General features: G+C 71.7%; 59 protein-coding genes, 1 pseudogene and 1 riboswitch. Of the genes and pseudogenes, 36 read left to right on the plus strand and 24 right to left on the minus strand.

Annotation, left to right across the window (positions count from 1 at the left end; translation table 11 throughout):
- Window positions 1–25: 25 nt before the first annotated feature.
- Window positions 26–1,012, minus strand: coding sequence for a phosphotransferase (locus tag AB0H52_RS17030; protein ID WP_225854190.1), 987 nt, complete (start codon window positions 1,010–1,012; stop codon window positions 26–28).
- Window positions 1,013–1,073: 61 nt separating this feature from the next.
- Between AB0H52_RS17030 and AB0H52_RS17035 the strand changes: the two are divergent.
- From AB0H52_RS17035 to AB0H52_RS17070, 8 genes and pseudogenes are all read left to right on the plus strand, one after another.
- Window positions 1,074–1,607: pseudogene (locus AB0H52_RS17035) on the plus strand (DUF4240 domain-containing protein); the annotation flags it as partial.
- A 118-nt stretch (window positions 1,608–1,725) separates the two neighbouring features.
- Window positions 1,726–3,603: a translation elongation factor 4 gene (gene lepA / locus AB0H52_RS17040; RefSeq protein ID WP_151488702.1), complete on the plus strand. Its 1,878-nt coding sequence runs from the start codon at window positions 1,726–1,728 to the stop codon at window positions 3,601–3,603.
- A gap of 261 nt (window positions 3,604–3,864) precedes the next feature.
- Window positions 3,865–4,149, plus strand: coding sequence for a GlsB/YeaQ/YmgE family stress response membrane protein (locus AB0H52_RS17045; RefSeq protein WP_151488701.1), 285 nt, complete (start codon window positions 3,865–3,867; stop codon window positions 4,147–4,149).
- Window positions 4,150–4,578: 429 nt separating this feature from the next.
- Window positions 4,579–4,863 carry a GlsB/YeaQ/YmgE family stress response membrane protein gene (locus AB0H52_RS17050; protein WP_151488700.1) on the plus strand — a complete coding sequence of 95 codons (285 nt, stop codon included), beginning with the start codon at window positions 4,579–4,581 and terminating at the stop codon, window positions 4,861–4,863.
- A 223-nt stretch (window positions 4,864–5,086) separates the two neighbouring features.
- The gene (locus AB0H52_RS17055; RefSeq protein ID WP_151488699.1) at window positions 5,087–6,373 is read left to right on the plus strand and encodes a sugar ABC transporter substrate-binding protein; all 1,287 of its coding nucleotides are present in this window, start codon (window positions 5,087–5,089) and stop codon (window positions 6,371–6,373) included.
- Window positions 6,370–7,356 (plus strand): sugar ABC transporter permease, encoded by a 987-nt coding sequence (locus AB0H52_RS17060; protein ID WP_151488698.1) that lies wholly within the window; start codon window positions 6,370–6,372, stop codon window positions 7,354–7,356. Before AB0H52_RS17055 ends, AB0H52_RS17060 begins: the two co-directional genes overlap by 4 nt.
- On the plus strand, window positions 7,353–8,183 hold the full coding sequence (locus AB0H52_RS17065; protein WP_151488697.1) for a carbohydrate ABC transporter permease: 831 nt from the start codon (window positions 7,353–7,355) through the stop codon (window positions 8,181–8,183). The genes AB0H52_RS17060 and AB0H52_RS17065 overlap by 4 nt, the downstream gene beginning before the upstream one ends.
- Window positions 8,184–8,211: 28 nt before the next feature.
- Window positions 8,212–8,853: an MOSC domain-containing protein gene (locus AB0H52_RS17070; RefSeq protein WP_151488696.1), complete on the plus strand. Its 642-nt coding sequence runs from the start codon at window positions 8,212–8,214 to the stop codon at window positions 8,851–8,853.
- 86 nt (window positions 8,854–8,939) lie between these two features.
- Here AB0H52_RS17070 and AB0H52_RS17075 read toward each other — a convergent pair whose 3' ends face one another.
- The 5 genes from AB0H52_RS17075 to AB0H52_RS17095 form a co-directional block, all read right to left on the minus strand.
- On the minus strand, window positions 8,940–9,797 hold the full coding sequence (locus AB0H52_RS17075) for a hypothetical protein (protein ID WP_357948388.1): 858 nt from the start codon (window positions 9,795–9,797) through the stop codon (window positions 8,940–8,942).
- A 368-nt stretch (window positions 9,798–10,165) separates the two neighbouring features.
- The gene (locus tag AB0H52_RS17080; RefSeq protein WP_357948391.1) at window positions 10,166–11,071 is read right to left on the minus strand and encodes a cupin domain-containing protein; all 906 of its coding nucleotides are present in this window, start codon (window positions 11,069–11,071) and stop codon (window positions 10,166–10,168) included.
- A gap of 22 nt (window positions 11,072–11,093) precedes the next feature.
- Window positions 11,094–11,543 (minus strand): hypothetical protein, encoded by a 450-nt coding sequence (locus AB0H52_RS17085; protein WP_357948394.1) that lies wholly within the window; start codon window positions 11,541–11,543, stop codon window positions 11,094–11,096.
- 55 nt (window positions 11,544–11,598) lie between these two features.
- Complete coding sequence (locus AB0H52_RS17090) at window positions 11,599–11,844, minus strand: DUF397 domain-containing protein (protein WP_151488693.1); 246 nt, start codon at window positions 11,842–11,844, stop codon at window positions 11,599–11,601.
- Between the two features lie 130 nt (window positions 11,845–11,974).
- Window positions 11,975–12,334 carry a hypothetical protein gene (locus tag AB0H52_RS17095; protein WP_357948397.1) on the minus strand — a complete coding sequence of 120 codons (360 nt, stop codon included), beginning with the start codon at window positions 12,332–12,334 and terminating at the stop codon, window positions 11,975–11,977.
- A gap of 579 nt (window positions 12,335–12,913) precedes the next feature.
- Here AB0H52_RS17095 and AB0H52_RS17100 point away from each other — a divergent pair.
- Window positions 12,914–13,774: a helix-turn-helix transcriptional regulator gene (locus tag AB0H52_RS17100; RefSeq protein WP_151488691.1), complete on the plus strand. Its 861-nt coding sequence runs from the start codon at window positions 12,914–12,916 to the stop codon at window positions 13,772–13,774.
- Window positions 13,775–13,776: 2 nt separating this feature from the next.
- Window positions 13,777–13,968, plus strand: a complete 192-nt coding sequence (locus AB0H52_RS17105; protein WP_151488690.1) for a DUF397 domain-containing protein — start codon at window positions 13,777–13,779, stop codon at window positions 13,966–13,968.
- A gap of 230 nt (window positions 13,969–14,198) precedes the next feature.
- On the opposite strand, the gene AB0H52_RS17110 is transcribed toward AB0H52_RS17105, so the two are convergent.
- Entirely contained in the window at window positions 14,199–15,008 is an 810-nt protein-coding gene (locus AB0H52_RS17110) for an enoyl-CoA hydratase-related protein (RefSeq protein ID WP_151488689.1), read from the minus strand.
- Between the two features lie 19 nt (window positions 15,009–15,027).
- Between AB0H52_RS17110 and hemW the strand changes: the two genes are divergently transcribed.
- The gene (gene hemW, locus AB0H52_RS17115; RefSeq protein WP_357948456.1) at window positions 15,028–16,251 is read left to right on the plus strand and encodes a radical SAM family heme chaperone HemW; all 1,224 of its coding nucleotides are present in this window, start codon (window positions 15,028–15,030) and stop codon (window positions 16,249–16,251) included.
- A 60-nt stretch (window positions 16,252–16,311) separates the two neighbouring features.
- On the opposite strand, the gene AB0H52_RS17120 is transcribed toward hemW, so the two are convergent.
- Complete coding sequence (locus tag AB0H52_RS17120; protein ID WP_357948401.1) at window positions 16,312–16,941, minus strand: DUF4870 domain-containing protein; 630 nt, start codon at window positions 16,939–16,941, stop codon at window positions 16,312–16,314.
- A 225-nt stretch (window positions 16,942–17,166) separates the two neighbouring features.
- On the opposite strand from AB0H52_RS17120, the gene hrcA reads away from it, so the two are divergent.
- From hrcA to AB0H52_RS17135, 3 genes are all read left to right on the plus strand, one after another.
- Window positions 17,167–18,189: a heat-inducible transcriptional repressor HrcA gene (hrcA, locus tag AB0H52_RS17125; protein WP_151488686.1), complete on the plus strand. Its 1,023-nt coding sequence runs from the start codon at window positions 17,167–17,169 to the stop codon at window positions 18,187–18,189.
- A 73-nt stretch (window positions 18,190–18,262) separates the two neighbouring features.
- Window positions 18,263–19,408, plus strand: a complete 1,146-nt coding sequence (gene dnaJ / locus AB0H52_RS17130) for a molecular chaperone DnaJ (protein ID WP_192580165.1) — start codon at window positions 18,263–18,265, stop codon at window positions 19,406–19,408.
- Window position 19,409: 1 nt separating this feature from the next.
- A complete protein-coding gene (locus AB0H52_RS17135; protein WP_151488684.1) occupies window positions 19,410–20,144 on the plus strand; it encodes a 16S rRNA (uracil(1498)-N(3))-methyltransferase in 735 nt (244 codons plus the stop codon).
- 124 nt (window positions 20,145–20,268) lie between these two features.
- On the opposite strand, the gene AB0H52_RS17140 is transcribed toward AB0H52_RS17135, so the two are convergent.
- On the minus strand, window positions 20,269–21,030 hold the full coding sequence (locus AB0H52_RS17140; RefSeq protein WP_151488683.1) for an SDR family oxidoreductase: 762 nt from the start codon (window positions 21,028–21,030) through the stop codon (window positions 20,269–20,271).
- A gap of 43 nt (window positions 21,031–21,073) precedes the next feature.
- Here AB0H52_RS17140 and AB0H52_RS17145 point away from each other — a divergent pair, with 43 nt between their 5' ends.
- The 8 genes from AB0H52_RS17145 to AB0H52_RS17180 all read left to right on the plus strand — a co-directional run bounded on the left by AB0H52_RS17145 (window position 21,074) and on the right by AB0H52_RS17180 (window position 28,567).
- Window positions 21,074–21,433 (plus strand): histidine triad nucleotide-binding protein, encoded by a 360-nt coding sequence (locus AB0H52_RS17145; RefSeq protein ID WP_151488682.1) that lies wholly within the window; start codon window positions 21,074–21,076, stop codon window positions 21,431–21,433.
- Window positions 21,430–22,815, plus strand: coding sequence for a serine hydrolase domain-containing protein (locus AB0H52_RS17150; RefSeq protein WP_357948406.1), 1,386 nt, complete (start codon window positions 21,430–21,432; stop codon window positions 22,813–22,815). The genes AB0H52_RS17145 and AB0H52_RS17150 overlap by 4 nt, the downstream gene beginning before the upstream one ends.
- 132 nt (window positions 22,816–22,947) lie before the next feature.
- Window positions 22,948–24,006 carry a PhoH family protein gene (locus tag AB0H52_RS17155; protein ID WP_151488680.1) on the plus strand — a complete coding sequence of 353 codons (1,059 nt, stop codon included), beginning with the start codon at window positions 22,948–22,950 and terminating at the stop codon, window positions 24,004–24,006.
- 15 nt (window positions 24,007–24,021) lie between these two features.
- Window positions 24,022–24,495, plus strand: coding sequence for an rRNA maturation RNase YbeY (ybeY, locus tag AB0H52_RS17160; protein ID WP_151488679.1), 474 nt, complete (start codon window positions 24,022–24,024; stop codon window positions 24,493–24,495).
- Window positions 24,471–25,895, plus strand: coding sequence for a hemolysin family protein (locus AB0H52_RS17165; protein WP_151488723.1), 1,425 nt, complete (start codon window positions 24,471–24,473; stop codon window positions 25,893–25,895). The genes ybeY and AB0H52_RS17165 overlap by 25 nt, the downstream gene beginning before the upstream one ends.
- Window positions 25,888–26,274, plus strand: coding sequence for a cytidine deaminase (locus AB0H52_RS17170; protein ID WP_151488678.1), 387 nt, complete (start codon window positions 25,888–25,890; stop codon window positions 26,272–26,274). Before AB0H52_RS17165 ends, AB0H52_RS17170 begins: the two co-directional genes overlap by 8 nt.
- Window positions 26,271–27,176, plus strand: coding sequence for a GTPase Era (gene era, locus AB0H52_RS17175; protein ID WP_192580164.1), 906 nt, complete (start codon window positions 26,271–26,273; stop codon window positions 27,174–27,176). Before AB0H52_RS17170 ends, era begins: the two co-directional genes overlap by 4 nt.
- Window positions 27,177–27,352: 176 nt before the next feature.
- The gene (locus AB0H52_RS17180; RefSeq protein ID WP_357948411.1) at window positions 27,353–28,567 is read left to right on the plus strand and encodes an acyltransferase family protein; all 1,215 of its coding nucleotides are present in this window, start codon (window positions 27,353–27,355) and stop codon (window positions 28,565–28,567) included.
- On the opposite strand, the gene AB0H52_RS17185 is transcribed toward AB0H52_RS17180, so the two are convergent.
- The gene (locus tag AB0H52_RS17185) at window positions 28,554–29,360 is read right to left on the minus strand and encodes a DUF4097 family beta strand repeat-containing protein (protein WP_278121412.1); all 807 of its coding nucleotides are present in this window, start codon (window positions 29,358–29,360) and stop codon (window positions 28,554–28,556) included. The two genes, AB0H52_RS17180 and AB0H52_RS17185, sit on opposite strands and share 14 nt — an antisense overlap.
- Window positions 29,361–29,462: 102 nt before the next feature.
- Between AB0H52_RS17185 and recO the strand changes: the two genes are divergently transcribed.
- From recO to AB0H52_RS17210, 5 genes are all read left to right on the plus strand, one after another.
- The gene (gene recO, locus AB0H52_RS17190; protein ID WP_278121414.1) at window positions 29,463–30,338 is read left to right on the plus strand and encodes a DNA repair protein RecO; all 876 of its coding nucleotides are present in this window, start codon (window positions 29,463–29,465) and stop codon (window positions 30,336–30,338) included.
- A gap of 8 nt (window positions 30,339–30,346) precedes the next feature.
- Complete coding sequence (locus AB0H52_RS17195) at window positions 30,347–31,147, plus strand: isoprenyl transferase (protein ID WP_151488721.1); 801 nt, start codon at window positions 30,347–30,349, stop codon at window positions 31,145–31,147.
- Window positions 31,148–31,216: 69 nt separating this feature from the next.
- Window positions 31,217–31,402, plus strand: a complete 186-nt coding sequence (locus tag AB0H52_RS17200; RefSeq protein ID WP_030336441.1) for a hypothetical protein — start codon at window positions 31,217–31,219, stop codon at window positions 31,400–31,402.
- Between the two features lie 261 nt (window positions 31,403–31,663).
- Entirely contained in the window at window positions 31,664–31,891 is a 228-nt protein-coding gene (locus AB0H52_RS17205; protein ID WP_151489075.1) for a thioredoxin reductase, read from the plus strand.
- Complete coding sequence (locus AB0H52_RS17210; RefSeq protein WP_151489092.1) at window positions 31,888–32,649, plus strand: pirin-like bicupin family protein; 762 nt, start codon at window positions 31,888–31,890, stop codon at window positions 32,647–32,649. The genes AB0H52_RS17205 and AB0H52_RS17210 overlap by 4 nt, the downstream gene beginning before the upstream one ends.
- Before the next feature lie 171 nt (window positions 32,650–32,820).
- Here the strand turns inward: AB0H52_RS17210 and gndA are convergent, their stop codons facing one another.
- Window positions 32,821–34,263, minus strand: a complete 1,443-nt coding sequence (gene gndA / locus AB0H52_RS17215) for an NADP-dependent phosphogluconate dehydrogenase (RefSeq protein WP_357948417.1) — start codon at window positions 34,261–34,263, stop codon at window positions 32,821–32,823.
- A 125-nt stretch (window positions 34,264–34,388) separates the two neighbouring features.
- Window positions 34,389–34,685 carry an MTH1187 family thiamine-binding protein gene (locus AB0H52_RS17220; protein WP_151489094.1) on the minus strand — a complete coding sequence of 99 codons (297 nt, stop codon included), beginning with the start codon at window positions 34,683–34,685 and terminating at the stop codon, window positions 34,389–34,391.
- 292 nt (window positions 34,686–34,977) lie between these two features.
- On the opposite strand from AB0H52_RS17220, the gene AB0H52_RS17225 reads away from it, so the two are divergent.
- Window positions 34,978–35,361, plus strand: coding sequence for a hypothetical protein (locus AB0H52_RS17225; RefSeq protein ID WP_151489095.1), 384 nt, complete (start codon window positions 34,978–34,980; stop codon window positions 35,359–35,361).
- A gap of 21 nt (window positions 35,362–35,382) precedes the next feature.
- Here AB0H52_RS17225 and AB0H52_RS17230 read toward each other — a convergent pair whose 3' ends face one another.
- The 3 genes from AB0H52_RS17230 to AB0H52_RS17240 all read right to left on the minus strand — a co-directional run bounded on the left by AB0H52_RS17230 (window position 35,383) and on the right by AB0H52_RS17240 (window position 38,313).
- Window positions 35,383–36,183 carry an energy-coupling factor transporter transmembrane component T gene (locus tag AB0H52_RS17230; RefSeq protein WP_151489096.1) on the minus strand — a complete coding sequence of 267 codons (801 nt, stop codon included), beginning with the start codon at window positions 36,181–36,183 and terminating at the stop codon, window positions 35,383–35,385.
- Window positions 36,180–37,610, minus strand: coding sequence for an ABC transporter ATP-binding protein (locus tag AB0H52_RS17235; protein WP_357948421.1), 1,431 nt, complete (start codon window positions 37,608–37,610; stop codon window positions 36,180–36,182). Before AB0H52_RS17235 ends, AB0H52_RS17230 begins: the two co-directional genes overlap by 4 nt.
- Before the next feature lie 115 nt (window positions 37,611–37,725).
- On the minus strand, window positions 37,726–38,313 hold the full coding sequence (locus AB0H52_RS17240) for an ECF transporter S component (protein WP_151489097.1): 588 nt from the start codon (window positions 38,311–38,313) through the stop codon (window positions 37,726–37,728).
- Between the two features lie 74 nt (window positions 38,314–38,387).
- Window positions 38,388–38,492: riboswitch (TPP riboswitch) on the minus strand.
- A gap of 107 nt (window positions 38,493–38,599) precedes the next feature.
- Here AB0H52_RS17240 and AB0H52_RS17245 point away from each other — a divergent pair.
- The 4 genes from AB0H52_RS17245 to AB0H52_RS17260 all read left to right on the plus strand — a co-directional run bounded on the left by AB0H52_RS17245 (window position 38,600) and on the right by AB0H52_RS17260 (window position 43,010).
- Window positions 38,600–39,424 carry an alpha/beta fold hydrolase gene (locus AB0H52_RS17245; RefSeq protein ID WP_357948424.1) on the plus strand — a complete coding sequence of 275 codons (825 nt, stop codon included), beginning with the start codon at window positions 38,600–38,602 and terminating at the stop codon, window positions 39,422–39,424.
- Window positions 39,425–39,524: 100 nt separating this feature from the next.
- On the plus strand, window positions 39,525–40,274 hold the full coding sequence (locus AB0H52_RS17250) for an SIS domain-containing protein (RefSeq protein WP_357948427.1): 750 nt from the start codon (window positions 39,525–39,527) through the stop codon (window positions 40,272–40,274).
- Window positions 40,275–40,395: 121 nt separating this feature from the next.
- A complete protein-coding gene (locus AB0H52_RS17255; RefSeq protein WP_357948430.1) occupies window positions 40,396–40,899 on the plus strand; it encodes a DUF6328 family protein in 504 nt (167 codons plus the stop codon).
- Window positions 40,900–41,003: 104 nt separating this feature from the next.
- Window positions 41,004–43,010 carry an acyl-CoA dehydrogenase family protein gene (locus AB0H52_RS17260; protein ID WP_357948433.1) on the plus strand — a complete coding sequence of 669 codons (2,007 nt, stop codon included), beginning with the start codon at window positions 41,004–41,006 and terminating at the stop codon, window positions 43,008–43,010.
- 69 nt (window positions 43,011–43,079) lie between these two features.
- On the opposite strand, the gene AB0H52_RS17265 is transcribed toward AB0H52_RS17260, so the two are convergent.
- The 8 genes from AB0H52_RS17265 to AB0H52_RS17300 all read right to left on the minus strand — a co-directional run bounded on the left by AB0H52_RS17265 (window position 43,080) and on the right by AB0H52_RS17300 (window position 47,778).
- The gene (locus AB0H52_RS17265; protein WP_192580195.1) at window positions 43,080–43,247 is read right to left on the minus strand and encodes a hypothetical protein; all 168 of its coding nucleotides are present in this window, start codon (window positions 43,245–43,247) and stop codon (window positions 43,080–43,082) included.
- 131 nt (window positions 43,248–43,378) lie between these two features.
- Window positions 43,379–43,987, minus strand: coding sequence for a hypothetical protein (locus tag AB0H52_RS17270; protein WP_278121434.1), 609 nt, complete (start codon window positions 43,985–43,987; stop codon window positions 43,379–43,381).
- Window positions 43,988–44,144: 157 nt separating this feature from the next.
- The gene (locus tag AB0H52_RS17275) at window positions 44,145–44,543 is read right to left on the minus strand and encodes a Fur family transcriptional regulator (RefSeq protein ID WP_151489103.1); all 399 of its coding nucleotides are present in this window, start codon (window positions 44,541–44,543) and stop codon (window positions 44,145–44,147) included.
- On the minus strand, window positions 44,540–44,839 hold the full coding sequence (locus AB0H52_RS17280; RefSeq protein WP_151489104.1) for a metalloregulator ArsR/SmtB family transcription factor: 300 nt from the start codon (window positions 44,837–44,839) through the stop codon (window positions 44,540–44,542). The genes AB0H52_RS17275 and AB0H52_RS17280 overlap by 4 nt, the downstream gene beginning before the upstream one ends.
- Before the next feature lie 37 nt (window positions 44,840–44,876).
- Window positions 44,877–45,749 carry a metal ABC transporter permease gene (locus AB0H52_RS17285; RefSeq protein ID WP_357948438.1) on the minus strand — a complete coding sequence of 291 codons (873 nt, stop codon included), beginning with the start codon at window positions 45,747–45,749 and terminating at the stop codon, window positions 44,877–44,879.
- 2 nt (window positions 45,750–45,751) lie between these two features.
- On the minus strand, window positions 45,752–46,513 hold the full coding sequence (locus tag AB0H52_RS17290) for a metal ABC transporter ATP-binding protein (protein ID WP_357948441.1): 762 nt from the start codon (window positions 46,511–46,513) through the stop codon (window positions 45,752–45,754).
- Window positions 46,510–47,466 carry a metal ABC transporter substrate-binding protein gene (locus tag AB0H52_RS17295; protein WP_357948444.1) on the minus strand — a complete coding sequence of 319 codons (957 nt, stop codon included), beginning with the start codon at window positions 47,464–47,466 and terminating at the stop codon, window positions 46,510–46,512. The genes AB0H52_RS17290 and AB0H52_RS17295 overlap by 4 nt, the downstream gene beginning before the upstream one ends.
- A 54-nt stretch (window positions 47,467–47,520) precedes the next feature.
- The gene (locus AB0H52_RS17300; RefSeq protein WP_151489108.1) at window positions 47,521–47,778 is read right to left on the minus strand and encodes a hypothetical protein; all 258 of its coding nucleotides are present in this window, start codon (window positions 47,776–47,778) and stop codon (window positions 47,521–47,523) included.
- A gap of 29 nt (window positions 47,779–47,807) precedes the next feature.
- On the opposite strand from AB0H52_RS17300, the gene AB0H52_RS17305 reads away from it, so the two are divergent.
- The 4 genes from AB0H52_RS17305 (at window position 47,808) to dusB (ending at window position 51,384) form a co-directional block, all read left to right on the plus strand.
- Entirely contained in the window at window positions 47,808–48,149 is a 342-nt protein-coding gene (locus tag AB0H52_RS17305) for an antibiotic biosynthesis monooxygenase (protein ID WP_151489109.1), read from the plus strand.
- Between the two features lie 24 nt (window positions 48,150–48,173).
- Window positions 48,174–48,653: a hypothetical protein gene (locus tag AB0H52_RS17310; RefSeq protein ID WP_151489110.1), complete on the plus strand. Its 480-nt coding sequence runs from the start codon at window positions 48,174–48,176 to the stop codon at window positions 48,651–48,653.
- A 114-nt stretch (window positions 48,654–48,767) separates the two neighbouring features.
- Window positions 48,768–50,147, plus strand: coding sequence for a glycine--tRNA ligase (locus AB0H52_RS17315; RefSeq protein ID WP_151489111.1), 1,380 nt, complete (start codon window positions 48,768–48,770; stop codon window positions 50,145–50,147).
- Window positions 50,148–50,211: 64 nt separating this feature from the next.
- Window positions 50,212–51,384 carry a tRNA dihydrouridine synthase DusB gene (dusB, locus tag AB0H52_RS17320; RefSeq protein WP_151489112.1) on the plus strand — a complete coding sequence of 391 codons (1,173 nt, stop codon included), beginning with the start codon at window positions 50,212–50,214 and terminating at the stop codon, window positions 51,382–51,384.
- Between the two features lie 238 nt (window positions 51,385–51,622).
- On the opposite strand, the gene AB0H52_RS17325 is transcribed toward dusB, so the two are convergent.
- The coding region (locus tag AB0H52_RS17325; protein ID WP_357948449.1) for a C39 family peptidase at window positions 51,623–52,264 on the minus strand (642 nt) is incomplete at its 5' end.

Genomic DNA, 52,264 nt, shown 5'->3' on the forward strand with positions numbered 1-52,264 from the left:
CGAACCGCGTCCGCCCGGGCCGCTGTCACCGCCAGCCCTGGCGGTGGGCGAGCCAGTCGAGCGCCTGCTCGCCGCTCCACCGCTGGTGCGCCGACCGGTGCGGCGAGGCCGTCACCGGTGCCGCCTCGGCCCCGGTCAGGTAGTAGCCGGCCAGCGCGGCCAGCGTGGCGTCGAGCGCGTCCGGGGGTGCGTCCGCGCACGCCGGGTGCGCGGCGAAGAGCCGGTCCGCGTCCAGCCCGCCGGCGTACGCGGTGAGCAGCAAGCCGGCCAGATCCCACCAGGGCGGCCCGTGGCAGAACCAGGTCCAGTCACAGAACCAGGCCCGGCCGTCCGCGCCGATCAGCACGTTGTCCACCCGCAGGTCGCCGTGGATCAGCCCGGTCGCCGCGGCGGCGTACCCGGGCAGGCGGGACTCCAGCGCCACCAGCTCGGCCAGCCGGCCCCGCGCCGGTGCGGGCATCGGGGGTGACGGCTCGCGTCCGGCGGCGACCTCCTCCCACCAGAGAATGTCCGAGCGGGCCAGGTCGGCCAGGTGCGGCAGGCCGAGCGCGGTCAGCGGGGCCGGCGGGTCGGCCAGCGCGGCGGCGACCTGCGCGTACCCGGCGAGCGTGGCGTCCAGCTCGGCCACCGTCCAGGGCAGGCGTGGGGTGTGGCCGTCGACGGCGTCGGTGCAGAGCACGAACCAGCCGGCCTCGGACAGGCTCCACCGGAGGCGGGGCGCCGGCAGGCCGGCCGGCAGCCGGTCCAGGATCGCGGCCTCCCGGGCGTACCCCTCGACCAGGTGCGGTTGCTCGGCGGCGGGTGCCGCCTTGACGAAGGCCCGACCACCGTCGGCCGTGCTGAGCACGGCGGCGAAGCCCCGGGTGAAGCCGGCGCCGGCGACCCGGACGGCGACCACCGGCGCGCCGAGCCGGTCGGCGACCGCGGCCCGCAGCGCCGCCGGCAGCGCGGGCCACGACGGGCGCAGCGCGCTCGCGTGGTACGGCACCGGAGGCAGCGGCGTGGGGGACACCCCACCATGCTGCCCCGGGGTGCGTGCGCGACGCGCGGCGACACTGCCAGACTGCCAAGCCATGAGGACCGAGGACTTCTGGCAGCTGATCGACCAGGCGCGGGCCGGCGGTGGGGGAGAGCCCGGCCCGGTGGCCGCGCGGGCCGTCGCGCTGCTCACCGAGCGCGACCCGGAGGACATCGTCGGGTACGCCCGGCACCAGACGCGGGTGCTGGCCGCCTCGCACAAGGCGGACCTGTGGGGCGCCGCCTACCTGATCAACGGCGGTGCCTCGGCGGACGGGTTCGAGCACTTCCGGGGCTGGCTGATGACGCAGGGGCGGGCGGTCTTCGCCGGCGCGGTCGCCGATCCGGACTCGCTGGCCGAACTGCCCCAGGTGCGGGCGGCCGCACTCAGCGGGGAGGAGTTCTCCGCCGAGCAGATGCTGTCGGTGCCGTGGGACGCGTACCGCAAGGCCACCGCGACGGAACTGCCGGCGGACCGCGAGCCGGTGCGCACACCGGACCTCAACGACTTCTGGGACTTCGACGACGAGGAGGAGGCGCGCCGGCGGCTGCCCCGGCTGGCCGCGCTCTTCGTGGAGCCGCCGCCGGAGCGAGGTCCCCGGGGCCGATCCGTCGCCCGCGCAGTGGGCGCACCCCGGCGGCATGGGAACATGGAGGGGGTCGGCGGCGCGCCGGCCTGTTCACGTCAGCCGACCAGAACGGACCGCTGTGCCACCGAAGCTCGATCCCGGCGCGAACGCCCCTGGTGCCACCGACCCCGGTCGCATCCGGAACTTCGGCATCATCGCCCACATCGACCACGGGAAGTCGACCCTGGCCGACCGGATGCTGCAGCTCACCGGCGTGGTCGACCCGCGGCAGATGCGCGCCCAGTACCTGGACCGGATGGACATCGAGCGCGAGCGCGGCATCACCATCAAGAGCCAGGCCGTTCGCATGCCGTGGACCATCCGCGAGGGCGAGCGGGCCGGTGAGCACGCGGTGCTCAACATGATCGACACCCCGGGGCACGTCGACTTCACCTACGAGGTGTCCCGGTCGCTGGCCGCCTGCGAGGGGGCCGTGCTGCTGGTCGACGCCGCGCAGGGCATCGAGGCGCAGACCCTGGCGAACCTCTACCTGGCCCTCGAGAACGACCTGCGCATCATCCCGGTGCTCAACAAGATCGACCTGCCGGCCGCCCAGCCGGAGAAGTACGCCGAGGAGCTGGCCCACCTCATCGGCGGTGACCCCGCCGACTGCATCCGGGTCTCCGGCAAGACCGGCGAGGGCGTGCCACACCTGCTCGACGAGATCGTCCGGCAGTTCATCCCGCCGGTCGGCGACGCCGAGGCGCCCGCCCGGGCGATGATCTTCGATTCGGTGTACGACGTGTACCGCGGCGTCGTCACGTACGTCCGCGTCATCGACGGCCGGATCAGCGCCCGCGACCGGATCAAGATGATGTCCACCGGCGCGGTGCACGAGCTGCTGGAGATCGGCGTCATCTCGCCGGAGATGGTGAAGGCCGAGGCGCTCGGCGTCGGCGAGGTCGGCTACCTGATCACCGGCGTGAAGGACGTCCGGCAGTCCCGGGTCGGTGACACGGTCACCATCAACAGCCGGCCGGCCGCCGAGCCGCTGGGTGGCTACAAGGACCCGAAGCCGATGGTCTACTCCGGCCTCTACCCGATCGACGGGTCCGACTACCCGAACCTGCGCGAGGCACTGGACAAGCTCAAGCTCAACGACGCGGCCCTGGACTACGAGCCGGAGACCTCCGGCGCGCTCGGTTTCGGCTTCCGCTGCGGCTTCCTCGGCCTGCTCCACCTGGAGATCATCCGGGAGCGCCTGGAGCGCGAGTACAACCTCGACCTGATCTCCACCGCGCCCAACGTGGTGTACCGGGCGATCACCGACGACGGCGCCGAGATCGTCGTGACCAACCCCAGCGAGTACCCCACCGGCAAGATCGCCGAGGTGTACGAGCCGGTCGTACGGGCCACCGTCCTGACGCCCAACGACTACGTGGGTGCCGTGATGGAGCTGTGCCAGGGCCGGCGCGGCACCCTGCTCGGCATGGACTACCTGTCCGCCGACCGGGTGGAACTGCGCTACACGCTGCCCCTCGCGGAGATCATCTACGACTTCTTCGACCAGTTGAAGAGCCGTACCAAGGGGTACGCGTCGCTGGACTACGAGCCCTCCGGCGAGCAGGCGTCCGACCTGGTGAAGGTGGACATCCTGCTGCACGGCGAGCCGGTCGACGCGTTCAGCGCCATCGTGCACAAGGACAAGGCGTACAACTACGGCGTCACCATCGCCGCCAAGCTGCGTACCCTCATCCCGCGCCAGCAGTTCGAGGTGCCGATCCAGGCGGCCATCGGCAGCCGGGTCATCGCCCGGGAGACCATCCGCGCGATCCGCAAGGACGTGCTCGCGAAGTGCTACGGCGGTGACATCAGCCGTAAGCGCAAGCTGCTGGAGAAGCAGAAGGAAGGCAAGAAGCGGATGAAGATGGTCGGCCGGGTCGAGGTGCCGCAGGAGGCGTTCATCGCCGCCCTGTCGTCCGACTCCGGTGACGGCAAGGCCGCCGGAAAGAAGTGACCCCGGCACCGGTGCGTCGGCTCTGAACCGGCGGCCCGTGGAGGAATTTTTCCGGCACCTGTCGGGGATCCAAGGCCCGACGAGATGGCCTCCTACCTGTGGGGACGCGCCCGGGCACCAACCGACGCACCCTCCGAGCATCGACGTCTGACACTGTCGCCTGACGTGAGTCGGTTTGGATTTTTGGCCGGCCGGGCACTTAGCCGCCACGACAGGAAGCACACACACCGTGTGTCAGACATTCGTTGAAGGAGGGCGACCGTGGAGCTCACCGTGTGGGGCATCATCACTGCGCTCGTTGTTGGTCTCATCGTCGGCGCGCTCGGCCGCCTGGTCGTCCCGGGTCGGCAGAACATGCCCATGTGGCTGCACATGCTGATCGGTGTGGGCGCCGCCCTGCTGGGCACCGTCCTGGCCCGGGCCATCGGCATCGCCACCGAGACCAACGGCATCGACTGGGGCGAGCTGCTGGTGCAGGTCGTCGTCGCGGCCATCGCGGTCGCGCTGGTGGCCGGTGTGGGTCGCCGTCGCAGCGTCACCCACTGACACCCGCAACACCCCGTACCACCGCGACACTTCGATGGGCGCCCGACCGACAGGTCGGGCGCCCATCGGCGTTCCTGCCCGTGCGCCCCGCCTGCCGGGCCGCCCGGGATAGGCCGCCCAGGATCGGCCGTACGGGAGGGCGGTGGCCGACGAGAGCCTCGGCCCCGCGGGCGCGCTCATGATCGTGCTGGACCCATGAAGTAGTGGCCTCGGTGGGCAGACGAGGCCACTACTTCCATGTTCGAGCGCGATCTTGGGCGGGCCACCGCGATCGTGGGCGGGCGGGGAGCGCGGAACCTGCCCAGGTAGGCCAAGTCGTGATCGTCTGGTGGACAAAGTCGGTTTGGATTTTCCGCCGGTCGGGCACTTAGCGGTCACGACAGGAAGCACACACATCGTGTGTCAGACATTCTTAGAAGGAGGGCGACCGTGGAGCTCACCGTGTGGGGCATCATCACTGCGATCGTTGTTGGTCTCATCGTCGGCGCGCTCGGCCGCCTGGTCGTTCCGGGCCGGCAGAACATGCCGATCTGGCTGCACCTGCTGATCGGTGTGGGCGCCGCCCTGCTGGGCACGGTGCTGGCGCGGGCGATGGGTATCGCGACCGAGACCGCCGGCATCGACTGGACGGAGCTGCTGGTGCAGGTCGTCCTGGCGGCCATCGCGGTCGCGCTGGTGGCCGGTGTGGGTCGTCGCCGCAGCGTCACCCGATAACAACCCGGTATCACCTGGTTGCATCGCACTGCATGGAAAGAGCGTCCGGCCATCGGCCGGGCGCTTTTTCGTGCTGGAGTGCCCGACTTCGGCCCGATGTCGCGGCGTCACCGCTCGGGCTGCTGCGGTACGGTCGCGACACCTCCCACTGTCGTAAAGGAATTCTTCGTACTAAGGTGCGGCGGAGAAGGTTAGTTCCAGGCGGCGCGAGGGGAGAAGTGGCGTGAACAGGTGGAAGCGGCTGGCCCCGGTCACCGCCATGGTGGCCTCGGCCGCGATGGTGCTGACCGGTTGCGGGGGCTCCGGTGACGAGGCTGCCGACGACAGCAAGCTCACGGTCTGGATGATGGGCGAGGGCGGCGAGGCGCAGAACGCCTTCCTCGACGGGGTCGAAACCGAGTTCCGCCAGAAGCACCCCGACACCGACGTGGTGGTGCAGTACATTCCCTGGCTCGAGGCGCCCAAGAAGTTCCAGGCCGCGCTCGCCGGGGGCGAGGGGCCGGACATCACCGAGCTGGGCAACACCGAGACCCAGGGCTGGGCGGCCCAGGAGGCGCTCGCCGACGTGAGCGGGCGGATGGGCGGCTGGGCCGACAGCAAGGATCTGCTGCCCGACCTGGTGCGCAACGCGCAGCTCGACGGCAAGCAGTACGGCGTGCCGTGGTACGCGGGCGTGCGGGCCATCTACTACCGCACCGACTGGTTCGCCGAGGCCGGCGTGCAGCCGCCGAAGACGTGGGACGAGCTGGTGACCGCGGCCAAGACCGTGCAGGCGAAGAAGCCGGGCACCTACGGCATCGCGCTGCCGGGCAACTCCGAGCTGCCCTTCTACTCCTTCCTCTGGGGCGCCGGCGGCGAGATCGCCAGCAACCAGGGCGGCACCTGGAAGTCCGGCTACACGACGCCGGAGGCGCAGCGGGCCGTCAAGTACTGGACCGACCTGGTGACCGTGCACAAGGTGGCCCCGCCGGCCGCCGCCGGGTGGAACGAGATCGACGCGCGCACGCAGTTCGCCACCGGCAAGGCCGCGATGGCGTTCGCCGGCAGCTGGCAGCAGGGTGCCATCAAGAAGGACAACCCCGAGATCGAGAAGGTCTGGGGCACGTTCCCGATCCCCGGCCCGGACGGCAAGGCCGCGCCCGGTTTCGCGGGCGGCTCGGACGTGGCGATCTGGAAGGACAGCGAGCGTCAGGACCTGGCCTGGGACTACCTGACCGTGCTGCTGAACAAGAAGAACTCGCAGAGCTTCGCGAGCAGCCTCGGCTTCTTCCCGGTCTACCAGGATCTGGTCGCCGGTGACACGTACGCCAACGACAAGGTGATGGCGGCGTTCGCCACCACCATGCAGAACACCAAGCTCACGCCGCTCACCCCGAAGTGGGTGGAGGTCAGCCGGACGAAGACGGTGACCCAGGCGATGAACAGCTCGGTCATGAAGGGTCAGAAGACGGTCGAGAAGGCCACCGCCGACGCGGCCGCCGAGATGGAAAGCATCCTCAACGCCAAGTGACCACGCTGACCGAGGTGCCGGAGAACGCCGCCGCGCGGGAGACCCCCGCGCGGCGGCGTCGCCGGGTGGACCGCCTGCCCTACCTGCTGCTCCTGCCCGCACTGGTGATCATCGGGGTGTTGCTGCTCTGGCCGCTCGGCCAGGTGGTGACGATGTCCTTCTACCGCCTCAACAGCGTCCGGCAGTTGCGCGGCGACCGGGAGTGGCCGTGGGTGGGGCTCGGCAACTACGCCGACATCCTCTCCGACCCGTTCTTCCTGACCGTGCTGCGCAACACGGTCCTGTTCGCCGCGGCCAACGTGCTGCTCACCATGGTCCTCGGCACCCTCGTCGGGCTGCTGCTGAACCGGCTCGGTCGCAAGATGGCGACCTTCGTGGCCAGTTGCGTGATGCTCGCCTGGGCCACCCCGGCGCTGACCGGCACGATCGTCTGGAAGTGGATTTTCGACGACACGAGCGGCCTGGTCACGTGGCTGTTCAACGCGCTGCCGGACGGGCTGTCCAACGCCCTGTTCGGTCGTAGCGACTGGACGGGTTACGGCTGGTTCAACTCGCCGCTGCTGTTCTTCGCCATCCTCACCCTGGTGGTGGTGTGGCACTCGTTCCCGTTCATCGCGGTGAGCGTGCTCGCCGGCCTGAAGAGCGTGCCGAGTGAGTTGCACGAGGCGGCCCGGGTGGACGGCGCCAGCCCGTGGCGGGTCTTCTGGAAGATCACGTTCCCGCTGTTGCGCCCGGTCTTCGGGATCCTGATCGTGCTCTCCACGATCTGGGACTTCAAGGTCTTCACCCAGCAGTTCGTGCTGGCCGGCGGCACCCAGGACCGGCCCACGTTCATGCTCTCCATCTACTCGTACGCCGAAGCCTTCTCGCCGCCGCCGAAGTACGGGCTCGGCGCGGCCATCGCGGTGATCCTCACGCTGATCCTGCTCGTGGTGACCGGCTTCTACGTACGGATGGTGCTCAGGCAGGAGGACGAGTCGTGAAGAAGGTCGCCCTCAACGTCGCCGGGCTGCTGGTCGCGCTCTTCGCGGCGTTCCCGGTCTACTGGATGATCTCCACCTCGCTGAAGCCGAGCAGCGAGATCTTCTCGTCGACCCCGCAGCCGGTGCCGGCCCACCCGACGTTGGCGCACTACCGGGAGATCCTGACCGGCAACCTGATCCCGGGTGTGAGCTTCCTCGACTTCTTCCTCAACAGCGCGATCGTCGCGATCTCGACGGTGGTGCTCAGCGGCCTGGTCGCCCTGCTCGCGGCGACGGCGGTGGCCCGGTTCCGCTTCAGGCTGCGGACCAGCTTCCTGATCATGCTGCTCGTGGTGCAGATGATTCCGCTGGAGGCGCTTGTCATCCCACTGTTCCTGATGATCCAGCGGCTGGGGCTCTACAACACCCTGCCCAGCCTGATCCTCACGTACCTCGGCTTCTCGCTGCCGTTCGCGGTCTGGATGCTGCGCGGCTTCGTCGCCGCGGTGCCCAAGGAGTTGGAGGAGGCGGCGGCGATCGACGGCGCCAGCCGGGCCCAGACGTTCCGGCGGGTGCTGTTCCCGCTGGTCGCGCCCGGCCTGGTCGCCACCAGCATCTTCTCCTTCATCACCGCGTGGAACGAGCTGATCTTCGCGTTGACGTTCATCAACGACCAGGGTCGCTACACGCTGCCGGTGGCGATGACCTTCTTCTTCGGCCGCGACGACACCAACTGGGGACCGGTCATGGCCGCCTCCACCCTGTTCACGCTGCCGGTCATCATCTTCTTCCTGCTGGTGCAGCGACGGATGGTCTCCGGCCTCGTCGCCGGCGCAGTCAAGGGCTGAGTGCTGCCCCGCCGTTAGGCTGACCGTCATGACGGGCAGGGTGGCAGCGGTGAACCTCGGGATCGTGACCGAGGCGGAGTGGGCCGGCGACGCGAGCGGTCGTACCGGCATCGACAAGCGGCCGGTCGACGGGCCGGTGCCGGTGCTCGTCGAGGGTCTCGCCGGCGACTTCATCGGCGAGCGGCCCGTGCACGGTGGGGCGGACCAGGCCGTCTACGCGTACGCCGAGGAGGACGCCGCGTGGTGGTCGGCCGAGATCGGCCGGACGATCCGTTCGGGGGGCTTCGGCGAGAACCTGACCACCTACGCGGTGGACGTGACCGGGGCGGTCATCGGCGAGCAGTGGGCGGTCGGCACGGCACTGCTCCAGGTGACGATTCCGCGCACCCCGTGCACGACGTTCGCCGGCTTCTGGGGGGTGCCGGACCTGATCCGGCGCTTCACGGTCCGCGCCAGCCCGGGGGCGTACCTGCGGGTGCTGCGCGAGGGTGAGGTGGGCGCCGGCGACCCGGTCGAGGTGGTGGAGCGTCCCGCGCACGGGGTCACCATCGGCGAGGTGTTCCGGGCGACCACCCTGGAGCCGGAGTTGCTGCCCCGGCTGCTCGACGCGGAGGACCTGCCGGAGCGGATCCGGGAGAAGGCCCGCCGCCGGCTCGCCGGTCGCGGCTGACAAACGAGGTCCTGATCAATTGGGCGTCCTGCGGTGTAATGCCCGATTGTGCGGTGACTGCCGGTTACATGCGAGATCCGGGCGCCTCACCCCTCGGCGAAGACCTCCGCCAGCACCTGCCCGACCGGGCCCCGCTCGCCGTCGACCGGCCCCCAGGTGCCGTCCCGGGCGGTCCACTCCAGGTCGCCGAAACGGACCCGCTTCACCCCGTGGTCCTGGGCGTGCGAGACCAGCCAGTGCGCGTACCGCCAGCCGTCACGCTGGTCGGCCGCGGGCACCGTCAGGCCGATCTGGTCGCCCGGGTCGGCGCCCGACAACCCCCAGTCCAACTTCAGGTTGCGGGTCAGCTGCGCGGCGGCGGCCGCGCCACGCATCACCGGGGTACGCCCCACGGTGCAGGCGACGGCGCTGGTGGCCTCGCCCAGCAGCGCCCTGCTGAGCACCTCGGACTCGTCGGCCCACTTCTGGTACGCCTCGGGGAACGCCGAGCGCTGCACCCGCTGGGCGGCGTCGGTGACCCGCATCTCCTCCCAGCCGCGCACCTTCTTCAGCGCCGCGTAGAAGCGTTTCGCCGCGTACCGCGGGTCGCGGATCTGCGCCTCGGTGCCCCACCCCTGACTCGGCCGCTGCTGGAACAGTCCGACCGAGTCGCGGTCGCCGTCGGCGAGGTTGCGCAGCCCCGACTCCTGGTACGCGGTGGCCAGTGCGACCACGACGGCCCGCTCGGGCATGCCGCGCTGCGCCCCGATCGCCGCGATGGTCGCCGCGTTGGCCATCTGGTCGGCGTCCAACGCCACCCGGCCGTCGGCCTGGACGGTGCACTTGCGCGCCAGGGGCAACTGGAGACGGTCGCCGGCCTGCTGCACGACGAGCCAGATTCCGATCACGGCGATGAGGATGAGCGCCACTCCGCCTGCCACGGCTGTCCGAGTTCGCACCCACACCCCCTGGTCGACACAGTTCGACAAGCGTACGTCGCCGTTGGTGTCATCCGGGTCGTCCGACCGGATCGGGGTCGGCTCTGCCGGCGCGTACCGATCGGGACCTTCCCGCTTCCGCGCCGATCTCACCTGCCGCAGCCGCCCTGTCTCCCGCGTCACCGGACCGGGCTCGGCGGGAGCGATTGACTCGGGCCGTTCACTCCTGCTGGAAGGCGTGAGGCCCTGCTGGCGCTCGTGACCCACATCGTCGTCATGCCGGGAGAGAAGTTCGCGCCCGGTCGGATCGTGCCGGTGCCGAGGTGGAAGTAGCTGGAAGTGTAGAGACGCGGCAAGGCCCCCAGCCAGTCGGCGCCGGGGGCCTTGCGCGGTAGTCACAGCGTGGCGTGGCTGGTTTCCTGCTGAGCAGCGCGCCGCAGCGCCCCCGACATCTCCTCGACGTTCAGGCCGGCGAGGTAGTCGATCATCAGCGAACGCGTGTCCTCGACGGTTGCCGGCATCCGGTCGGGGCCAAGCTCTGATGGCGGAATGACGGTGCGGAACCGGGGATCGTTGATTGCACTGCTAATCAGTCGCTCGGCCACCCACAGCGGTACGCGCTCCTTCAGTACGAAGGTCAGGTGCACGCTAGTCTCGACGGAGTTGCGCGAGTGCGGGTTGTGCACCCAGCCTCGCGGCAGCATGAGGATGTCGCCGGGGGTCAGCTCGACCGTCTGGTACGGGCCGTCCTCCTGCCACTGCTTGACCCAGTCGTCCTGCCACAGGTTCGTCGACATGGAGTGGTCGCGGTAGGGCGCGTCGACCTTGGGATTGAACAGCTCCCACGTCTTCGTCCCCTGGAGTTGCACCACGATCCCGAGGTACTGGTCCCAGTGGTAGTCAAGACCCTGCTTGCTGGGCGGGGTGATGAAAGCCGTGACGTACCCCGGATAGCCGGTCTCTGCCTGGATGCTCGCACAGATTGCGCTCAAGGGCGGGAACCAGCGATTCAGCTCGCGGAGCTGGATGGTGCAGCCCTGGTCGAGCAAGAGCTGTACGGAGGCTGGCGCAACCCGATCGTCGGCGGTGAAGCGGGCCGGGTGCAGCCCTTCGCCCTTGTGGAACACGTTCACGTAGTTGCTCGGTGCGCAGCCGGCGTCGAGGAAACCTCGGATCGTCTGCGCGTTGACCACCCGCCCGAGTGGGCTGCCGCTCGGGAGCCTCAGTGTGTACGGGTGCTCGGGCCATTCGCCGGGAATGGCGTTGGCAGCCTCGGGGCCGAGAATCATTTCGAGGGACATGTGCTTCTCCCAGTGTCGAAGGTCAGTTCGGCGGGAGGGGGCAAGGCGTCCTGGTGTGGTGGCGGTGCGGGCAACAGATGACCGCGTACACGACAACCCGGTTGGCGCTCAGGCTCACGGTGTAGTGCCAGATGGCGTCGCTGCCGCCCTCTAGACCTGTCCGGGAGTGCTCCAGTCGTGCCGCCGGGTCTACGTAGCTGAGCGTGGCGTCGGGTGGCTGTTGGGCGTAGGTGCTAGTAAGCCAGTCGAGCGCGCCCTGTACGTCGGTCCACGTCCGCTCCCGTGTTGTCTCGCGTCGCAGCAGGTAGTGGCCGTTCTCCAGCGGCGGCGTCGATGCGCGGATGAACGCAGCCGTTCCGAGGTCGCCAGGAGTTGGACCGGGCCGCCGCTCCGGGTCATGCTCCCGCCCGAAGAACTGGTGTGGACCAATCCACGGCTCGTAAGCGTGCCAGTGATGCGTCACCAGCGCCATTGTTCCCCCCTAAAGGCGGGCTGGCCGCGCATCGTGCGCGGCCAGCCCTGGTCGATCAGACGATTTCGCCGGCCTGGTACGCGGCGAAGAAGTTGTCCAGCTCGCCGCGGCTGAACCGCAGGGTCGGCGAGTCGGCACCCAGCTTCGAGTCGCCAAGGATGATGGCGTCCTCGCTGCCGGGCAGGATGGCGGCGGCGACGCAGCTCTCCATCGTGTTGGTGATGCCGCCTCCGCAGAGCTTCCGGAGGTTGACGCCGGTGGTGTCGACCTCGTACAGGTCGAGCGGATTCTTGATCGTCATGAGACGATCTCCTTTCGGTGTACTGCCTGCGGGGATGCGGTCCCCGCGCCGGTGGCGCACCTTCACCCCGGCCTGGTCGTCTGCTTTCCACGGGAGGCGACCAGGCCGGGCGTATCGGGGCGGCCGGAATCTACGCGTCGTCGGCCCCCTCGGAGGGCTCGGCGGCGGACTTCCGGTATGGCCCCCACGCAACGAAGCGCTCGTACAGCGCCTGCGGGGTCGGCCCATCGTGAGGGTTCAGGTGGTACAAGTCCTTGGTCGCCTCGTAGAACATGCCCGCCAGGTAGATGGACAGTCCGGGCGCGTTGTCCTCGAACTCAAGCCTCAGCCGGAGCTTGGCCTCGGCGCAGGGCCAGTGCTGACCGTCCACCCGGCAGAACCACATAGGGCGAAGCGGGGTGTGCGGCTTCTGCTCGTCCCGAGTGACCCGAGGTCGGTTCGGCGCCGGCCCCTTGAGAGGTGGGGCGGCCTGATTGCTGAGGCTGCTCATGCGTCATCTCCTGCCTGCGGGTCACCAGCTCGGCGGCCAGCGTCCAATTGATCTGCGTCGGGGCGTTCCAGAGGTGATCGAAGGGTGGCGGCATCCGGGGGACTGGCGACGAGCTGATGCCGGTGATCGGCCGCTCAGGCGCGCTGGTCGCACGCTTCGGCTTGCGGGCGGTGCGGCAGGAGGGGCACGCACACTTCCGACCACCGGGGAAGCGCCTCGACCGATGCGGCCTGTGCCGTGGAAGGGTCAGGTCGGCGTCGTCATCGCTGAGCATCGCGCCCCTCCTGCCTGCCGAGGGAGTCCGGGCCGCGACCTACTCGTCCCCTCCACGACCCGGACCCCGAACCCTGGGAGCGGGCCGCTCCACCACGGGGGAGGCAGAGCGGCCCCGGGGCGAGCCCGCGGCAGCCGATTCACTGTCGAGCAAGTTCGCCTTGAGGACACTCTCTGTCGCCGAGCGTGATCGTGCAATGATTTACGTTGACACATGTCATGGTGGTTGTCCCATTCCTGCGAACCATCGAGAATCAGTCGCAGGTTCGATGGACGGATTGCTTCAATCTGAGACAAGGGGGCCGCATAACCCATGCGGGGTCGTCCATACCGCGCAGGCAACTCGGGCGGTATCTGAAGCAGGGCCGCGAAGAGGCCGGGCTGTCCTTGGAAGCTGCCGGCGAGGCGCTGGAGTGGTCCCGGTCCACCATGTACCGGATCGAAGGCGGCGGCTCAGCGGTCAAGGCCCGCGACGTAACGGCCATGTGCGTGCTGTACGGCATGTCCGCCGAGATGACGTCGGCGCTGATCGCGCTGGCCGCTGAGACCAAGGCAAACGGCTGGTGGCACGCCTACGGCGACACCTTGCCGACCTGGTTTGAGCTGTACGTCGGGATGGAGTCAGCGGCGTCGCGCCTGCGGCACTGGGAGCCGGACTCGCTTCCCGGGCTGCTTCAGACGCGGGCCTACGCCGAACACCTGCTTCGGTCGCACCCGGAGCTGGAGGAGCAGGAGGTCGGACGCCTGGTCGAGCTTCGCATGGAGCGCCAGAAGATCCTCAAGCGGAGACACCCGGAGCCTCCGCGCCTGGAGGTCATTGTGGACGAAGGCGTGTTGCGCAGGTCGTTCCCTGGCATGGCGGACCAGCTCAGCCACCTTCACAACCAGGTGGCCGCCGAGGTCGCGACGATCCGCATCGTGCCCCGGGACGCGCCGCCCAACTACGCCTTGACCGGCGGTGGTTTCGTCATGCTGGAATTTCCAACGATCGGAATTCGAACGCCGGAGCCCACGACCGTATACAGCGAGTCACTGACAGGCGCTTTATATCTCGACAAGCCAGCAGAGGTTGCGGCGTACTCTGTGAGGTGGAGAGCGCTCGAAGGTCTGTCGCTCGACGCGGACCGATCGGCCGACCTATTAGCCACGATCGCCAAGGAGATGTAGCAATGAGTAACCTAACCGGAGCCGTGTGGCGCAAGAGCAGCCGCAGTGGGGGCAACGGCGGGCAGTGCGTGGAGGTGGCCGACAACCTCTCCGGCATCGTCGGTGTGCGGGACAGCAAGGACCAGTCCGGCCCGGCACTGACGTTCGACCCGCAAGCCTGGAAGGCGTTCGTCAGCTTCGCCAAGCAGCACTGACCCGGAAACGCAAGAAGGCCCGGCTCCCCAGAACGGGGCGCCGGGCCTTCTTCCCACGGCCAACCCTGCGCGATGTTGCCCCGGTCGGCGCGAACCCACAGTCGGCTCCGGGCGTCGATGACCAGGTCGTTGCCAAGCCACTGCTCGTCGGGGAACTCGCTGCTCATGCCCGCGAGCCGAGACGCCGTCGACCGCAGTCGGCGGCGTCCCGGTCCGCTGGGGGCCCGGTCCTACCCGGCATGCTCACCGGAATCCGTGTCGAGAGCGGCCACCCATCGAGTCAATCGCTTCTCCCGGAACGCCGTGACCCCCTCGCGACCCTCGTCGGAGAGGAAGAAGCCGGTCGAGAGAGCGGACAACCGGGCCAGGTCACCGCGCAGCTCGGCGGTCCCCGGTCGGCGCAGCAGCTCCTTCGCGCCGGCCAGCGCGCCGGGCGCGCCGCGTACCAGCGAGTCGCAGTGGCGCCGCACCGCCTCGTCCAACCCGTCGGCCGGCACGGAGGCCGTCACCAGGCCGATCTCGGCCGCCCGTCGCCCGTCGAAGGTGTCCCCGGTCAGGTACAGCTCGGCGGCGGCGCGCGGGTGCAGCCGGGGCAGCACGGTCGCCGAGATCACCGCCGGGATCACCCCGATCCGCACCTCGGTGAACGCGAACGTCGCCTCGTCGGCGCAGACCGCCAGATCGGCGGCGGCGATCAGGCCCAGCCCGCCGGCCCGCGCCGGCCCGCCCACCCGGGCCAGCACCGGCTTCGGGCACTCCCAGAGGGCGGCGAGGACATCGCCCAGCATCCCGGCGGGCACCGTCCCGCTGGCGTACGCCGCGGCGGTCTCCTTCAGGTCCGCGCCCGAGCAGAAGACCGGGCCGGTGTGGTCGAGCACGATCACCCGGACCGCGTCGTCGGCGACCGCGTCGGCCAGCCCGGCCAGCAGTTGGGTCATCAGGCCGGTGGAGAGCGCGTTGCGGTTGTGCGGGCTGTCCAGGGTGAGGGTGGTCACCCCACGGGCCGTGGCGACCCGCACGAGGACGTCGGGAGAGGTCATGCCGGGCACACTAGTGGCCATGCCCGGCGTCCTTCCAGATGGTGAGACCGTCCCCGTCGACGGATCGCTGCCCGCCACCGCCACCACGGCGGTCGGCGCGCGCGGCTTCGGCGTGTACGTCCACGTGCCGTTCTGCGCCAGCCGCTGCGGCTACTGCGACTTCAACACGTACACGGCCGCCGAGCTGGGTGGCGGTGCCAGCCGCGAGGGGTACGCCGACACCGTCCTGGCCGAGCTGACGCTCGCCGCCCGGGTGCTCGGCGACAACCCGCCGCCCCGGGTCGACACCGTCTTCGTCGGCGGCGGCACGCCCACCCTGCTCCCCGCCGACGACCTGGCCCGCATCCTCGACGGCATCGACCGCACCTGGGGGCTGGCCGCCGACGCCGAGGTGACCACCGAGGCGAACCCCGAATCGGTCACCCCGGAATCGTTGCAGCGGCTGCGGGCCGCCGGCTACACCCGGATTTCGCTGGGCATGCAGTCCGCCTCGCCGGGAGTGCTGGCGATCCTCGACCGCACGCACAGCGCCGGCCGGGCCACCGCCGCCGCCCTGGAAGCCCGCGACGCCGGGTTCGAGCACGTCAACCTGGACCTGATCTACGGCACGCCGGGGGAGCGCCCCGAGGACTTCGCGGCCTCGCTGGAGCAGGTCGTCGCCGCCGGGGTGGACCACGTCAGCGCGTACGCCCTGATCGTCGAGGACGGCACCCGGCTCGCCGCCCGGATGCGGCGCGGCGAGCTGGCGTACCCCAGTGACGACGTCGCCGCGGACCGCTACCTGGCCGCGGAGGCCGCCCTCGACGCGGCCGGCCTGTCCTGGTACGAGGTCTCCAACTGGGCGCGCGACGACGCGGCCAGGTGCCGGCACAACCTGCTCTACTGGACCGGCGCGGACTGGTGGGGGTTGGGGCCGGGGGCGCACAGCCACGTCGGCGGGGTGCGCTGGTGGAACGTCAAGCACCCGTCGGCGTACGCCCAGCGGCTCGCCGCCGGCGTCTCACCCGGCCTGGCCCGGGAGGTGCTCACCACCGACGAGGCGCACATGGAGGACGTCATGCTCCGGCTGCGGCTCGCCAGCGGCCTGCCGCTGGCGGTGCTCGACGCCACCGGGCGGGCCGGCGCGCAACGGGCGCTGGCCGACGGCCTGCTGAACGCCGAGGAGTACGCGGCCGGCCGGGCGGTGCTCACCCTGCGCGGCCGGCTGCTCGCCGACGCCGTCGTCCGCGACCTGCTGCCCTGAGCCGGCCCGCCGCCGGTGACGGCGGTGTGCCGGGCCGGCCGGGGGAGCGGCCGGCCCGGGTCACTTGATGAAGCTGGCGGAGAGCGGGTAGCGGTAGAGCTGCCCCTCGTTGGCCTTGATGCCGGCGATGATGCCGAACACGGCACCAAGGATCACGGCGGCCGCGACCGGGATGAACCCGATCACGATGCAGGACAGCACCCAGCCGACCAGGCCGATGATCGACCAGATGAGCTGGAAGTTGAGCGCCGCCACGGCGTGCGCGCGGACCGTGGGGGACTGGTTGCCCCGGGCCAGCAGCGCCACCAGCGGCCCGATCCAGCCGAGCACACCGCCGCTGACGATCATCCCGGCGGCGCCGCCGAAGTGCGCGACCAACGCCCAGGTCTTGTCCTCGTTGTTGGCGTAGCCGCCGCCGGGGCCGCCGTAGGCGCCACCGGTCGGATACCCGCCACCGGGCGGCGGGAAGCCACCGGGCGGGTAACCACCCGGCGGAGGGTAGCCGCCCGACGGCGGTTGGTCGCCGGTGGGCGGCGGATAGCCACCGGCCGGGGGATAGCCGCCCGGGCCGGGTGCCCCGGACAGTGGTGCGGTGGGTGGCTCGGCCGATGCGGACGAGCCCGGTGAGGTCGGCTCCGGCGGGTAGTTGCCGGGGTCTCCCGCTCCGGGAGGGCGAGGAGGTTCAGTCATGAGTGTCACGGTAGGTGCCGTTGGCAACGCCGCACCAGAGCGACACCGCCCGGTCGGGCGGGCCGATCGGCCCAGCGGGGTGGCGCGGGCCGCACCGACGAGCTGTCGTTGATCATCGCGTCGGCGGGGGCACCGACGTAGACTGGCACTCGTTACAGTCGAGTGCCAGGACGGTCCGCCGGCGTGAGGTGTCCGGCGGCCGACGTGCGACAGGAGGTGCGGAGGATGGGTCTCGACGACCGCAAGCTCGCCGTGCTCCGCGCCATCGTCGAGGACTACGTCTCCACCCAGGAGCCGGTCGGCAGCAAGGCGCTGGTCGAGCGGCACCAGCTCGGGGTCTCCCCGGCCACGGTCCGCAACGACATGGCCGTGCTGGAGGAGGAAGGCTACATCCGGCAGCCGCACACCAGTGCCGGCCGGGTGCCCACCGACCGCGGCTACCGGCTCTTCGTCGACCGGCTGTCCCGGGTCAAGCCGCTCAGCCCGGCCGAGCGCCGGGCCATCGAGCGCTTCCTCGTCGGCGCGGTCGACCTCGACGACGTGGTGCACCGCACCGTACGCCTGCTCGCCCAGCTGACCCGGCAGGTGGCCGTCGTGCAGTACCCGTCGCTGGCCCGCTCCTCGGTACGACACCTGGAGCTGGTGCCGATCTCCACGACCCGGTTGATGCTCGTCATGATCGCCGACACCGGGCGGGTGGAGCAGCGGCTGGTGGAACTGCCCGGCCCGGTGCCCGCCGACGACGTCACCGACCTGCGTCGACTGGTCAACGAGAAGCTCGCCGGCGCCCGCCTGTCGGACACGCCGCCGCTGGTGCAGGCGCTGGTCGAGGAGGCGCCGCCCGAGCTGCGTCCGACGATGACCACGCTCGCCACGGTGCTGCTCGAGACGCTCGTCGAACGGCACGAGGAACGCATCGCGCTGGCCGGCACCGCCAACCTCACCCGGGGCGGCCTGCTCGACTTCCAGGGTTCGCTGCGGCCGATCCTGGAGGCGCTGGAGGAGGAGGTCGTGCTCCTCAAGCTCATCGGCGAGACCGAGCCGAGCACGACCCGGGTGCTGATCGGCGACGAGAACGAGTTCGACAACCTGCGGGCCGCCTCCGTGGTCAGCACCGGGTACGGCCCGGGTGCCACGATCGTCGGCGGCCTGGGGGTGCTGGGGCCCACCCGGATGGACTACCCCGGCAATATCGCCACGGTGCGCGCCGTGGCACGCTACGTGGGCGAGTTGCTGGCCCAGAACTGACCAGTCAGGGCCGACGGCCGGCTGCGGCCGCCGGTCGGCGCAACGCGAGACGAACATGAGGACACGGAACGCAGTGGCCAGGGACTACTACGGCATTCTCGGTGTCAGCCGGGAAGCCTCCGATGACGAGATCAAGCGCGCCTACCGCAAGCTGGCGCGCCAGTTCCACCCGGACGTCAATCCGGACCCGGAGGCTCAGGAGAAGTTCAAGGACATCAACGCCGCGTACGAGGTCCTCTCGGACGACCGCAAGCGGCAGATCGTCGACCTGGGCGGCGACCCGCTCGCTCCGGGTGGCGGTGGCGCCGGCGGCCCGGGTGGTCCGGGTGGTGCCGGCCCGTTCGTCGGCTTCCAGGACATCATGGACGCGTTCTTCGGCGGTGCGGCCGGCGGGGCTCGTGGCCCACGTCCGCGTACCCGGCCGGGCGCCGACGCGATCCTGCGACTCGAGTTGGACCTGCACGAGACGGCGTTCGGCGTCGAGGCCCCGATCACCGTCGACACCGCCGTGCTCTGCACCACCTGCTCCGGCGCCGGCACGGCCGCCGGCACCCACCTGGCCACCTGCGAGGCGTGCGGCGGCCGGGGCGAGGTGCAGTCGGTGCAGCGCACCTTCCTCGGCCAGGTGGTCTCGGCCCGGCCGTGCACCGTCTGCCAGGGCTACGGCACCACCATCCCGCACCCCTGCCCCACCTGCGCCGGCGACGGCCGGGTGCGCACCCGCCGCTCGCTGACCGTCAAGATCCCGGCCGGCGTCGAGGACGGCATGCGGATCCGGCTGGCCCAGCAGGGTGAGGTGGGCCCCGGTGGCGGCACCGCCGGTGACCTCTACGTGGAGATCCACGAGCGCCCGCACGACGTGTACTCCCGCAAGGGCGACGACCTGCACTGCCGGGTCACCGTGCCGATGACGGCGGCGGCGCTGGGCACCCGGCTGACCATCAAGACGCTGGACAGCGAGGAGACGGTCGACGTCAAGGCCGGCACCCAGCCGGCCAGCACGCTGCGCCTGCGCGCCCGGGGCGTGCCGCACCTGCGCGGCACCGGCCGGGGCGACCTGTACGTGCACCTGGACGTGCGGACGCCGACCAAGCTCGACCCGGACCAGGAGAAGATGCTGCGCGACTTCGCGAAGACCCGTGGTGAGGAGGTCGCCGAGCTGTCCAAGCAGGGCGGCTTCTTCTCCCGGATGCGCGACGCGTTCAACGGGCACGCCTGAGGTGTCCGCGCCGCTGTTCCTGGTCGAGGCGCTGCCCACCGGCGACACCCTGACCCTGGACGGCCCGGAGGGGCACCACGCCGCCACCGTGCAACGGCTGCGGGTCGGCGAGGAGCTGCTGCTCGCCGACGGGCGGGGCGGCACCGCCGCCGCCGTGGTCACCGCCGTCGGCCGGGGCACCCTGGAGGTCAGCGTCACCTCCCGGGGGTACGCGGACGCGTCCGTACCCCGGATCGTCACCGTGCAGGGCATCGCCAAGGGCGACCGGGGTGAGCTGGCCGTGCAGGCGATGACCGAGGTCGGGGTCGACGAGATCGTGCCGTGGGCGGCGTCGCGTTCGGTGACCCAGTGGCGCGGTGACCGGGGCGTACGGGCCCGGGACAAGTGGGTGGCCACCGCCCGGGAGGCGGCCAAGCAGGCCCGCCGGCCGTGGCTGCCGGTGGTGGCCGGTGCGCCGGACGAGTCCACCGCGACCGTGGCCCGCCGGATCGCCGGCGCGGCGGCCGCGTTCGTGCTGCACGAGGAGGCCGACGAGCGGCTGACCGTCGCCGAGCTGCCGAGCGCCGGGGAGATCGTCCTGGTGGTCGGCCCGGAGGGTGGCATCGCCCCGGCCGAGCTGACCGCCTTCCGCGAGGCCGGCGGCCGACCGGTGCGGCTCGGCCCGGCCGTGCTGCGCACCTCCACCGCCGGGGTGGCTGCCCTCAGCGTGCTCGCCACCCGCCTCGGCCGCTGGTAGCCGCCCCGCGCCGCCGCCGGCTCGACGGGAGGCTGCCAGGGTGCGGGCCGCAGGGCCTGGCGGTGGCCGTCGCGGTCAGCCACTCCGCGGGTGAGCCATCCTGCGGGTCCAGCCACCCTGCGGGTCAGCTGCGCAGGTAGGAGGCCCCGTTCAGGTCGACGATCGTGCCGGAGGCCCACTCGGCCTGCGGCGAGGCCAGCCAGTGCACCGCGGCGGCGATCTCCTCCGGCCGGGCCACCCGGTCGAACGGGCTCTGCGCCCGGATCGCCGCTCCCCGCTCGCCGCGCAGGTGCTCGGCGGTCATGTCGGTCGCCACGAAGCCCGGTGCCACGGTGGCCACCGCGATGCCGTACGGCGCGAGCGCCACCGCGAGGGACTGGCCCAGCGCGTTCAGCCCGGCCTTGCTGGCGCCGTACGCCGGCTGCTCCGGCTCGCCCCGGAACGCGCCCCGGGACGAGACGTTCACGATCCGACCGCCGCGCTCGCGCATGTGCTGGGCGGCGCACCAGGTGACGTTGCCAGCACCGGTCAGGTTGGTCTCCAGCACCTGCCGCCAGCGCCGCTGCCACTGCTCGTAGGAGGCGCCGAAGATCGGGTGTGGGTCGTCCCGGTCGCCGTACATCCCGGCGTTGTTGACCAGCACGTCGAGCCCGCCGAGCAGTTCGGCCGCCCGGTCGACCATCACCCGCACCGCGTCCGGATCGGTGAGGTCGGCGCGGACCACCACGTGCCCCGTGCCGGGCAGGCTGGCGCGCACCCGCTCGGCCGCGTCGGCGGAGTCGCGGTGGTGGATGGCCACCCGGTCCCCGCTCGCCGCGAACGCCTCCGCCACCGCCCGGCCGATGCCACGCGAAGCCCCGGTCACCAGTACCGCCCGATCCGTCATGCCGGCCATCCTGCCGTAGCCGTTTCCTCCTTACACTGCCCGGATGGGATCCGACTGCCTGTTCTGCCGCATCGTCGCCGGGGACATCCCGGCCACCCTGGTCCGGGAAACCGACACCACCCTCGCCTTCCGCGACATCGACCCGAAGGCGCCGGTGCACGTCCTGGTCATTCCAAAGGAGCACTACGCCGACGTCGCCACCCTCGCCCAGGGCGATCCGGGGCTGGCCGCGGACGTGCTGGCGACGTCCGCCGCGGTCGCCGAGGACGAGGGTCTGCTCGGCGACGGATTCCGGCTGATGTTCAACACCGGGACGTACGGCGGGCAGGAGGTGTTCCACGTGCACGCGCACCTGCTCGGCGGCGCGCCGCTCGGCCCCATGCTCGCCCGGGACCTGGCGTGACGGCCGGCCCCGACGTGCACGACCGGTTGCGTCGGCTGGTCCGCCGGGTGCAGGCCGACGCCCGGGTGCCGGCGGTGTCGGCGGCGCTGCACCGGGCCGACCGTCCCCTGTGGAGCTGCACGGTCGGCGACACCGGCACCGACAGCCCGCTGGGGCCGGACACCCAGTTCCGGATCGGCTCGATCACCAAGACCTTCACGGCGGTGCTCACCCTGCAGTGCCGCGACGACGGTCTGCTGGACCTGGACGACCCGGTGGGCCGGCACCTGGACCTGCCGGCGCACGGCGAGCTGACCGTACGACGGCTGCTGTCGCACACCGGCGGCCTGCAACGCGAGCCGTACGGCGACGTCTGGGACACCCTGCGCGTACCGGACGCCGACCGGCTGACCGCGGACCTCAAGCGGGCCGAGCGGGTCCTGCCGCCGGGCCGCCGCTTCCACTACTCCAACCTCGGCATGGCCGTGCTCGGCCTGCTGGTAGCCCGGCTGCGTGGCGGCACCTGGGCGGAGGTGCTCGCCGATCGGGTGCTGACCCCGCTGGGCCTGACCGACACGACCGTGACGCCCGGGTCGACGGCGGCCGTCGGCTATTTGGTCGACGCGTACTCCGACGAGGCGCACCCGGAGCCACCGACCGACTTCGGCGCGGTCGGGCCGGCCGCCCAACTCTGGGGCACCGCGACCGACATGGCCCGGTGGGCGGCGTTCCTCGCCGACCCGGCGGCGCTCGACCCGACCGGCGCGGTGCTCGCCCCGGCGACCCTGGACGAGATGCGCTGGCCACTCACCACCACCGACGAGACCCTGTGGGGTGCCGGCTTCGGGCTCGGGCTGATCCTCATCCCGCAGGGCGAGCGTGTGGTGCACGTGGGCCACGACGGCGCCATGCCCGGTTTCCTGGCCGCCGCGTACGGCCGGCGGGGAGGCGACGGCACGGCCGGCGCGATGGGCGCCGCCGTGCTCGGTTCGTCCGGTACCGCGGCGGAGGTGTTCGACCTGCCACACCGGCTGCTGGCCGAGGCGGTCGAGCACGATCCGGCCGAGATCGAGCCGTGGCGGCCCGGTACGCCGGCTCCGGCGGCCCTGTGCGGCCTGCTCGGCCGCTGGTGGGGCGAGGGGTCGGAGTACGTCTTCTCCTGGCACGACGACACCCTGCGGGCGCGTGCGGTGAAGGACCCGGCTGGGCGTCCGCCGGCGGTCTTCGCCCCGGTGCCGGACCGTCCGGACGTGTTCCGCACGATCTCCGGCCGGGAGGTCGGCGAGCTGCTGAGGCTGACCCGCGACGACGAAGGCACGGTGATCCGGATGCACTGGGCGACGTACCGGTTCACCCGTCACCAGGAGACGTTCGACCGGTACGACTTCCGGGCCGGGAGTTGATCGCGGCCAGCGGAAATGGGCGCGATGCGTCCCGCGTTGAACCGATACGATGGGTGTAACGTCCGCACGCCGTGCCACCAGGGCCGGCGCCGAGATCGAGAGCAGGTGGCGCAGGGCCCTTCGGCCCGACCTATGACCGGCACCCCACCTCCCGGCCCGCCCCGGGTGCAGACCAGGATCACCGTGCCCGACTCGAAGATCATGGTCAACCTCCTCGGCGCGGGTGACGAGATCCTGCGACTCGTCGAACGCTCGGTCACCAGTGACGTGCACGTCCGTGGCAACGAGATCACCATCACCGGCGCCCCGGCGGACAACGCCCTCGCCGAGCGGGTCTTCAGTGAGCTGCTCGAACTCATCGAGAAAGGCGAGACCCTGACCACTGACGCCGTCCGGCGTACCGTCGGCATGCTCGAGCAGGGCAGCGCCGAGCGGCCCGCCGAGGTCCTGACGCTCAACATCCTCTCCCGTCGCGGCCGCACCATCCGCCCCAAGACCCTCGGGCAGAAGCGGTACGTCGACGCGATCGACACGCACACCATCGTCTTCGGCATCGGCCCGGCCGGCACCGGCAAGACGTACCTGGCGATGGCGAAGGCCGTCCAGGCGTTGCAGGCCAAGCAGGTCAACCGGATCATCCTGACCCGGCCGGCGGTCGAGGCGGGCGAGCGACTGGGCTTCCTGCCCGGCACGCTGAACGAGAAGATCGACCCGTACCTGCGCCCGCTCTACGACGCGCTGCACGACATGCTCGACCCGGAGACCATCCCGAAGCTGATGGCCGCCGGCACGATCGAGGTCGCCCCGCTGGCGTACATGCGGGGTCGGACGCTCAATGACGCGTTCATCATCCTGGACGAGGCGCAGAACACGACGCCCGAGCAGATGAAGATGTTCCTCACCCGGCTCGGCTTCAACTCCAAGATCGTCGTCACCGGTGACGTCACCCAGGTGGACCTTCCCGGCGGGACGACCAGCGGCCTGCGGGTCGTCCGGGAGATCCTGGAGAACGTCGAGGACGTGCACTTCGCCCAGCTGTCCAGCTCCGACGTGGTCCGCCACCGGCTGGTCGGGGAGATCGTCGACGCGTACGCCCGCTGGGACGCCGAGCGGGAGACCCAGCAGGCGCAGGGCGTCCACGCCGTGCCCGGGCGACCCGCCCAGGGTGGCCGAGCCGGCCGCCGCCGCTAAAGCAGAGGAAAGCAGTTGTCCATCGAGATCGCCAACGAGTCCGGTGTCGAGGTCGACACCGACGCCGTGCTCGCCGTCGCCCGGCACGCCCTCGACGAGATGGGGGTCAACCCTCTCGCCGAGCTGTCCGTGCTGCTGGTCGACATCGACTACATGACCGAGCTGAACCACCGCTGGATGGGTGGCGACGGCCCGACCGACGTGCTCGCGTTCCCCATGGACGAGGGCAGCGTCGACCACGGCCCGGGCGAGAGCGCCCCGGCCGGTGGAGAGCCGGCCCTGCTCGGCGACATCGTGCTGTGCCCCGAGGTGGCGGCGAAGCAGGCGGCCACGGCCGGGCATGCCCCGGCCGACGAGCTGCACCTGCTCACCGTGCACGGGGTGCTGCACCTGCTCGGCTACGACCACGCGGAGCCGGAGGAGGAGCGGGAGATGTTCGGGCTCCAGGCCCGACTGCTGGCGAGCTGGCGGTCGACCCGCACCCAGTGATGTCCACTCCTCCGTTACTCGCGGCCGGCCCCACCGCCGGCCTTCCGGATGTGCAGCTGATCGTCTTCGCGGCCGGCCTGGTGGTGCTGGCCGGCGTGATCGCGATGACCGAGGCGGCGCTCGCCGCGGTCTCGCCGGCCCGGGCCGCCGAGTTGGCCCGGGACGGCGTACGCGGCGCCCGCACCCTGCAGGCCGTCGCCGGTGACGTGGTCCGGCACCTCAACCTGCTCCTGCTGTTGCGGCTGCTCGCCGAGTTGACCGCCACCACGCTGGTGGCGTTGGTCGCGGTGGACAGCTTCGGCGCCGGCTGGCGGGCCGCGCTGGTCACCGCCGGCGCGATGACCGTGGTCAGCTTCGTGGTGGTCGGGGTCGCCCCGCGCACCATCGGCCGGCAGCACGCGTACGCGGTGGGTCGGGCGGTGGCCCCGCTGGTCCGCTGGCTGGGCCGGGCGCTCAACCCGCTCGCGTCGCTGCTGATCCTCATCGGCAACGCGGTCACCCCGGGGCGCGGCTTCCGGGAGGGCCCGTTCGCCACCCAGGTGGAGTTGCGTGAGCTGGTCGACCTGGCCGAGCAGCGCGGCGTGGTCGAGCACGGCGAACGTCAGATGATCCATTCGGTCTTCGCGCTCGGCGACACCATCGCCCGTGAGGTGATGGTGCCGCGTACGGAGATGGTGTGGATCGAGGAGGGCAAGACGCTCGCCCAGGCGCTGGCGCTCTTCCTGCGGTCCGGCTTCTCCCGCATCCCGGTGATCGGTGAGAGCGTCGACGACGTGCTGGGTGTGCTCTACCTCAAGGACCTGATCCGGCGGTCGAGGGGCGGTGACCCGTCGGCCGAGCAGCTGCCGGTGGCCGAGCTGATGCGCCCGGCGACGTTCGTACCGGAGTCGAAGCCGGTGGACGACCTCCTGTCGGAGATGCAGGCGGCCCGCAACCACCTGGTCATCGTGGTCGACGAGTACGGCGGCACCGGCGGCCTCGTCACCATCGAGGACATCCTGGAGGAGATCGTCGGCGAGATCACCGACGAGTACGATGTCGAACGCCCGCCGGTCGAACGCCTGCCCGACTCCTCGGTACGGGTCACCGCCCGCCTGCCGGTGGAGAACCTGGGCGAGCTGTTCGACACCGATCTGCCCACCGACGAGGTGGAGACGGTCGGTGGTCTGCTCGCCCAGTCGCTCGGGCGGGTGCCGATTCCCGGCGCGGAGGTCGAGGTGGCCGGTCTCCGACTTGTCGCCGAGGGCACCACCGGCCGGCGCAACCGGATCGACACGGTTCTGGTCAGCCGGGCGGAGCCGGGCGACGAGCAGGACACCGCGGGGCGCGGCGAGCACGCCGGCCCCGGTGACGACCAGGGCCACAACCGAGACGAGGAGAGGCAACCCGCAGATGCCTGAGACACCCGCCGCGCCCACCGCACGGCCCACCCCCACCGCGCCGGCCGTACTGAGCGCCGAGGACGCCAAGCTGGTCGTCCTGGCCCGGGGCGCCCGCGGGCGGGTCGGTGCCGTGGAGGGCGCCGCGGTCCGGGACTCCGACGGCCGGACGTACGCGGCGGCGAGCGTCGCCCTGCCCTCGCTGACCCTCACCGCGTTGCAGTTGGCGGTGGCCTCGGCCGTGGCGGCCGGAGCGAACCGGCTGGAGGCGGCGGTGGTGGTGACCGAGGCGTCGACGCTGGACGGTGCCGGGCACGCCGCGGTTCGTGACCTGACCGTGGACGCGCCGATCCACGTGGCCGCGCCGGACGGCACCGTGCTCGGCACGGTGACCCAGTGAGCCCCGTGCAGGATCCGCAGGCACGCCCGTACCGGGCCGGCTTCGGTTGCTTCGTGGGCCGGCCCAACGCCGGCAAGTCCACGCTGACCAACGCGATCGTCGGCACCAAGATCGCGATCACGTCGAACAAGCCGCAGACCACCCGGCACGTCATCCGGGCGGTGCTGCACCGTCCGGATTCGCAGCTGGTCCTGGTCGACACGCCGGGCCTGCACCGCCCGCGTACGCTGCTCGGCGAACGCCTCAACGACCTGGTCCGGTCGACCTGGACCGAGGTCGACGTGATCGGCCTCTGCATCCCGGCCGACGAGCCGGTCGGGCGTGGTGACCGTTTCATCTCCGGCGAGTTGGCCGAGTTGAAGGCGACCGTGCTGGCGGTGGTCACCAAGACCGACCTGGTGGACAAGCGTCGGCTGGCCGAGCAGCTGCTCGCCGTCAGTGAGATGGGGGAGTTCGCCGAGATCGTGCCGGTGAGCGCGGTCTCCGGACACCAGGTGGACACGCTGGTCGACGTGATGACCAAGTATCTGCCGCCGTCGCCGCAGCTCTACCCGGACGACATGCTGACCGACGACCCCGAGCAGGTGCTGGTCGCCGAGCTGATCCGGGAGGCCGCCCTGGAGGGGGTCCGCGACGAGCTGCCGCACTCGATCGCCGTGGTGGTCGAGGAGATGATCCCCGAGGGTCAGGTCATGAAGATCTACGCCGACCTGTACGTGGAGCGGCCCAGCCAGAAGGCCATCGTGCTCGGTCACAAGGCGAGCCGGCTCAAGGAGGTCGGCACCAACGCCCGCCGCCAGATCGAGGAGCTGCTCGGTGGCCGGGTCTATCTGGACCTGCACGTGCGGGTGGCGAAGGACTGGCAGCGCGACCCGAAGCAACTGCGCAAGCTGGGCTTCTGACCCACCACGCCGACCCGGCCGGACGCCCCGGTCGGGTCGGGCGCGGCGTACTCCATGATCTTTTCCGGTCGTACCGATGGCAGGTTTCACGTTTGGTCGGGGTGCCGGCCGTTTGGCGCCGGCACCGCGCAGGGTAGGGGAAGTACGCCCCGCGTCCCCGACCCAGATGCAGGCTGATGCGCAACAGGTATCTCGATCTGCTCCGTTTCCTGGCCATCGTCCGAGTGGTCGTCTACCACGTCACCGGGTGGGCGACCCTCACTCTCGTCTTCCCTGCCATGTCGGTGATGTTCGCCCTGGCCGGCTCGTTGATGGCCGCCTCGCTCACCCGGTCCGGTCCGGCCGCCGTCGGTCGCCGGTTGCGCCGGTTGCTGCCGTCGCTGTGGGTGCTGGCGGCGGTCTTCGTGCCGGCCATGCTGTTCAGCGGGCTGGCGTGGAGCCCTCGGGTGCTGCTGTGGCTGTTCCCGATCGCCGATCCGCCGGCCAACAACTGGGGTGCCCTGGCGCTGAGCATCATCTGGTACCTGCGCGACTACCTCTGGTTCGTGCTCGCCTCACCGATCGCGTTCTGGCTGTTCCGTAAGGCCCCGCTGCCCACCGTGATCGCCCCGTACCTCCTGCTGGTGGCCATCGAGGTGGGCATCTATCAGGCGCCGCCACCGGTGCTGCGCGAGTTCGGGTTGTACTTCGGCGCATGGCTGCTCGGGTTCGCCCACCACGCGGGGATGCTGCGCCGGCTCGCCGGCCGGGTGGTGTACCCGTTGGCGCTGGCGCTCGCGACGGCCGGCGGCGCGTGGATCGTCGCGCACCCCGGCCCGCGCGGATACGACCTCAACGACAACCACCTCGGCAACGCCCTCTGGTCCGCGGCGTTCATCCTGATCGTGCTCGGTCGGGCACCGGCCGGGATCGCCTGGCTGGAGCGCAGCCGACTGGCCGACCGGACGGTGACCGTGGTGAACCGCCGCGCGCTGACGGTCTACCTCTGGCACATGCCGTTCGTGGTGGCGCTCACCCCGCTGGTCGACGTGGTCGGCTGGTCCCACCAGGACCCGTTGGGGCTGGCCATCCGCGTGCTGCTGGTGTTCGCGCTGGTCGGGGTCGTCACCCTGGTCGTCGGCTGGGTCGAGGACGTCGCCGCCCGTCGCCGCCCGGAGCTGATCCCGGGCGGTCCGCCGGTGCCGGCCGAGCCAACCGCGCCGTCCGGCGCGGAGCCAGCCGCCCGGCCCGGCGTGGAGTCGGCCGCCGGGCGGGGCGTGGAGCCAGCCGCTCGGCCCGGTGCGGAGTCGGCGGTTTGGCCTGGCGCGGCCGGGCGCGCCGTCGGATCGGCCGTGGTGCCGGCGCAGCGGACGGCCGGGGAGGCGGCCACCGTCGAGGTCAACGCTGGCTGATCGTGACGTTGCCGCTGCCGGCGGAACCGTCGAGCACCAGGGACGCGGCCGGGTCGTCGGCGACGGTGACCCGCGTGTCGCCGGAGCCGGCGCTGGAGCGCACCCGGTAGCTGCCCGCCGGCACCAGCACCGTCACGTCGCCGCTGGACGCGTGTGCCCGGGCCGCCGCCGGCTTGTCCAGCTCGACGGTGACGTTGCCGGAGCCGGCCTCGGCGTCCGTCGCGCCCTCGAGCCGCCGCGCGGTGATGTCACCGGACCCGGCGCGCAGGCGAACCGCCGCGCTGGCCTCGCTGACATCGATGTTGCCGGAGCCGGTCTCCACCCCGACCGCGCCCGTGGCGCCGGCGATCCGTACATCACCCGAACCCAGCCGAAGGTCCACCGTGCCGACCTGGCTCAGCTCGATGTCACCGGAACCGGACTCTCCCTGCACGGTCACACCCTCCGGCACGGTCACCTCGTAGGAGACGGTGCACCGGCTGCCGCAGTCGGTGTCCAGGACCAGTTCGCTGCCCTTGATCTCGTAGCGGGCCCGAGGCTCACCCCCCTGGTAGCGCACCACCCGCTTGATCCGCGCCTCGCCCGCCGAGCCGGTGCCCCGGACCACCACGTCGCCCGCGCCCCCCAGCATCCGGATCGTGGTGATCTTCACCGCCTCGGTGTCGTCGTAGTCGAGCCGACGGAACGAGAGGTTGTCGCACCCGGCGAGCAGGATGAGGGCGGCGGTCATCCCCATTGCGACGGGGGCCGTCGCACGACGACGGACGGCGGCGGTGGTCTCGAGCAGTGCCATGGTCAGCACGCTACGGCCGGGCACGAGTCGGGCGCATCGGGGTTCATCCGTGCGTCCACCCCGAACCGACCCTGATTTCACACCCCGAGGGAGAATGGTCCGATGGCCGGGTACCGCCGACAGCTCTACCGCGACGACGCGGTGGTGCTGCGCGTGCAAAAGCTCGGTGAGTCCGACCGGATCATCACCCTGCTCACCCGCCGGCACGGCCGGCTGCGCGCGGTGGCCCGAGGGGTCCGTCGCACCATGAGCAAGTTCGGTGCGCGACTGGAACCGTTCGGCCACGTCGACCTGCAACTCGCCGGCGACCCCAAGGGCAACCACGGCAGCTCGCTGCACACGGTCAGCCAGGTCGAGGGCATCGACCTGTACGGCAAGCGGTTCCTCGGCGACTATCCCCGCTACACGGCGGCCAGCGCGATCGCCGAGACCGCCGAGCGGCTGACCCCGGTGGAACGGGAGCCGTCGCTGCGACTGTTCCAGCTCACCGTGGGCGCGTTGAAGGCGCTGTCCCGGGGCGAACACGCGACGACCCTGGTGCTCGACGCGTACCTGCTGCGCGGGATGGCCCTCGCCGGCTGGGCACCGGCGTTGACCGCGTGCGCGGTCTGCGGCACCCCCGGGCGACACCGGGCGTTCTCGGTGCCGGCCGGCGGCGCCGTCTGCCCGGACTGCCGACCGCCCGGCGCCGCCCACCCCGCCCCGGCCACCATCGATCTGATGTCCGCGCTGACCACCGGTGACTGGGTGCTCGCCGACGCCACCGACACCGGCGTACGCCGGGAGTGCAGTGGGCTGGTCGCGGCGCACCTGCAGTGGCACCTGGAGCGCGCGCTACGCTCGCTGCCGCTGGTCGACCGGGGCCCCTCGGTCGACGGCACGGTCCCGCCGCCGGGCGGCGGTGGGGCTGCGATGCCCCGGCCGCGCGGCGACGTCGCGGCCGAGGCGGACGGTGCGAGCAGGGAGAGAGCCGAGTGATCCGATCGATGAGGGCCAGCCGGCGTGAGCCGACGCCGCCGACACCCCACCCGTCCGGCGCCCGGCCGCCGGCCCTGCCCAGCGAGGCCGTGCCGAGGCACGTGGCCGTGGTGATGGACGGCAACGGGCGGTGGGCCAAGGACCGCGGGCTGCCCCGCACCAAGGGTCACGAGGCGGGGGAGCACAGCCTCTTCGACACCATCGAAGGCGCGATCGAGATGGGCATCCCCTACCTGTCGGCGTACGCGTTCTCCACGGAGAACTGGCGGCGCTCCCCGGACGAGGTCCGGTTCCTGATGGGGTTCAACCGGGACGTCATCCGCCGTCGCCGCGACCAGCTCGTCGACCTCGGTGTCCGGGTGGTCTGGTCGGGCCGGCCCGGCCGGTTGTGGAAGAGCGTCATCTCCGAGTTGCAGACCGCCGAGGAGATGTCCCAGGGCAACTCGACGCTGACCCTGCAGTTCTGCGTCAACTACGGCGGGCACGCGGAGATCGGCGACGCCGCCGCCGCGATCGCCCGCGAGGTGGCGGCCGGCCGACTGGACCCGGCGAAGGTCACCGAGAAGACCGTGGCGAAGTACCTCTACCACCCGGAGATCCCGGAGGTGGACCTGTTCCTGCGCCCGTCGGGTGAGCAGCGCACCTCCAACTTCCTGCTCTGGCAGAGCGCGTACGCCGAGTTGGTCTTCCTGGACACGCTCTGGCCGGACTTCGACCGCCGCCACCTCTGGTACGCCTGCGAGCTGTACGCCCAGCGCGACCGGCGGTTCGGCGGCGCGCTGCCCAACCCGGTGGCCCCGACGGTCTGAGTCGAGGCTTACCGGCCGGTCACTCTGGGTACCAGATACGTCAGAAGCCACTGACGGAGGTGAACCCACATGATCCAGAAGCGCATTGCCCAGTGGGCGGTGATGGCTATCGCGGTGCCGCTGGCCGCGGCCGGTGCACGTCGGCTCAGCCACACCCTGGAGGCCCGGCGTGGTCCCTCCGGGGCGACCCGGCTGCTGACCAAGGGTGCGGACCTCATCCGCCCCCAGAAGGCCAAGCGCCGCCGTTTCTTCTAACCCAACCCCACGTCTCCCCGGCGCCGCCCGCACATGTTTGTGCGGGCGGCGCCGCCCCATCCCCGCCCGCCCGGTCGATCATGGAGTTGTGGTGGGCGGTTGGGCGGCATTCGCGACTTTCGTCCACCACCACAACTCCATGATCGACGCGGCCGTGGTGGGCGTTGCGGACCCCGGGGGCGGGGTGGGTGGTTTCGGGGTCTGGGGAGGTGGCGGCGGGTAGGGTCCGGAGGTGGTGGGACTCGGCGGGTGGGGGTGGGTGTGCGGGATCTCCGGTACAAGATGATCATGGCGTTGAACGCGGCGGATCTGGGCGACCCGATCTGCGAGCAGGTGGCCGAGATCTGCGCCGAGATCGCCGAGCAGCACTGCGCCGAGTTCGGCCACACGCCTGCGCTGCGTACCGGCGAGATCGCCGAACTGGCCACCGGCGAGCCGGCCCTGACCTGGGCGCCGTCCACCCCCGACGCCGGGCAGCGTGCCTGGTGACCGCCCCCGCCCCGGCGGTCGACGTACGCCGTGCCGACGACCGGTTCGCCACCCGGATCTCCTGGCTCGACTCCAAGCACTCGTTCTCGTTCTCCCGGCACTACGACCCGGCGAACACCCACCACGGCCTGCTGCTGGTCAACAACGACGACGTGGTCCGACCGGGCGCCGGCTTCGAGACCCACCCGCACCAGGACATGGAGATCGTTACCTGGGTGCTGCGGGGCTCGCTGGTGCACCAGGACTCGACCGGCCACTCCGGGGTGATCTACCCGGGTCTGGCGCAGCGGATGAGCGCCGGCACCGGCATCCTGCACTCCGAGAAGAACGACGCCTGGCGGCTCAACAACCAGGAGCCGCACAGCGACCCCGTGCACTTCGTGCAGATGTGGGTGCTCCCCGACGAGCAGGGCGTCGACCCCGGTTACGAGCAACTGGAGATCGAGGACGAGCTGCTCCGCGGCGGCCTGGTGCCGATCGCCTCCGGAATGGACCGCTACGACGGCGCGTCGGCGATCCGGATCCGCAACCGCTACGCGACCCTGCACGCCGCCCGGCTCGTCCCCGGCGACGAGGTCACCATCCCGGACGCGCCCTTCGTGCACCTGTACGTGCCCGACGGCACGGTCACCCTGGAGGACAGCGGCCCACTCGCCACCGGCGACGCCGCCCGGCTCACCATGACGGGCGGACGACGGGTCACCGCCGACGAACCGGCCGAGATCCTCGTCTGGGAGATGCACGCCACCGTCGCGTGACCGGTGACAGCTCGCACCTGCGTCTCCCGTGATCACGCTCGAACATGGATGTAGTGGCCTCCCCGGATACGGAGGCCACTACATCCTGGATCGAGCACGATCTTGCGGGCACCCGCGCGGGCGCGCGGGCCGCGAGGCGCGCGGGCGTGGAGCGCCCGCGCGCCGTTGCGCCTACGCGGGGGACTCGGTGCGGTCGCCGGCCCAGGTGGTGTGGAACGAACCCGCGCGGTCGACCCGCTGGTAGGTGTGCGCGCCGAAGTTGTCCCGCAGACCCTGGATCAGGGCGGCGGGCAGCCGCTCCGCGCGCAGCGCGTCGAAGTACGCCAGGGACGACGAGAACGCCGGCGTCGGCACCCCGGCCCGCGCCGCGTCGGCCGCGACCCGCCGCCAGCTCGGCACGCCGGCACCGACCGCCTCGGCGAAGTAGGGCGCCACCAGCAGCGTCGGCAGGTCCGGCTGCTCGTCGTACGCCTCGCGGATCCGGTTCAGGAAGCGCGCCCGGATGATGCAGCCGCCCCGCCAGATCGTCGCCGTGCCGCCGAGGTCGATGTCCCAGTCGTACTCCTGGCTGCCGGCGCGGATGTGGTCGAAGCCCTGCGCGTACGCGACGATCTTGGAAGCGAGCAGCGCCCGGCGGACGTCCTCGACGAACGCATCCCGGTCGGCGACCTGCCACTTCTCACCGGCGTCCGGGAACGCCCGGCGTGCCGCCTCGCGCTGGTCGACGTGCCCGGACAGCGAGCGGGCGAAGGTCGCCTCGGCGATCCCGGTGATCGGGATGCCCAGGTCGAGGGCGCTCTGCACGGTCCACCGTCCGGTGCCCTTCTGCTCGGCCCGGTCCTGCACGATGTCGACGAACGCGCGGCCGGTCGCCGCGTCCGTGTGCGCGAGCACGTCGGCGGTGATCTCGATGAGGAACGACTCCAGCTCGCCGTTGTTCCAGTCGCGGAAGATCTCCGCGATCTCCGCCGGCGTCGCGTCCAGACCGGCCCGCAACAGGTCGTACGCCTCGGCGATGAGCTGCATGTCGGCGTACTCGATGCCGTTGTGCACCATCTTCACGAAGTGCCCGGCACCGTCCGGCCCGATGTGCGTGCAGCACGGGACGCCGTCCACGTGGGCGGCGATCTTCTCGAACATCGGCCCGAGCTTGGCGTACGACTCGGCGGAGCCGCCCGGCATGATGCTCGGCCCGAGCAGCGCGCCCTCCTCGCCACCGGAGACGCCGGTGCCGCTGAAGTGCAGGCCCTGCGCGCGCAGCGCCTCCTCACGGCGGCGCGTGTCGGCGAAGTGGGCGTTGCCGCAGTCGACGATGATGTCGCCCTCCTCCAGCAGCGGCACCAGTTCGTCGATCACCGCGTCGGTGGGCGCGCCGGCCTTGACCATCACGATGACCGCGCGGGGCCGTTCCAGTGACGCCACGAAATCGGCCATCGTCTCGCCGGGCACGAACGTGCCCTCGTCGCCGTGCTCGGCGACGAGGCTGCGGGTGCGCTCCGGTGATCGGTTGTGCACCGCCACCGTGAAGCCGTTGCGGGCCAGGTTGCGGGCCAGATTGCGGCCCATCACCGCCAGCCCGGTCACACCGATCTGCGCCGTCGCCTGCTCAGCCATCCGTGCCGCCACCCTTCGTCGCCACTATTGACTTGAACCTATCGTGACGCGCGCCGATACGGACCAGTGATCGACGTCCCGTTACTCCTGGTAGTTTCGGTGCTGCCGACGGTGGCCCCCGGGGGTCAGCCCTCGGCGAGGCGGGCTTCGATCCGGGCGACCTTTCCGGCGAGCGCATCGGTGACCCCGGGCCGGACGTCGGCCTTGAGCACCACGCTGACCCGGGGTGCCTGCGCGGCCACCACGTCGACCGCCCGCTTCACCACCGCCATCACCTCGTCCCACTCGCCCTCGACGGTGGTGAACATGGCATCGGTCCGGTTGGGCAGGCCGGACTCACGGACCACCCGCACCGCCTCGGCGACCAGGTCGCCCACGGAGTCACCGCCACCGAGCGGGGTGATCGAGAACGCGATCAGCATGTGCCGATCGTGCCAGTAATTCGGGTGCGCGTCCGGCCGGGCGGTGGTTAGGGTTTCGGGCATGCGTAACTGACGCCCCATCTTCCGAGCCGGTCCGCCGCCCCGGCGTCGCGGTCCGTGCGCTCCCGGGCGTCCCGCATCTCCCCGCCGCCGTGACACGGCTGGCGCTGCCCGACCCCGGTGAGCAGTCCCTTCCCCATTCGACCGTCGCGTTTGCGGCGGTCGCCAGCCGATCCGACCGGCCGCCGGAGCGCGGGACCGGCCGTGCCGGTCGGCACCGAAGGAGGCCCGGATGCCCGCCAGGCGTAATCCGAAGAAGTCCCGTACCCCGCAAGCGACACCGCTCGGCATCGACCCGGCGGCCGGCCACGGCCCGCTCCCCACCCTGCCCGTGGAGTCGGCGCTGCCGGTCGAGGTGGGAGCGGCCGGGACGCCGACGCCCGACGTGCCGGTCGTGGTCGACGTGCCCGCGGTGCTCGACGCACCGCCTGCGCTGGACGTGCCCGCGGTGCTGGAAGCACCCGCGGTGCCGGACGTTTCGCCGGTCGACCCCTCGCCGGCCGCGAAAGCGGTGGCACCGAAGGCCGGCCCGCCGCAGACCGGCGGAGCCCGCTCGGCAGGCGGCAAGAGCCAGCGAGCCGGCCAGCCCCGCCGCTACGCCTTCCGCCGCAGCTGACCACCCCGCGGGGCGGGGGGATCAGCTGAGCAGGGGGCGGAAGGTGCCCAGGAGGACGCTTGTTGTCAGGGCTGCTCCGGCGAGCAGGACCGAGCCGGCGATCAGGAGGGCGTCGGCGCGGGTGAAGGACTGCCGGCGGGCCACGGTGCGGGGTGTGCCGGCGTCGAAGCCGCGCGCGTCCATCGCCACCGCGAGCCGGGTGCCCCGACGGATCGCCCCGACCAGCAGCGCGAACGCGGTGGAGGTGAACAGCCGCAGTTTCGCCACCGGGTTGCGTCCGGCGTCGACGCCCCGCGCCCGCCGGGCCATGCTGATCATCTGCCACTCCTGGCCGAGCAGCGGCACCAGCCGGAACGCGGCCAGCGCCCCGATGGCGAACCGCGCGGGTGCCTTCGCGTTCTGGATCAGCGCGTCGGCCAGGTCGGTGGGGTCCGTGGTGGCGAAGACGATCACGCCGGGCAGGGCCACCGCGAACACGCGCAGCACCAGACCGAGTGCGGTGAGCAGCACACCGGTGCTCACCAGCACCGGCCCCGCGTCCAGCAGTACCCGGCCGGAGCGGTCGGCGGCGAACAGCACCAGGGTGACGAGGATGCCGGCGGCGCTGAGCAGTAGCGGCAGGGCGCGCCGGGCCAGCACCCGGTAGCGGATGCCGAACAGCGGCAGCAGCGCGAGTTCGAGTGCGATGGCGATCGCCGGGGCGACCGGGTCCAGAGTGGCCAGCAGGATGAACGAGAAGGCCAGCGCGGCGGCGACCTTCGCCACCGGGTTGCGGCGGGCCAGGGGCGCGCCGGGCGCGGCGACCGGCTCGATACTGATCATCGGCTGCCGGCCGGGGCCCGCTGGAGGGTGACGGTGCGGTCGGCGAGCGCGGCGACGAAGTCCGCGTCGTGGGTGACCGCGACGATGCCGTGCCCGGCGTCGCGGAGGTCGGCGAACAGGTCGACCAGTTCCCGCCAGGTCCGCCGGTCCTGGCCGAAGGTGGGTTCGTCGCAGATCAGCAGGCGGGGCGCGGTGGCCAGGGCGGTCGCCACGCTCAGCCGCCGCGCTTCCCCACCCGAGAGGGTGTACGGGTTGGCTGCCGCGAGCCGTGCCAGTCGTAGCCGCTCCAGCAGCGCGGCCACGGTGTCCTTGACGGCTGCCTCGGTCTGGCCGGTGCGGCGCGGGCCGAGGGCCAGTTCGTCGAAGACGGTGCCGGTGACGAACTGGTGCTCCGGGTCCTGAAAGACCGACCCGATGCGCCGGGCCAGCGCGGGCGCATGCCAGCGGTGCGGGGGAGTGCGGTGATCCGGCCCGGCCAGCTCGGCGGAGGCGGTGACCCGGCCGGTGCCCGGTCGCAGCAGCCCGCCGAGCAGTAGGGCCAGGGTGGACTTGCCGGCGCCGTTGGGACCTCGTACGGCGAGTGCCTCGCCGGCGCGTACCGCGAGGTCGGTGGGGCCCAGCCGGGGCGGCAGGCCGAGCCGTTCGGCGGTGATCAGCAGGTCCCCGGCGGCGGCGGTGGCCGGCCGGGGCGTGATGGGGTGACCGGGCACCCACACGCCCTGGGCGGCGAGGGCGGCACCGTGCGCGGCGAAGACCGCCTCGGGTGGCCCGTCGGCGCGGACCCCGCCGCCGGGTTCCAGGACGACCACCCGGTCGACCAGCGGCAGCGCCTCGGCGACCCGGTGCTCGACCAGAATCAGCGTGGTGTCGGCGTCCAGGGCGCCGGCCACCGCCTGCCGGACCAGGTCCGCGCCGGCCGGGTCGAGGTTGGCGGTCGGCTCGTCGAGCAGCAGCAGGCCGGGCCGCAGGGCCAGCGCGCCGGCCAGGGCGAGACGTTGCTGTTCCCCGCCGGAGAGCGCCGCCGTGTTGCGGTCCCGGGGGTACGGGAAGCCGACCCGGCGCAGCGCCTCGTCGACGCGGGGCCAGATCTCGCCGGTCGGTACGCCCCGGTTCTCCAGCCCGAACGCGACGTCGTCGCCGCTGCGGGCCATCACCAGTTGCGTCTCCGGGTCCTGGAAGACGATGCCGACCCGTTCCCGGCCCTTGCGCGGGTCGAGCCCGTCGATCTCGACGGTGCCCTCCTGCTCGCCGGAGTCCTCCGGCAGCAGCCCGGCGAGCGCGCTGAGCAGGGTGCTCTTTCCGGCCCCCGAGGGACCGAGCAGGAGAACCCGCTCGCCGTCCTCAACCCGCAGGTCAACCCCGCGCAGAGCCCACGCCCGCCGCCCGGCGTGCCGCCACCCGAACCCGCGCAGCAGTACCCCGCCCACCACACCCACCCCCTTCCCGACCCGGGCTCCACCCTGCACGGTTGATCATGAGGTTGACGGTGGTTCTGACGATCCATCCACCCGTCAACCTCATGATCGACGCGAGTGGGTGGGGTCAGATGGGGGCTCGGTCCCGGGCCACCGGGAAGCGGTCCAGGACGCCCGTGTTGGCCAGGGCCTTTGTGAGCAGCCAGCCGCCTACGCCGGCGATCACGGTGGCGCTGACGACGGTCAGCAGCGCGTACGGGATGCGGTAGTCGACCAGCGCGTAGTCGACGTTCCAGATGAAGAAGTCGAACAGCGCGGCGCTGAGACCCGTCAACGCGCCGGCCAACACGGCGGTCGGCAGCCGGAACGACCGGTACCGGAAGGCGGCGAACGCCAGTTCGGCGCCGAGGCCCTGCACGATGCCCTGCGGGATCACCGTGCCGGCCCACTGGCTGCCCAGCAGCGCGGAGAGCACCGCCGCCACCGTCTCGCAGTAGAGGGCGGCGCCGGGCTTGCGGATGACCAGGCCGCCGATGACGGCCGGCATCAGCCACACGCCGTAGAGCAGGGTCTGCGCCGGTGGGAAGAAGGCGAACGCCCCCTCGGTGGCGCTCCAGACCAGGCCCCAGGCCCAGAAGATGACGCCGAAGGCCACCGCGATCACCGAGGCGACCACGATGTCGATGGTGCGCCAACGGTTGGTGGTGTTGTCCATGCTGTGCTCCCAGTTCAAGGAAAAGAACCAGGAGAAGACGCACGCCGCGCCCGGTGGCACCGGACGACGGCGCGGCTGGAGGTCGACCGAACTCCCTGCGCTGGCATTACCCAGATCAGGTTCGAGGGTCTGCGGGCGTGCCCGCACTCTCAGCGCTGTGCGCTCCCCTGTCGGATGTGAAGTTGTCTCGCTGACGCTAGCACCGACCAGGGGTGCCAGCCCAGCAGGGCGTCTGCCCCACCTCGGCGTCCGGCCCGGCGGAAGCCGGCTGGGTAGGCTGACGATCATGCGGGTCGACGCACGAGGTCTCATGTTCGAGGTACGCGCCGGTGGGCCGCCGGACGGCGAGGCCGTCCTGTTGCTGCACGGCTTCCCCCAGCACAGCGGCGAATGGGACGACGTCGTCCCCGCGCTGCACGCGGCCGGGCTGCGCACGTACGCGCTGGATCAGCGCGGCTACTCGCCCGACGCCCGACCGGCGGCGGTGGACGCGTACCGGATCCCGGAACTGGTCGCCGACGTGGTGGCGGTGCTCGACGCGCTCGGCCTGGACGCCGTCCACCTGGTCGGCCATGACTGGGGCGCGGTGGTGGCCTGGGCGGTGGCGGCCGCGCACCCCGAGCGGGTCCGCACGCTCACGGCGGTGTCGGTGCCGCATCCCGCGGCCATGGCGCACGCCCTCGCCACCGAGCAGAAGGCGCGCTCGTCGTACATGGCGTTGTTCCGCAAGCCGGGCACGGCCGAGAGGGTGCTGCTGGCCTTCCACGCCGCGGCCCTGCGCAAGATGCTCGGCAGCGTGGGTGACGCGTCCCGGGTGGCCCGCTACGCGGACCCGATGCGTGAGCCGGGCGCGCTCACCGCCGCCCTGAACTGGTACCGGGCGATGTCCCGATCCGACCTGGCCGGCGTCGGCCCGGTCGAGGTGCCCACCACGTACGTGTGGAGCGACCGGGACGTCGCGATCGGCCGCACCGCCGCCGAGGCGTGCGCCGCCAACGTCACCGGCGACTACCGCTTCGTGGCGTTGCCCGGGGTGAGTCACTGGATCCCGGACACCGCGCCCGGGCCGCTCGCCGAGGCGATCCTGGCCCGGGCCACCGCAACGGCCTGAGCCGGGCGGTCGACATCGGGATGTGGCGGGTCGATGCGCCGGCGGGCGGTGGTCGACCTCGCGTGCACTGGCTGGCCCGCAATCGGACGACGGAGGACGCATGACGGTGAGTGCCGAGGACTACCTGGCCGTGGTGACCGAGACGATCGGGCGGGTGGCCGCCAGTCAGCGCGAGGCGGTGGGGCGGGCCGCCGACCTGATCGCCGACGCGGTCCGTGCCGACGGGGTGGTGCACGCGTTCGGTACCGGCCACTCGGAGGCCCTCGCCATGGAGATCGCCGGGCGGGCGGGTGGCCTGGTGCCGACCAACCGGATCGCGCTGCGTGACCTGGTGCTGCTCGGCGGCGAACCGGCCGAGCGGCTCGGCCCGCTGCTGGAGCGCGACCCGGAGGTGGCCCACCGGCTCTACGAACTGGCCCCGGTACGGCCCACCGACGTGTTCGTGCTGGCCTCGAACTCGGGGGTCAACGGCGCGATGGTGGAGTTCGCCGCGCTGGTGAAGGAACGCGGGCACGGGCTGGTGGCGATCACCTCCGCGCTGCACTCCGGCCGGATGACCTCCCGGCACCCGTCCGGTCGCAAGCTGGCCGACCTCGCCGACGTGGTGCTCGACAACGGTGCGCCGTACGGCGACGCGACCCTGCCGTTGCCCGGCGGCGGCGCGGTCGGCGCGGTCTCCTCGATCACGGCGGCGCTGCTGGCCCAGCAGGTCACCGTGGAGGTGGTGGCCCGGTTGCTGGCGGCGGGGGGGCGGCCCCCGGTCTACCTGTCGGCGAACATCCCCGACGGTGACGCGCACAACGCGGAGTTGGAGGCCCGGTACGCGGGTCGGATCCGGCGCGGGTCCTGACACACGTCGCCGAGATGAACGGCAGGTGTCGTGAACCTGTTTCACGCTCGGCCGGGTGGGGCATTGGCGTTGCTGCCGGCGGCCGGGACCGCCGGCAGTAGCGTCTCACCGGAGGTAGCGCGTGTCGAAGGAGACCGAGAAGCAGCGCTGGCAGCGCAACTTCGCCGACCTGTTGCAGGAGTTGCGGGTCGCCCAGACCGGCGTGCAGATCCTCTTCGCATTCCTGCTCACGCTGCCGTTCAGCAACGGCTTCACCCAGACCACCGAGTTCCAGCGCGACGTCTACATCGTGGCGCTGCTCGCCGCGGCCGCCGCCACCGCGATGATCATCTCGCCGGTCGCGTTCCACCGGGCGCTGTTCCGTCAGGGGCGTAAACCGGAGTTGGTCCGCTTCGCCCACCGGATGGCCACCGGCGGCCTGGCCTTCATGCTGATCGCGATGGTCAGCGCCGTCCTGCTGATCACCGACTTCGTGCTGGACCGGCCGATCGCCTTCGTGCTCAGTGGCCTGACCGGGCTCTGGTTCCTCACGTTCTGGGTGATGCTGCCGTTCGCCCGCCGCAGCTGGGGTGAGGACGACATCGACGACGAGGACGACGACCCGGACACTCTCAGCGGTCGCTGATCGGGCCGATCTTCACGCAGCGCTACCCCTGGGTAACAACCGGGGGTAGCGTGGCGGTAGTCGCGCACGTCGACGCAGCCGCACCGAGTTTCGAGGGGGCAGCCGTGACCACGACGCAGGACGGCCGACCGGCACCGGACGGCCCCGACGCCGAAACCACGCCCGGCACCGCCGGTGCCGCCGCGCCACTTCCGGCCGAGGCCGGGCAGGTCTCGGAGAAGGAGGCCCGGCAGGTCGCCGAGGCCGCCCGCGAGTCCACCTGGGACCGGCCCAGCTTCGGCAAGGAGCTGTTCCTCGGCCGGTTCCGGCTCGACCTCATCGACCCGTGGCCCCGCTCCGACCCGGACGACGTGGCACGCGCCGAGGAGTTCCTCGCTCGGTTCCGCGCCTTTCTCACCTCCGAGGTGGACGGTGCCGCCATCGAGCGGGACGCGTCCATTCCGGACACCGTGTTCCACGGCCTGGCCGACCTCGGCGCGTTCGGCATGAAGATCGACCGTAGGTACGGCGGTCTGGGGCTGAGCAACCTGCACTACTGCCGGGCACTCATGCTGGCCGGCTCGGTCAGCCCGGCCGTCGGCGCGCTGCTCTCCGCACACCAGTCGATCGGCGTGCCGCAGCCGTTGAAGATGTTCGGCACCGCCGAGCAGAAGCAGCGGTTCCTGCCCCGGCTCGCCGCCGGCGAGGTGTCCGCGTTCCTGCTCACCGAGCCGGACGTCGGCTCCGACCCGGCCCGGCTGGCCACCATCGCCGAGCCGACCGAGGACGGCACCGGCTACCGGCTCAACGGGGTGAAACTCTGGGCCACCAACGGCATCGTCGCCACCCTGCTGGTGGTGATGGCCCGGGTGCCGGCCGGCGAGGGCCGGCGCGGCGGAATCACCGCGTTCGTGGTGGACGGCGACAGCGCCGGCATCACCGTGGAACGGCGCAACGAGTTCGTCGGCCTGCGCGGCCTGGAAAACAGCCTCACCCGGTTCCACGACGTGTTCGTGCCCGCCGAGAACGTCATCGGCGGCGAGGGCAAGGGCCTCAAGATCGCGCTGACCACGTTGAACACCGGCCGGCTGTCGCTGCCGGCGATGTGCGTGGGCGCCGGCAAGTGGGCGTTGAACGTGGCCCGCGAGTGGGCCGCCGACCGGGTCCAGTGGGGTCGGCCGGTGGGCGAGCACGAGGCGGTCGCGCAGAAGCTCTCCTTCATCGCCGCCACCACGTACGGCATGGAGACCATGCTCGACCTGTGCTGCCTGCTCGCCGACGACGACCGCAACGACATCCGCATCGAGGCGGCGCTGGTCAAGCTGTACGCCAGCGAGATGGCCTGGAAGATCGCCGACGAGCTGATCCAGATCCGGGGCGGGCGCGGGTACGAGACGGCCGACTCGCTGGCCGCCCGCGGCGAACGCCCGGCCGCCGTCGAGCAGATGCTGCGTGACCTGCGGATCAACCGGATCTTCGAGGGCTCCACCGAGATCATGCACCTGCTGATCGCCCGGGAGGCCGTCGACGCCCACCTGTCGGTGGCCGGCGACATCATCGACCCGGACGCGGGGCTCGGCCGCAAGGCCCGCGCCGGCGCCCGCGCCGGTGCCTTCTACGCGAAGTGGCTGCCCACCCTGGCCGTCGGCCGAGGCCAGAGCCCGTCGGCGTACGCCGAGTTCGGGCCACTGGCCGCCCACCTGCGCCAGGTGGAACGGTCGTCGCGCAAGCTGGCCCGGTCGACGTTCTACGCGATGTCCCGCTGGCAGGGAAAGATGGAGCGCAAGCAGGCGTTCCTCGGCCGTGTCGTGGACATCGGCGCGGAGCTGTTCGCGATGTCCGCGGTCTGCGTCCGGGCGTCCGCCGAGCGGGACAGCCGTCCGGAGAACGTCGAGCTGGCCGACCTGTTCTGCCGGCAGGCGCGGGTACGGGTGGACGCGCTGTTCAACGCCCTGTGGGACAACACCGACTCGGTCGACACCGCCGCCGCGAAGCGGATCCTCGCCGGCCGCTACGCCGGCCTGGAGGACGGCGTCATCACCCCGTCCGACGAGCTGCCCTGGGTGGCCCGTTGGTCGCCCGGCCCGTCCACCGCCGAGGACGTCCGCCGTCGCATCCCGCCGAAGCCGTAACGCGCGCTGCTTATCACGCTGCCCGCTGCTAGCTGCCCGCTGCCGCGCAGAGGGGAGAGCGGTCAGCGGTCAGCGGGCGACCGCCCAGGCCAGCACCGCCGCCAGGATCAGGCCGTTGAGCACCGCCAGACCCAGGTACGCCGCGGGCGGAATCTTCCTGCCCCGGCGGACGAAGGAGACCAGGACGGCGGCGTACACGAGCAGCAGGACGGCGATGACGACCAGGAAGTAGAACACCCGAAGACCTTAACGGCACCATCGCCGCAGGTCGGCTGCGGCAGGCGGGGGTGGCGTGGATCGCCGCCGGGGCGGCCGTCCGGGCCCGTCCGAAGAGCGCCGCCGACGTACGTCCGGCGGTATGGCCGGCCTCAGCGGCCTCTGCCGCGCAGGCCCAGCTGGCGCAGTTCAAGTGCGGCCAGGGCGTCGACGGTCTCGTCGTCGCCGCGTCGCCACGCCTCGGCGACGTCGGGCGCGATCCGGGTCAGCCGGCCCAGCGGCTGGGTGGCCAGCGCGCGCAGGGCGAGCAGATCCCGCCCGGCCGGCCCGGCGGCGAGCTTCGCGGCCGATCCGGCCCGGCGCATCCAGCGCACCCGCAGGGGCAGCCACCCGAACAGCACCAGACCGAGCGGGAAGATCAACACCGCGATGGTGAGGGCGAGGGCGAGCTGGTCGACGAAGTGCTGCTGGTCGCGGCCGGCGTCGGCGAGCCCTCGGGCGGCGTCGGCGGCCCGCTGGAAGGGCGCGGTCAACTCGTCGCCGACCAGCGGCACCCGGCGGACCTTGCTGCCGGCGTCGCCCAGGTTGTCGGCGAGCCCGCTGCCGGCGCCCTCCAACTTCTGCCCCGGCACGGCGAGCTTCTCCACCAGGTCGTGCAGCCAGAGCGCGCCGCGGATCGCCACGTACACCCAGGCGACGACGAGCAGGTCGGTGAGCAACTGACGGGCGGCGGTCGGAAACCGATCGGCATAGATTTTCACGCCGGACAGCGTGCCACGAACGCCTTCGGCCCGACACCCGTCGAATCAGCGCTCGGGACGACACAAACCATGATCACTTTGTCGCCAGTAGTTGCCAGCGGGCTCGAAGAACTGCCGACGACAAAGTGATCATGACGGTGCCCTCGGCGGCCAGGTGTCAGCGGACGCAGGCCGGGCAGGTGCCGAAGATCTCCATCGTGTGGCTGACATCGGCGTACCCGTGTTGGGCGGCGACCCGGTCGGCCCAGCTCTCCACCGCCGGGCCGGCCACCTCGACGGTGCGGCCACAGGCCCGGCAGACGAGGTGGTGGTGGTGCCCCTCGCTGCACCGGCGGTAGAGGTGCTCGCCGCCCGGCGGGCGCATGACGTCGATCTCGCCCGCGTCCGCCAACCCCTGCAGGGTGCGGTAGACGGTGGTCAGGCCGACCCGCTCACCGCGCTGGCGCAGCATCGCGTGCAGGTCCTGAGCGCTGTGGAAGCCCTCCATCTCGCCCAGCAACGCGCTCACCGCCGAGCGCTGTCGGGTGTTGCGCACCGCGGCGCTGCCCTCGCTCATGATCCCTCCCCGGCGTGGCTGACCGCGTCCGCCACGATGTGCGCGACGTGCTCGTCGACCAGGGTGTACGCGATCTCCCGACCTCTGCGGGAGCCCCGGACGACGCCCGCCCCGCGCAGCACCCGCAGGTGCTGGGAGACCAGCGGTTGCGCGGCACCCAGCTTCTCCACCAACTCGTGCACACACCGCTCACCGTCGGCCAGCTCGCTCACGATGGCCAGCCGGATGGGCGCCGACAGGGCGCGGAGCAGCTCGCTGGCCCCGTCGAACCCGTCGTACCCCGTGGTGCTGGTCATCGTGCAACGGTAACCAATACCGCCGGCCTTTCGCTGATCAGGATGAGCCCAGCACGACCTCGTGCGGCTCCGCCGTCGGCGCGGCGGCCGGCGTCGCCCGGCGACGCAGCCTCCGCCAGACCCCGGCCGCCACCGCCACCACCAGGAAGGAGGCGATCGCCAGCAGCACCACCGAGGCGCCCGGGGCGGTGTCCGCGGTGGCGGCCACCCAGACACCCGACCCGGCGGCGAACAACCCGAGCGCCATCGCGGCGGTCATCGTGCTGCGGAAGCCCCGGGTGACCTGCTGGGCGGTGGCCACCGGCACCACCATCAGCGCGCTGATCAGCAGCACACCGACGGCGCGCATCGCGATGGTGACGGTCACCGCGGTGGTGACCGCGATCAGCAGGTTGAGCGTGCGCACCGGCAGGCCGGAGACCCGCGCGTACTCCTCGTCGTGGCTGATCGCGAAGAGCGCCGGGCGCAGCGCGATCATGGCGATCAGGATCGCCGTGCCGAGCACCGCGATGGTGATCAGGTCGCCCGGGAAGATGGTGGTCAGCGACCCGAACAGGTACGCGTTGAGGTTGACGCTGGTCGCGTCGGACAGGCCGACGAGCAGCACACCACCGGCGATGCCGCCGTAGAAGAGCAGCGCCAACGCCAGGTCGCCGGAGGTACGCCCGCGGGAGCGGACCAGCTCGATGGCGATCGCGCCGACGGTGGCCACGATCACCGCCACCAGCACCGGGGAGCGGTTGAGCAGCAGCCCGGCGCCGACGCCGGTCAACGCCACGTGCCCGATCCCGTCGCCGATCAGCGCGAGGCGACGCTGCACCAGGTAGATGCCGAGCGCCGGCGCGGCCAGGCCGATCACCAACGCGGCGATCAGGGCCCGCTGCATGTACGGGTACTGGAAGAGTTCCATGCTCAGTTGCTCCACAGCCCGGCGGGCTCGTCGGGACCGTGCGGATGCACGTGGTCGTGGTCGGGCTCCGCGTGATGGCCGGCCGGGTCCGGCACCGCGCCGTCGTGGCAGACACCCCCCTGGTGTACGACGACACAACGGGTGATCACCGGCCGCAGCGGACCCAGTTCGTGTGCCACCAGGAGCACCGTCCCGCCGCCGGCGACGAAGTCGCGCAGCGCGCTCGCGAACGCCTCCTGGCTGCCCGCGTCCACCCCGGCGGTGGGTTCGTCGAGGACGAGCAGTTCCGGCTGACCGGCCAGCGCGCGGGCGATCAGGGTGCGCTGCTGCTGGCCGCCGGAGAGGGTGGCGACCGGGTCGGCGGCCCGGTCGGCCAGCCCGACGGCGCGCAGCGCGGCGTCGACGGCGGCCCGGTCGGCTCGGCCCGGCGGGCGGAGCACCCCTCGGCGGGCCAACCGGCCGGAGGCCACCACCTCGCGGACGGTGGCCGGTACGCCGCCGCCGGCGCCCAGGCGCTGCGGGACGTACCCGATCCGCTCCCACTGCCGGAACCGGCGCAACGGGCGGTCGAAGAGGGTGACCGAGCCGGCGCTGAGCGGCACCAGCCCCAGCACGGCGCGGATCAGCGTGGACTTGCCGGAGCCGTTGGCGCCGAGCAGCGCGACCACCTCGCCGGCGGACACGGTGAGCGAGATATCCCGGAGCACGGGACGGCCGTCGTAGCCGACCGTCGCGTGCCGCACGGCGATGACAGGTGTGGTCACGAGCAGCTCAAGGCCGTCCGCAGTGCCTGCAGGTTCGTACGCATCACCGAAACGTAGTCCCCGTTGCTGCCCGCTGCGAGCCCTTCGATCGGGTCCAGCACCGCGGTCTTCGCGCCCACCTGACCGGCGATGGTCTCGGCGACCTTCGGGCTGACCAGCGTCTCGAAGAAGATCGTGCTGGTCTTGTGCTCCTTCGCCTCCTCGATGACCTGTGCGAGCCGCTGCGGGGAGGGCTCGACGTCCGGGCTCAGGCCGGTGATGCCGACCTGGTCGAGCCGGTACCGGTCGGCGAGGTAACCGAACGCGGCGTGGCTGGTGACGATCTCCCGCCGCTGGCAGGTCGCCAGGCCCTGGGTGAACTCGCCGTCCAGGGCCGTCAGGTCGGCGCGTAGCGCCGTGGCGCGCGAGGTGTAGTCGCCGGCGTGGCCCGGGTCGGCCTTGCCGAGCCGCTGGGCGAGCTGGTCACCGATGGCGGCCAGCCGGGTCGGGTCGAGCCAGACGTGCGGGTCCTTGCCCCCGGCGTTCTCCGCCTCGGCGTGCTCACCCTCACCCTCACCCTCGTGGTTGTGGCCGCCGGCGGTCGCGTCCAGCAGCGGTTGCACGCTCGTCACGTCGAACGTCCGGTCGCCGCCGTTCTGCGCGACGGCGTCGTCCACCGCCGGCTGGAAGCCCTTGAGGTAGACGATCAGCTCGGCCTCGGTGACCTGGCCGACCTGGCTCGGGGTGAGTTCCAGGTCGTGCGGCTCGGCGCCGGGCTTGGCGAGGTTGGTCACCCGTACCGCGTCGCCGCCGATCCGTTCGGCGAGGAACTGCAGCGGGTAGAACGCGGCCACCACGTCGACCCGTTGCGGGTCGGCGCCGGCGGGACCGCCGGTGGAGCAGCCGGCCCCGGCGCCCAGGGCGAGCAGGGCGGTCGCGGCGGCCAGGACGCGGGACGTGGTGCGGTTGGTCATGTCGTCAACTGTCCGTGGCAACGATAATGATTGTCAAAAAAGCATGATTGCATGTCAGAGCAGCTTCGCGAGGCCCACCGCCACCAGGAGGGTCAGCATCAGCAGCCGGATCATCCGGGTCTGCGGCGCCTGAACCGGCCAGGTCGTCGCCAACAGGGCGATCAGCACCGCCGCGAGAGCGAGCGTCAGCAGCCCGCCGATCACGCCGGGCGTGAAGAACGCCACCAGCACCACCACCAGGGTGAGCAGGAACACCGACGTCGGGTTCGCCCCGGCCAGACGGGCCAGCAGAGGGCGCTGCGTACGCTGCATGCCACAGACTCTACGAGGAGGAACCCCCGGTGCTGGTGACCAACCGGTTCGTGGTCGACGTCGATGTCGCCGACGACTTCACCGAACGGGCGCACGCCGCCCTCACCGCGCTGGCCGCCTGCCCCGGCTACCTGCGTGGCCAACTGGTCCGGGCGCTCGACGACCCCCGGTACTGGTCCCTGGTCACCGAGTGGGAGTCGGTCGGCACGTACCGGCGGGCACTGGGCGCCTTCGAGGTCAAGGTCAGCGCCGTTCCGTTGCTCGCGCAGTCGGTCGACGAACCGTCCGCGTACGAGGCGCTGGCCACCGCCGCGCCCGGCGGGGCCGTGGTCGTCGCCGAGAGTGATCGGGCTGCGGGTCCTTACCGCTGAGCCGCCGGACACTACGCTGCTCCTATGACCGCACCCGCCCCGCCGCCCGGTCCCGGTGTGGCTCCGCCGTTCGCCGCGCCGCCCACCGAGGGCCGACGGACCCGGCTCTGGATCGGCCTCGGCGTCGGCGCGCTCGCCGTACTCCTCTGCTGTGGCGGTGGCGGCACGGCCGTCGTCGGCCTGGCCGTCAGTGGGGTGCAGGCCGTCCGGGAGCAGGGCCGCACCGTGACCGGCGACTACTACCAGGCGCTGGTCGAGAAGGACTACGGGCGGGCGTACGACCAGCTCTGCGACGACGCGCAGCGGCGCGAGTCGCGCGCCGAGTTCGAACGACGGGCCGCCGCCGAGCCCCAGGTGGCAGCCTTCCGGGTGGGTGAGGTGGACACCACCAACCTGACCGTCCCGGTCGACGTGACACTCGACGGCGGCGACCGGGAGCAGCAGCAGGTCGATCTGGGCCAGGACGGCCAGACCGGAGGTATGGAGGTCTGCGGGGTGAGCTGACCCGCCCCCGGTATTCTGCTGGGCTTGGGGTGACGGTGGTCGTACCGTTGTCCCGAACCGACCGTTCCATCCACATCTCGCCCCCGCCGACCGCCAGCCGGCGTAGGAGGAAACATGCCAGTCGACCGTATCGACGCCGTCGTCAGTCTCGCCAAGCGCCGAGGCTTCGTCTTCCCCTCCAGCGAGATCTACGGAGGCACCCGATCGGCGTGGGACTACGGCCCGCTCGGCGTGGAACTCAAGGAGAACGTCCGCCGGCAGTGGTGGAAGACCATGGTCCAGCAGCGTGACGACGTGGTCGGCCTCGACTCCGCCGTGATCCTGGCCCGCAAGGTGTGGGAGGCGTCCGGCCACATCGCCGAGTTCGTCGACCCGCTCACCGAGTGCCAGTTCTGCCACAAGCGGTTCCGGGCGGACCACCTGGAGGAGGCGTACGCCGAGAAGCACGGCAAGCCGCTGACCTCGCTCGCCGAGCTGAACTGCCCCAACTGCGGCAACAAGGGCACCTTCACCGAGCCGAAGATGTTCAACGGCCTGATGAAGACCTACCTGGGCCCGGTGGAGAGCGACGAGGGGCTGCACTACCTGCGCCCGGAGACCGCGCAGGGCATCTTCGTCAACTACAAGAACGTCGAGACGGTCGCCCGCAAGAAGCCGCCGTTCGGCATCGCGCAGACCGGCAAGTCGTTCCGCAACGAGATCACCCCGGGCAACTTCATCTTCCGGACCCGCGAGTTCGAGCAGATGGAGATGGAGTTCTTCGTCGAGCCGGGCACCGACGAGCAGTGGCACGAGTACTGGCTCCAAGAACGCTGGAACTGGTATCTCGACCTCGGCCTGTCGGCGGACAACCTGCGGCTCTACGAGCACCCGAAGGAGAAGCTCTCCCACTACTCGAAGCGCACCGTCGACATCGAGTACCGCTTCCAGTTCGGCGGCACCGAGTTCGCCGAGCTGGAGGGTGTCGCCAACCGCACCGACTTCGACCTCTCCACGCACAGCAAGCACTCCGGCGTCGACCTGTCGTACTTCGACCAGACGAAGAGCGAGCGCTGGATGCCGTACGTCATCGAGCCGGCCGCCGGTCTGACCCGCGCGGTGCTCGCGTTCCTGCTGGAGGCGTACGACGAGGATGAGGCGCCGAACACCAAGGGCGGCGTGGACAAGCGCACCGTGATGCGGTTCGACCCGCGGCTGGCCCCGGTGAAGGTGGCGGTGCTGCCGCTGTCCCGCAACGAGGCGCTGTCGCCGAAGGCGAAGGACCTCGCCGCGCTGCTGCGCAAGCGGTGGGTGGTGGAGTTCGACGACTCGCAGGCGATCGGCCGCCGCTACCGCCGGCAGGACGAGATCGGCACCCCGTTCTGCGTGACCGTCGACTTCGACACCCTGGACGACAACGCCGTGACGGTGCGCAACCGGGACACCATGGCCCAGGAGCGGGTGTCCCTGGACCAGGTCGAGCGTTACCTGATCGAGCGCCTCCCCGGCTGCTGAGACGGTGGGCACGGGGCCCCGGCCGACGCGGAAAGCGCCGGTCGGGGCCCCGTACACTTGTGCGGTGACTGCGTCGACCGTGCCCGCGCTGCGCCCGCTGACCCTGGGGCCGCACCAGGTGTGGCCCCCGGTGGTCCTCGCGCCGATGGCGGGGATCACCAACGTCGGGTTCCGCCGGCTCTGCCGGGAGCAGGGCGGCGGCATCTACGTCTGCGAGATGATCACCACCCGGGCGCTGGTCGAGCGGAACCCGAAGACGCTGCGCATGATCGCCTTCGGTGACGACGAGAAGCCGCGCAGCCTCCAGCTCTACGGCACCGATCCGGAGATCACCGCGGCGGCCGTGCGCATCGTCGTGGAACGCAACCTGGCCGACCACATCGACCTCAACTTCGGTTGCCCCGTACCCAAGGTGACCCGACGTGGCGGCGGCGCGGCGCTGCCCTGGCGGCGTCGGCTGTTCGCCCGGCTGGTGAAGGCCGCGGTCGCTGCCGCGTCGCCGGCCGGGGTGCCCGTCACGGTCAAGATGCGCAAGGGCATCGACGAGGACCACCTGACGTACGTCGAAGCCGGGCTCGCCGCCCAGGACGCCGGCGTGGCCGCGGTGGCCCTGCACGGGCGGACGGCCGCGCAGCGCTACTCGGGCACCGCCGACTGGGACGCCATCGCCACCCTGAAGCAGGCCCTCGACGTGCCGGTGCTCGGCAACGGCGACATCTGGGAGGCCGACGACGCGCTGCGGATGGTCGCGCACACCGGCGTCGACGGCGTCGTGATCGGGCGTGGCTGTCTGGGCCGGCCGTGGCTCTTCGCCGACCTGGAGGCCGCGTTCAACGGTCGGCCGGAGCGGCGGCTGCCCACCCTCGGCGAGGTGGCGGTGACCATGCGCCGGCACGCCGAGCTGCTGGTCGACCAGTTCGTGGCGGGCGCGCGCAACCCGGCGCGGGGCGAGCGGGACGGCTGCACCGACTTCCGTAAGCACGTCGCCTGGTACCTCAAGGGCTTTCCCGTCGGCGGTGAGCTGCGCCGCTCGCTGGCAATGATCGAAAGCCTGGCCCAGCTCGACGACCTGCTCGGCAAGCTAGACCCGGCGGAGCCGTTCCCGGTCGCGGCCCTGGGCCAGCCGCGCGGGCGTACCAACTCGCCGGGCAAGGTCTTCCTGCCCGACGGGTGGCTCGCCAGCCGGGACGACGACACCGTCCCCGAGGGTGCCGAGATGGACGACTCCGGCGGCTGAGCCGCTCCGCGACCGGTGAGCGGACGGTGGTGGTCCCGTCCCCGCCCGTGGCCCGCTGCCTGCGGCCGGCAGCCTGATGCCCGCGGTCCGCTGCCTGCGGCCGGCTGACGTTGGCGGCCGCGCCTGATTCGTTGACGACATCAACTCCAGGGACTAGCGAGGTACACCCGCCCCCGGGACATGCCGAAGGGCCGGGCCCCGGTTGGGGTCCGGCCCTTTCGGTGTGTGGGTGTGTGGGTCAGCTGGTGGAGTAGCCGCGGGTGGCGATCCAGTCGGCGAGGTGCTCGACGCTGATCCAGTAGGAGGCGGTGTCGGGGTTGGCCGAGTCGGCGATCTTCACGGTGTTACCACCGTCGCGGTAGCCGACGACGCTGATGTAGTGCCCGCCCTCGAACGAGTGGGTGATGCCGTCGGTGTCGGTGCTGGTGCCGGCGATGTTGGCGACCACGGCCCGTCCGTCGTCGACGGTGGTGACGATGTCGGCGCGCAGCTTGTCGGTCTGTGTGGCGTCGGCGTCCGGGTTGGGGATCTCGACGGAGTGGTAGGCGTCGGGCTTGCCGGTTTCCTTGTTCAGCACGGGGGTGATGTCGTTGATGGAGTTGGTGCCGGCCTCGGTGGTGCCCATTTCCTTGGCCATGTCGTCGACGTTGATGTTCTTGCCCTGTACGGACAGGGCGTTGCGGGTGGCGGCGGGGCCGCAGTAGTAGAAGTTCGGCTGCGCTTCGTAGCGCACGCCCAGCTCCCGCTCACCGCTCTTGCGGTCGCTCTGGCTGTGGGTGCTCGGCGTGGTCTGCGACGCGGCGTAGGCGGCGGTGACGGGGCCGGCGATGGCGCCGCCGGTGAACGCGAGGCCAGCGGCGGTCAGGGCGGTCTTACGGAT

Source organism: Micromonospora sp. NPDC050695, from assembly GCF_040654415.1.
Lineage (GTDB): Bacteria > Actinomycetota > Actinomycetes > Mycobacteriales > Micromonosporaceae > Micromonospora.

Excerpts from the sequence above, each read along its gene's own strand:
- recO (WP_278121414.1), top strand. The coding sequence starts at position 29,463 with ATGGCCGGGTACCGCCGACAGCTCTACCGCGACGACGCGGTGGTGCTG.
- AB0H52_RS17145 (WP_151488682.1), top strand. The coding sequence starts at position 21,074 with ATGGGATCCGACTGCCTGTTCTGCCGCATCGTCGCCGGGGACATCCCG.
- AB0H52_RS17170 (WP_151488678.1), top strand. The coding sequence starts at position 25,888 with ATGCCTGAGACACCCGCCGCGCCCACCGCACGGCCCACCCCCACCGCG.
- AB0H52_RS17225 (WP_151489095.1), top strand. The coding sequence starts at position 34,978 with ATGCCCGCCAGGCGTAATCCGAAGAAGTCCCGTACCCCGCAAGCGACA.
- AB0H52_RS17095 (WP_357948397.1), bottom strand. The coding sequence starts at position 12,334 with ATGAGCAGCCTCAGCAATCAGGCCGCCCCACCTCTCAAGGGGCCGGCG.
- AB0H52_RS17085 (WP_357948394.1), bottom strand. The coding sequence starts at position 11,543 with ATGGCGCTGGTGACGCATCACTGGCACGCTTACGAGCCGTGGATTGGT.
- AB0H52_RS17295 (WP_357948444.1), bottom strand. The coding sequence starts at position 47,466 with ATGACCAACCGCACCACGTCCCGCGTCCTGGCCGCCGCGACCGCCCTG.
- AB0H52_RS17245 (WP_357948424.1), top strand. The coding sequence starts at position 38,600 with ATGCGGGTCGACGCACGAGGTCTCATGTTCGAGGTACGCGCCGGTGGG.
- AB0H52_RS17090 (WP_151488693.1), bottom strand. The coding sequence starts at position 11,844 with ATGACGATCAAGAATCCGCTCGACCTGTACGAGGTCGACACCACCGGC.
- gndA (WP_357948417.1), bottom strand. The coding sequence starts at position 34,263 with ATGGCTGAGCAGGCGACGGCGCAGATCGGTGTGACCGGGCTGGCGGTG.
- AB0H52_RS17315 (WP_151489111.1), top strand. The coding sequence starts at position 48,768 with ATGCCAGTCGACCGTATCGACGCCGTCGTCAGTCTCGCCAAGCGCCGA.
- hemW (WP_357948456.1), top strand. The coding sequence starts at position 15,028 with ATGCCCGGCGTCCTTCCAGATGGTGAGACCGTCCCCGTCGACGGATCG.
- AB0H52_RS17310 (WP_151489110.1), top strand. The coding sequence starts at position 48,174 with ATGACCGCACCCGCCCCGCCGCCCGGTCCCGGTGTGGCTCCGCCGTTC.
- AB0H52_RS17180 (WP_357948411.1), top strand. The coding sequence starts at position 27,353 with ATGCGCAACAGGTATCTCGATCTGCTCCGTTTCCTGGCCATCGTCCGA.
- AB0H52_RS17285 (WP_357948438.1), bottom strand. The coding sequence starts at position 45,749 with ATGGAACTCTTCCAGTACCCGTACATGCAGCGGGCCCTGATCGCCGCG.
- hrcA (WP_151488686.1), top strand. The coding sequence starts at position 17,167 with ATGGGTCTCGACGACCGCAAGCTCGCCGTGCTCCGCGCCATCGTCGAG.
- AB0H52_RS17140 (WP_151488683.1), bottom strand. The coding sequence starts at position 21,030 with ATGACGGATCGGGCGGTACTGGTGACCGGGGCTTCGCGTGGCATCGGC.
- AB0H52_RS17230 (WP_151489096.1), bottom strand. The coding sequence starts at position 36,183 with ATGATCAGTATCGAGCCGGTCGCCGCGCCCGGCGCGCCCCTGGCCCGC.
- AB0H52_RS17240 (WP_151489097.1), bottom strand. The coding sequence starts at position 38,313 with ATGGACAACACCACCAACCGTTGGCGCACCATCGACATCGTGGTCGCC.
- AB0H52_RS17105 (WP_151488690.1), top strand. The coding sequence starts at position 13,777 with ATGAGTAACCTAACCGGAGCCGTGTGGCGCAAGAGCAGCCGCAGTGGG.
- AB0H52_RS17220 (WP_151489094.1), bottom strand. The coding sequence starts at position 34,685 with ATGCTGATCGCGTTCTCGATCACCCCGCTCGGTGGCGGTGACTCCGTG.
- AB0H52_RS17120 (WP_357948401.1), bottom strand. The coding sequence starts at position 16,941 with ATGACTGAACCTCCTCGCCCTCCCGGAGCGGGAGACCCCGGCAACTAC.
- AB0H52_RS17200 (WP_030336441.1), top strand. The coding sequence starts at position 31,217 with ATGATCCAGAAGCGCATTGCCCAGTGGGCGGTGATGGCTATCGCGGTG.
- AB0H52_RS17110 (WP_151488689.1), bottom strand. The coding sequence starts at position 15,008 with ATGACCTCTCCCGACGTCCTCGTGCGGGTCGCCACGGCCCGTGGGGTG.
- AB0H52_RS17080 (WP_357948391.1), bottom strand. The coding sequence starts at position 11,071 with ATGTCCCTCGAAATGATTCTCGGCCCCGAGGCTGCCAACGCCATTCCC.
- AB0H52_RS17280 (WP_151489104.1), bottom strand. The coding sequence starts at position 44,839 with ATGACCAGCACCACGGGGTACGACGGGTTCGACGGGGCCAGCGAGCTG.
- AB0H52_RS17185 (WP_278121412.1), bottom strand. The coding sequence starts at position 29,360 with ATGGCACTGCTCGAGACCACCGCCGCCGTCCGTCGTCGTGCGACGGCC.
- AB0H52_RS17300 (WP_151489108.1), bottom strand. The coding sequence starts at position 47,778 with ATGCAGCGTACGCAGCGCCCTCTGCTGGCCCGTCTGGCCGGGGCGAAC.
- AB0H52_RS17250 (WP_357948427.1), top strand. The coding sequence starts at position 39,525 with ATGACGGTGAGTGCCGAGGACTACCTGGCCGTGGTGACCGAGACGATC.
- AB0H52_RS17155 (WP_151488680.1), top strand. The coding sequence starts at position 22,948 with ATGACCGGCACCCCACCTCCCGGCCCGCCCCGGGTGCAGACCAGGATC.
- AB0H52_RS17195 (WP_151488721.1), top strand. The coding sequence starts at position 30,347 with ATGAGGGCCAGCCGGCGTGAGCCGACGCCGCCGACACCCCACCCGTCC.
- AB0H52_RS17275 (WP_151489103.1), bottom strand. The coding sequence starts at position 44,543 with ATGAGCGAGGGCAGCGCCGCGGTGCGCAACACCCGACAGCGCTCGGCG.
- AB0H52_RS17070 (WP_151488696.1), top strand. The coding sequence starts at position 8,212 with ATGACGGGCAGGGTGGCAGCGGTGAACCTCGGGATCGTGACCGAGGCG.